Consider the following 57,182-nt stretch of genomic DNA (forward strand, 5'->3'; position numbering starts at 1 on the left):
TTATTCGTTGCATCGGCAACGCCCGTTTCGCGCGCGGCGGCCGCGATCAGCGCCTGGAACAGGTCGATTTCGTAGTTGCTGTGCACGTGCTGCAGCACCGCGGCGATCCGTTCGAGGCCCATGCCGGTGTCCACGCACGGCTTCGGCAGCGGCGTCATGTTGCCCTGCGCGTCGCGGTTGAACTGCATGAACACGAGATTCCAGATTTCGATGTAACGGTCGCCGTCTTCTTCCGGCGATCCGGGAGGGCCGCCCCATACGTCCGGGCCGTGGTCGTAGAAGATTTCCGAGCACGGGCCGCACGGGCCGGTATCGGCCATTTGCCAGAAGTTATCCGACGCGTAGCGCGCGCCCTTGTTGTCGCCGATGCGAATGATGCGCCCGGTCGGCACGCCGACCTCGTTCGCCCAGATGCCGTACGCTTCGTCGTCTTCCTGGTAGACGGTGACCCACAGCTTTTCCTTCGGCAGCTGGTAGACGGTCGTGAGCAGCTCCCACGCGTAGTGGATTGCGTCGCGCTTGAAATAGTCGCCGAACGAGAAATTGCCGAGCATCTCGAAGAACGTATGGTGACGCGCGGTATAGCCGACGTTTTCGAGGTCGTTATGCTTGCCGCCCGCGCGCACGCTGCGCTGTGCGGTCGTGGCACGCGAATACGGACGCTTCTCGGCGCCGAGGAACACGTCCTTGAACTGCACCATGCCCGAATTGGTGAAGAGCAGCGTCGGGTCGTTGCCCGGCACGAGGCTCGACGAACGGACAATACTGTGGCCCTTCGATTCGAAGAACTTGAGGAATTTCTCGCGGATTTCGGCGGCTTTCATAACGGGCTGGGGACGGTTCCGGGCAGAGATCCCGACGCGTTGTGCACCCGTTATGCACCCTTCGTGCATCGTGTACCGGCGTCGTGAATCGGTAGTTTCCTGAACCGCCGATTATACGGGATCGGCACGCGCGCGCGGCGGCGTGGCGCCGCCTGCACGCGGCGCTGGCCATTCGGCCAGGGAAGCCGGGTCCAGGGTCGCCGGAGAGGACACCGGTCGCGAGGCGCATTCCCAATCCGGCAAGCGGCAAACTGACCGCGCTCGGACTTCGCCTCTATCGCGCCTATGCCGTTTGGCCGAATGGGCCGACGCGCGTCGATCGCTTAAGATGCCTGGGTTGCTGTAATCCGACGTGACAACCTGCTGCATTCGCTGCTCCCTGCGCCACGTTGCGCAGGGGTTATAAAGGAGACATCAACCGACTATGGGCGCTCTCAATCATATCCGCGTGCTCGATCTCAGCCGCGTGCTGGCCGGTCCATGGTGCGCGCAAACGCTCGCCGATTTCGGCGCCGACGTGATCAAGATCGAACGGCCGGGTACCGGCGACGATACGCGCCACTGGGGCCCGCCGTACCTGAAGGCACCCGACGGCGCCGATACGCGCGAAGCGGCCTATTACCTTGCTGCAAACCGCAACAAGCGTTCGGTCACCGTCGATATCGCCACCCCGGAGGGCCAGCGCATCGTGCGCGAACTCGCGGCGCAGAGCGACGTCGTGCTGGAAAACTACAAGGTCGGCCAGTTGAAACGCTATGGGCTCGATTACGACTCGTTGCGCGCGGTGAAGCCCGACCTGATCTACTGCTCGGTGACGGGCTTCGGCCAGACCGGGCCGTACGCGCAGCGGGCCGGCTACGACTTTATCGTGCAGGGCCTCGGTGGTTTCATGAGCATTACCGGCGAACGCGACGGTGAGCCGGGCGGCGGCCCACAGAAGGCCGGCGTTGCGATCGCCGACCTGATGACCGGCATGTACGCGAGCGTCGCGGTACTGACCGCGCTTGCGCATCGCGAGCGCACCGGCGTCGGTCAGTACATCGATATGGCGCTGCTCGACGTGCAGGTTGCGATGCTCGCGAACATGAATTCGAACTTCCTCGCGAGCGGCACGCCGCCTGCGCGCTGGGGCAACGCGCATCCGAACATCGTGCCGTATCAGACATTTCAGACAAGCGATGGCTGGATCATCGTCGCGGTCGGCAACGATGGCCAGTTCCGCAAATTCGTCGAAGCGGGCGGTCGCGCCGAACTCGCGGACGACGAGCGTTTCGCGACCAATCCGGCGCGCGTGCGCAACCGCGAAACGCTCGTGCCGCTGCTGGCCGCAATGGTCCGCACGCTGAGCAAGCGCGAGTGGATCGATGCGCTCGAAGCGGCGCAGGTGCCGTGTGGGCCGATCAATGACTTGCGCGAAGTGTTCGAGAACGAGCAGGTCGTCGCGCGCGGCATGCAGATCGATCTGCCGCATCCGTCGGGTGGCACGGTCAAGCTGGTGCGCAATCCGGTCAACATGAGCGAGACGCCGCCGCGCGCGGTCGCGCATCCGCCGACGCTCGGCGAGCACACTGACGATGTGCTGCGCAACGTGCTCGGATATGACGATGCGCGGATCGCCGCGTTGCGCGCGCAACAGGTGGTCTGATCAGATCGTGAATGTGGCGCGAACGGGCTTCGCGTCACGCCACCGGTTGCGTCGCGCTCAGACAAACGACTTGAGCCAGCCGAGTCCGTCCTGCCAGTCGCCGAGGCCGCTATCGGCGTTGATGTGACCGCGCGCGCCGATGCTGATCCAGCGGCTGCCCCAACCGGCCGCGCATGCTTGCGAGAAAGGCACGCCGCCGTACGGGTCATCGGTGCTGGCGACGACGATCGTCGGAAACGGCAAGCGCTCGCCGGGAACGGGTGCGAAGCCGTTCGCCGTGGCCGGGAACGCGTGGCCCGCCGGGTCTGGCAACGCGACGAGCAGCGCGCCGGCAACCTTGTCTCGCTGCGCGGACGTCGCATAGGACGTCGCCCACCACGCGAGCGTCAGGCAGCCGAGGCTATGCGCGGCAAACAGCACGCGGGCATTCGCCGCGGCCACCGCGGCATCGAGCGTGCGGCACCAGTCGTCGCGTACCGGGTGCTGCCAGTCCGGCATACGCACCCTCGAGAACGATGCATGCGCGGTTTCCCAGCGCGTTTGCCAGTGCCCCGGACCGGAGTCGAGATACCCCGGCAACACCAGTACGGTCGGTTCCTTTTGCAGCGCCATCACGTGATCCCCTGTTCGAACGTCGTTATTGTTGCGTGCGGCCGTCTGCATCTCGCACGCGCCGCGCTTCATACGCCATTGCGTCGCTTATGGCCCGCCCTTACCGCGCATTGTCTATCAACGGAACACGCGCGCCGCGCCTGCACCCCGCGGATCGGCAACCGGCAGCGGCGTCGTGCCGTCGATGCGGATCATCTGCACATCGCCTTCAAACGTCTGCTCTTCGAGCGTGTAACCGAGCTTCTGCAACTGCTGAGCGAGATCGCCGGTAATCGGGCGGTACGGCTCCCAATAAATTGTCTTCGCCGGCAACAGCTGATGATGGAAGCGCATCGCGGCCAGTGCGTCGGTCGGCGACATGTTGAAGTCGTACAGGTCGGTCATCACCTGGAAGAGCGTCGTGAAAATCCGCGAGCCACCCGGCGTGCCAATCACGAGCGCGACCTTGCCATCCTTCAGCAGCATGGTCGGCGACATCGACGATACGGGCCTGCGCCCCGGCGCGATCGTATTCGCCTGATCCGTGCCGGCCGCACCGGGCTTCGCGACGAAATCGTCCATCGCGTCGTTGAGCAGGAACCCGGCGCCGTCGACCACGACGCCCGAACCGAACGAGCCGTTCAGCGTGTACGTGTTCGATACGGCATTGCCCCATTTGTCGACCACTGAGAAATGCGTCGTCTGCGGCTTTTCCGGCGGTGGACCGTCGCCTGAAGCGGGAATGTTCAATGCCGCCGCGCCCGCGGGCGGGCTTGCCGTTGAGGCCGGCTGAGCAGGTAATGCGTGGTCGGACTTCGGCTGACTGGCGGGCCCTTGGGGCACGCTTGCCGGAGTCGCGTTTGCCTGAGTCGCACTCGCCTGAGCCGCATCTGTGTGAGTCGCGCTTGCCGGGCTCGCACTTGCCTGAGTCGCACTCGCCTGAGCCGCATCTGTGTGAGTCGGGCTTGCCGGGCTCGCACTTGCCTGAGTCGCGCTCGCCTGAATCGCGCTTGCCGGGCTCGCACTTGCCGGGCTCGCACTTGCCGGAGTCGCGCTCGCCTGCGCATTTCCCTGCACGACGCCTGGCTTGACCGCATCCGATTGACCCGCAACCGCTTGACCAGCGTTTGCCGACCCGGGGCTCGACGGGCCCGAGGTCGCCTGTGCCGCATTCGCCGGACTCGCGCTTGCCTGACCGGTGCCCGGTTGCGCCGCGCTCGCCGGAACCGAAGCGGGCTGCGCGGTATTCGGCTGACCGGCGCTCGCCGCGTCCGACGCCGCCTGCGCCGCTTTCTCCGCCGCCGCTTTCTCCGCCGCCGCTTTCTCCGCCGCTGCCTTTTCCTCAGCTGCCTTCTCCGCCGCCGCCTTCTCTGCCGCCGCCTTCTCTGCCACCCTCTGCTGATCCTGCAACTGCTTCACCTCCGCCGCCCGCTGCGCGAGGTACGCATCATCGATCAGCTTGCCGACCGGCATCGGCGCCTGCGTCGCATCCGGATCCGCCGCAAATTTCTGCCGATCCGCAAACACGCGGTCTTCCATCTGCGCGATCAACTGCATATAAGGCGCCGAATTCAGATCAAGCCCCGCAAACGACGGCTTCAAATCCGCCTTCATCTTCAGCAGCTGGATCAACGCAATACCACCCGAGCTCGGCGGTGGCGCGGTCACGACCCGGTAGCCGTTCCAGTCCGCCACCAGCGGATCGCGCCACACCGCCTTGTACTGGCTCAGGTCGGTCTTCGAGATCATCCCGTGGCCGTACATCTGCTTCGTGATCAGATCGGCGGTCCGCCCTTCGTAAAACTCGCGGCCGCCGTCGTCGGCGACACGCTCGAGCGTCAGCGCGAGTTCCGGCTGACGAAACACCGTACCCGTCTTCAGGTTAGCGAAATACGCGCCGAAGTTGGTGCGGCTCGCGAACTTCGCCGCCGCATCGTCGCGGCGCTTCTGCAGCGATGCGTCGACCGTGAAGCCGTCGGTCGCGTAATGAATCGCAGGCGCGAGCACCTGCTTCCACTTGAGCTTGCCAAAGCGGCGCTGCGCCTGCCACAGGCCGTCAACGGTGCCGGGCACGCCCGCCGCGCGAAAGCCGATCGAGCTCATACCCTTGATGACGTTGCCCTTGTCGTCCAGGTACATGTCGCGGGTCGCGCGCTGGGGTGCCTGCGCGCTGTAGTCGAGAAAGTACGGCTTGCCGTCGATCTGCAGCGTCATGAAGCCACCGCCGCCAAGATTGCCCGCATCCGGACGGGTCACCGCAAGCGTGAACGCGATCGCGACCGCCGCATCGACCGCATTGCCTCCCTGCGTGAAGATCTGTTGCGCGGTGTCCGCGCTATAGCGATCGGGCACGGCAACCGCCGACGCATCGAGCGCCGGCTGGTCCGGCGCAGTCTTCGCGCCGGCCGGCGCGGCGCCGGCGATCGCGAGCCCAGCAGCCAGCACCGCGAGCGCAACCGCGTGGACTGGTTTGCGAGCGGCCTTGGGACCGGCTCGCCTGATCTCTGCCCTATTGCCTGAAAGGGCGTGATGCGCAATCCGCGCATCGAGCGTCGAAGTAGGCATTCAGGGAACTCCGGAATAAATGAGCGCCGGCTGGATGCCGGCAAAGCGCGAACACGGAAAGTGCTGCACATGACGCCGGGTACGCCCGGCGCAGGCCGCTCCGGCACGCATGCCGCGCACGGCCGACTCGCAGCAATGGCCACACAATGGTGTGTCGCGGCGAGGATTCGCGGCCGCTATCGCCAGCCCCTCTGGGGCGGTCTACTGCGCAACACAGCCGCATTGCCGCGGCGAAGCGTCGCCGTGCGCTGCGAAGCAGCCGGAAAGGAACCCTTGCGCAGGCACTTCGCCGCTGGCGCATGCTACCGGCGCCGGCGCGTCCGGTTCAAAGTGTTTTACGTCCTGTTACAGCGCCTTTCGGATCGCTCACCGCACGTTGCAAAGCGCCGCGGCGCCGTGCTCCTGCCCGCGCGAGATGGCCGTCAAAGGGCTGTACCTCACAACCCTGTCAGGTAGAATTGTCGGATTAGAGGGAGCAACACGCGCCCTTGTCACCTTCTCCCATTCGCATGAGTACAGACCGTCATCCCAGCGAGCGCGGAAACGCAAACGCCGCACACGCCGCAAACGCCGCTCCCACGCCAGCCGCCAACTTCATCCGCAACATCATCGACGAAGACAATCGCTCCGGGAAGTGGAGCCAGCGTGTGGAAACGCGCTTCCCGCCGGAGCCGAACGGCTATCTGCACCTCGGCCACGCGAAAAGTATCTGTCTGAACTTCGGCATCGCGCGCAGCTACGGCGGCGTGTGCCATCTGCGCTTTGACGACACCAACCCGGAAAAGGAAAGTTTCGAGTACGTCGAATCGATTATCGACGCGGTCAAGTGGCTCGGCTTCGAATGGCGGAAAGACAGCGCCGAGCACCTGTACTTCGCGAGCGACTACTACGACAAGCTGTACGCGTTCGCCGAACTGCTGATCGAACGCGGCAAAGCGTATGTCGACAGCCAGTCGGCCGAAGACATGCGCGTGAACCGCGGCTCGGCCACCGAGCCCGGCAAGGCGTCGCCGTACCGCGATCGCCCAGTCGACGAGAACCTCGACCTGTTCCGCCGCATGAAGGCCGGCGAGTTCAAGGAAGGCGAGCACGTGTTGCGCGCGAAGATCGACATGGCGTCGCCGAACTTCAACATGCGCGACCCGGTGCTGTACCGCATCCGCTTTGCGCACCACTACCGCACCGGCGACACCTGGTGCGTGTATCCGATGTACGACTACACGCACTGTATCTCGGACGCGCTCGAGAACATCACGCATTCGCTGTGCACGCTCGAGTTCGAAGACCACCGCCCGCTCTACGACTGGATTCTCGACGAACTTGCCGCCGCCGGCGTGTTCACGCGGCCGCTGCCGCAGCAAATCGAGTTCTCGCGGCTCAACCTCACGTACGCGATCACCAGCAAGCGCAAGCTGCTGCAACTCGTCACCGAAGGCCATGTCGACGGCTGGGACGATCCGCGCATGCCGACCATCGTCGGTGTGCGGCGGCGCGGCTTCACGCCGGAGTCGATCCAGCTGTTGTGCGATCGCATCGGCGTGACGAAGGTCGACTCGTGGATCGACATGAGCGTGTTCGAAGGCGCGCTGCGCGACGATCTCGACGAAAAAGCGCCACGTGCAACCGCGGTGCTCGACCCGCTCAAGCTGATTATCGACAACTACCCGGAAGGCACCACCGAGGAATGCAGCGCGCCGGTCCATCCGCATCATCCGGAGCGCGGCACGCGCACGTTCCCGTTCTCGCGCGAGCTATGGATCGAACGCGAAGACTTCGCAGAAACGCCGCCGAAGGGCTACTTCCGTCTGTTCCCCGGCAACAGGGTACGTCTGAAGTACGGCTATGTCGTCGAATGCACGGGCGCCGACAAGGACGAGCACGGCAATATCGTCGCGGTCCACTGCAACTACTTTGCGGACAGCCGCTCCGGCACCGAGGGCGCGAACAGCTACAAGGTGAAGGGCACGATTCACTGGCTCAGCGCGGCAGGCGCGTGTCCGGCGGAAGTGCGCGTGTACGACCGGCTCTTCAGGGAAGCGCAGCCCGATGCCGGTGGCCGCGATTTCCTCGAAGCGCTGAACCCGGATTCGAAGCGCATCGTGCAGGCCTATGTCGAGCCGGGCGCGCGCGACGCGGCGCCGGAACAGCGCTATCAGTTCGAACGGCACGGCTACTTCGTCGCCGACCGTTTCGACACGAAACCGGGCAAACCCGTATTCAATCGCATCGTCAGTCTGCGCGACAGTTGGGGGAAACCGGCGTAAGGTGGATGTATGGTTTAACGGTTGGCGCAAGCCCGACGCGATGCACCGGGGTTGTGCCCACGCCTGTGCATCATGCGCTACCACCACTGCCGAACGCGCCGCTTCCATAACAACGGGCCTTCGACTTTGACGGTGCGCTCAACACATACGCCGGCCCGGGGAGAACGATGAACGCCGCACTTCGACACTGGGGTACCGCGCTGGCAATCGCGCTGCTGTCCGTCGCTTCGTGCATGGCAGCCGGCTCACCCGCGCACGCGGACGAGCTGACCGGCACGCTGAAGAAAATCCGCGACGAAGGCGTCGTCGTGATCGGCGTGCGCGAGGCGTCGATTCCGTTTTCCTATTCCGATGGCACACGCACAGTCGGTTATTCGCAGACCATCGCGCTCGCGATTGTCGACGAGATCCGCAAGGTGCTCGGTCAGCCGAATCTGCGCGTGCGCGAAGTGACGATCACGTCGGCCAACCGCTTCCTGATGCTCGTCAACAACCAGATCGATTTCGAGTGTGGGTCAACCACACATACGCGAGAACGCGAGAATGTCGCCGCGTTTTCGAACAGCTTCTTTCAATACGCGGTACGGATGATCGCGCGCAAAAACGCCGGCATCAACGATTTCGCGGACCTCGCGGGCAAGCCCGTCGTGACGACCGCGGGCACGTCCGATGAGCGGCTCGTACGTCAGTTGAACGGCAGCAAGCAATTGAACATGCGCATTGCGAGCGTGAAGGATCACGCAGATGCATTCGCCGCGGTGAAGTCGGACCGCGCGGTTGCATTTGTGATGGATGAGCCGATTCTGTATGGCTTTCGCGCAACCGACCCGCACCCCGATGACTTTGTCGTGACCGGCACGCCGCTCGGCTATGAGACGTATGCGTGCATGTTCCGCAAGGGCGACGAGCCGTTTCGCGATCTCGTCAACGGCGTCATTTCGCGGATGCAGACTTCCGGCGAAGCGGAGCGGCTTTACAACGTGTGGTTCACGCAGCCGATTCCACCGTATGGAATTAACCTGAACTATCCGCTATCGCAGGAAATGCGCGCGCTGTTCGCGCACCCGAACGACAAGGCGCTCGACTGAGCGGCTGCACACATCGAACGCACCCTCGCGTTCGATCCCGCGGCGCCGCCCGTTACAACGACTGATGCAGTTCCGCCAGCGATAGCGTCGTCTGAAAAAGCCGAGTGAGACTGCGGCTCGCATATCGCTCGACTTCATCGGGCCGGCACCAGCGATACGCATCCATTTCCGGAATCAGCACGCCGTCCGAGCGGCGCGGAAACAACGACGTACACGTGCACGACGACAGATCAAGCTCGTCTGCGCGTGCGCGTGCGGCAAACAGGTGCAAGTCCTTGTCGCGTCGATATAGAAAGCGGCCCAGGTCCTTCAGCCGCTCGACGGCGATCGCGATGCCGGTCTCCTCGACCGTCTCGCGCAATGCGGTGATCGCCGGCGCTTCGCCCGGTTCACCCTGCCCTTTCGGAATGTCCCAATGATCGGTGCCGGTCGCATGCGCAAGCAGCACCCGGCCATCCGGCGTGAGCAGCACGACGCCACAGGAAACGATGCGCTCGCTCAATGTCTCCTCTGCAAGACCCACTTGCCCGTTGTGCCCTGCCTGCAGTAGCGCGGCCCCAGATTCATCGACTGTCCTCTGGCATTCAGCACGACGCGCACCGTGCGACAGGTGCTGGTGCCTTCCGTCGCGGTATCCTGGATAGTCATTTGCGCGTTGACCCTAACGCTGTTGCGCGACCCTTCGTTGGTCCACGTGACGGTGTCGCCGTCCTTTTGCTTGTCCAGTGCATTGAACGCGGCGGCCTTCAGCGAATCGATGTCGGCCTGCGTCATGTTGCTGATCGGCGTGTCATGCAGAAAGCCGAGATTGGCCGCCTGCGCGGCAAGTGAGCCTGTGACCAGCAGCGCGCCGATCATTGTTTGGGTCAGGTGGAGCACGGTCCGGTTTCGCGTTGGCATTTTGCTTGGATCTCCGTGGAAAGGCGGTGACGGCAGACAGGCCATGATCGGCGCGGCGGCGATCTGGACCTGAAAAGAATAGCACGCAAGGAGACGCGTTGATCTCACAATCCACGCGGCATTGCAGGTCCCCTGCTGCGCTCGTCAACGCATGCGCCGTTCAATTTTAGGACGCGTCTCATGGCCGCGCGTCGCGTCGCCTCATACGATGACCGGCTCATTTCGCGCGCCTCGCCGCGCATCCTTCATCTCCGTTCCCGCCATGGACCTTTCTTTCGCGCTGCGCTTCTTCATCGTCATGTTGACGCTGATCTGTATCGCGATCATTGCGTTAGCCGTTTCGCTCGCCGATCCTTTCTCAGCGTCAGCGCGTCGCGCGTTAGCGTTACATCCGGAGCGTCGTCGCGATGGTCGTCTGCCTGAGCATCGACATGCGCATCAACATGCGCATCAGCATCCGAATCTGCTCGCGGCCGGCATCGCCGCGCTACCGCGCGCTCGCTGGCCCGGCGTGCTGACCGGGGCCGGCGTCGCGTTTCTGCTGGTTTCTTTTGCGTTGCTCGCGGCCGCCGGGTGCGTTGCCGGCTGAGTCAACGTCACGAGCACTCGCGCGTCGTTTCAATGAACACGAACTCGCTGCCGCTGTGGAAAATCGCGCAGCAATACGTCGCACCGCCGAAGGGTGACCGTCGGGCGCCGGGCTCGCGCATCCCGGCACTGTTCGTGTCGCCTTACGCGAAGAAGGGTTTCGTCGATCACATGCAGTACGGCTACGGCTGCCCCTTTTTTCTTTTGAGCGTTGGTTCGATGTGTGCATTGAATCAGTGTGTGCGTTATCGCAATGCCGCGCTCGCAAAGCGGTTTTTCGTGCACAGTTCGCGCACGGCCCGCACCAGCGCCGTCACCGCAGGCGAAACCTTGCGAGCGAACGCGTAGAACTGCACATCCGGTAACGCGGGCAGCCCATCCACTGCATTCAGTTCGCGCAGCCCGTCGCGCAACTGGCTGCGCGCAAGCGGCGTCACTGCGAACCCGGCCAGCGCGGCCGCGACGCAGCCCGCCATGCTGCTGCTCTCGAACGCGATGCGCCACGGCTTTGCGTGAGCGGCAAGCGCCGCCAGCGCAGACTCGCGATAAACGCATGGGTCCGCGAACACCGCGAGCGGCACAGGCGCGTCCGGCTCGAGCACTGACGCCGCCGAATACGCCCATACCAGCGGCTCTTCCCACAGCAATTCGCCTATCTCACTGCTTTCGTTGTCGATGCGCACGCACTGCTTGCCAAACACGACATCGACCTTGCCGCGCGCCTGGTGACGGAGCAGGTCCGCCGTGATGCCGACCTTCAGTTCGATCGCCGCATCCGGGTGCCAGCGGCGAAACGTCTGCAGCACGCGAGGCAGCCAGGTGCCCGCGAAATCTTCCGATGCGCCAACGCGCAGCCTGCCTTGCACCGCGTCGCCCTGTAGTTTCGCGCGAGCTTCGCGCTCCAGATCGACAATGTTTCGCGCGTACATGTACAGCGTCTCGCCGGCCTGCGTCAGATCGAGACGCCGTGTGGTACGCGCGAGCAGCCTGGCGCCGACGCCTTCCTCGAGCCGCCTGATATGCCCGCTGACCGCCGATGGCGTCAGCGACAGCTGCTCGGCGGCGAGCGCGAAACCGCCCGCATCGACGACTTGCAGGAACGTGCGTAACAGCACGATGTCGAGCGACGGTGAGCCGGCGAGCGCGCCGGTTTCGATCAGGTCGTTACTCTGCATGATTCGTGAACAATATCTAGCCATTCATCATGTATTACATTTTATCGCTGAAGTACGATTAGCGTGACGATTGCGGCGTCACGCGCTAATGGAACCCGAGGAATCTGAGCAAAGGAGAGCAGACATGGACGACTACCAATTCGTCAGCACCGGCTTGCTGGATGTCGGCTATCTCGAATGGAACCCGCAAGGTGCGCGTACCGCGGTGCTGATGCACGGCTGGCCCGATAGCCCGCGGAGCTGGTCGGAGGTCGCGCCGATCCTCGCGGCCGCCGGCTATCGCGTGCTGGCGCCTGCGTTGCGCGGCTTTGCGCCGACCCGCTTTCGCGAAGCGTCGACACCGCGCAGCGGCCAGTTGGCCGCACTGGGACGCGATCTGCTCGAGTTCTGCGCCGCGCTGCGGCTCTCGCAGCCGGTGCTGATCGGACACGACTGGGGCGCGCGCGCGGTGGCGAATGCGTGCGGACTCGATGCGGCGGCTGCATCGCACCTCGTGATGCTATCGGTCGGCTACGGCACCAACGATCCGTCGCAGACGTTGTCGCTGCCACAGGCGCGCAACTACTGGTATCACTGGTTCATGGCGACACCGCGCGGACAACATGCGCTTGAAAACGACCGGCGCGCATTCGCCCGTCTGATGTGGGACACATGGTCACCGGCCGGCTGGTACGAAGAGTCCGCCTTCGATGAAGCGTGCCGCGCGTTCGACAGCCCGGACTGGGCCCACGTGGTGGTGCATTCGTACCGGCATCGCTGGGGATTCGCCGACGGCGACCCGGCGTACGCGGCCGATGAAACGCAACTGAACCCGGCGCCGGTGCTCGACGTGCCAACGCTGATGCTGCATGGTGGCGCCGATACGTGTAATCATCCGTCGACGTCGAGCGACCGCGAACGTTTCTTCAACGGCGCCTACGAGCGCGCGGTGCTCGACGGCGTCGGCCATTTTCCGCAGCGCGAGGCGCCGCAAGCGGTCGCCTCGCAGATCCTCAAGTTTTTGAACGCGCACCCTCTGTAACCGAAACCCGCTCCAACCGATGATGCTCAAATTCTCCGCCAACCTGTCGACGCTGTTCCAGGATCGCCCACTCGCCGAACGTATCGCCGCCGCGCGCGCAGCCGGCTTTGGCGCAGTCGAAATGTGGTTCCCGTATGACGTTCCCGCTGGCCAGTTGCGCGATACGCTGCGCGAGCACGGCCTGCCGATGATCGGCATCAACACTGCGCCTGGCAACGTCGGCGCGGGCGACTGGGGACTCGCCGCGGACCCGCGCCGGCGCGGCGCATTTATCGAATCGCTGCACGACGCGTTCGAGTACGCACGCGTGATCGGCTGTCCGAATGTGCACGTGATGGCGGGTATCGTCGATCCGTCGATATCGCATGCGGCGGCGTGGGACACGTATCAGGCCAATATCGATGAAGCGTGCAGGCTCGCTGCGCAGCACGCGTTGACAGTGATGATCGAGCCGCTCAATGCGATTGATCGCCCAGCTTATCTGTTGACAAGACAGCAGCAGGCGATTGCGCTGGTCGAGACATTGAAGCGTCCGAATCTGAAGATCATGCTCGACCTGTTTCACCTTCAGCGCGGCGAGGGCAATCTGATCGAGCGGATGCTGGCGAGCCTGCCGTATGCGGCGCATGTGCAGATCGCCGACGTGCCCGGCCGGCATGAACCTGGCACGGGTGAAATCAACTTTGGGAAGGTGTTCGACGCGCTAAGGGCGGCGGATTGGGCTGGATGGATTGGCGCGGAGTATTTTCCGCTCGGGGGCACCGGGATGGGCCTCGGATGGATGCGAAGCGAGGCCGCCCGCGGTCCAGCGCAAACGGCAAGCGCGGACTGAAGAAGCAGGTAGAACGGCTCAAGGGGTAACGTGGGCAAGCGGGTAAAGCGGGCGAAGCGCAATTGGCGCGGCAGGAGGGACTCGAACCCCCGCCCCTCGGCTTAGAAGGCCGATGCTCTATCCAGCTGAGCTACTGCCGCGACGAAAGAGCGGAGATGCTACACCAATGTCCCGCTCATTTCACCTTCTGACAGGAAGCAGCAACAGGAATTCGCCGCTTCGGCGCTCGCCCGTTGCGGGCGAGCCGGCATTCTAACCGGGCACGGCGCGGCGGCGGTATGCGAGACCCGCAGGTGTCGAGTGCGGGCACTCGCGAAACTGCCGGCAACGAACCAAACATCACACCGGCTGCGGATGCGTGATAAACCACCCGAGACACACCAGCCCCGCAATCACGCAGTACACGCCAAACGACGCGAGCCGCCCGCGCCCTTCGAAATAGCGCATCAAAAAGCGCACGCTCAGATATGCGGCAATCGCAGTCAGCACACCACCGAGCACCGCGTCACCCAGCTGTTCCGGTGCATGAAACAGCTTCGGCACCTCGAGCAGCCCTGCGGCGAAAATAATCGGCGTGCCGAGCAGGAATGCAAATTCCGCGGCTTTCTCCGAGGTCAGCCCCGCCGCATTGCCCGCGATCATCGTCAGGCCGCTACGCGAAAAACCCGGGATCAGCGCGCCGACTTGCGCGAGACCGACGAAAAAGGCCTGCTTGAACGTGAGCTTTTCCGGCGGACGATGCGCGCGCGAGCGCTGCAGACGGTCGCCCAACCACAGCAAAACACCGTTGACGATCAGCGCGATCGCAACGATGCGCAAGTCATGAAACACGCGCTCGAGACGCTTTTCGAGCAGCAGGCCGACGATACCGGCCGGAATCGTGCCGATGATCAGCGCCCACATCATGTGGCCATCTTCGTTGCGGCGCCCGCCGAGCGACGCGAAGAAGCCGCCGATCAACGCAATCCAGCGCGCCCGGAAATACCAGAGCAGCGCAAATGCGGTCCCCAGATGCAACGCGACGAGGAACGGCAGCAACTGCGGCGCATGTTTGTCGATATGCATCCCGAACAACGCGGGCACCAGCAACGTGTGTCCGAGACTGCTGACCGGGAAGAGTTCTGTGACGCCCTGCAACACGCTCAGAAAGATCAGAAACGACAGGCTCACGCGGCGGACCTCATGGAAGAAGGGGGATCGGGAAACAGCGCGCCGGACGTGCCTCTCCAGCGATCTGAAAGCGCGTCGATTATGCCTGGCCGGCGCGACCCCGCCAAGCGCCGGGCCTTTTTTTCACTTATTTTTTTCCGCACTGCCGTACAGATAAACGATGCACCGCCGCTGTGCCGCGCACCGATTATTACGGCCATGAAAGCAAAAAGGCCCGCCGATCAAGGCGGGCCTGCACTAAGAGGACGCTTCACTGGGCGCGCAACGCGCGTCCGGTTTCGCTGATCTCGACGCCCCGTTCTAGCGTGAAACTTTATGGAAAAAATAAATCGTACTGCCCGCGAACATTCCGAGCAGAGCCACGCCCATTGCCATTGCGAGATCCATTGCGCCTCCTGAAACGATGAGCCCGATGTCCGGATGGAAGCGATCGGGCGGTCATACCGATTATCGACGCGCACGACTGTGCGATGACACTCGCAATTTCCCGACAAAGGGTTTCCCCGTAGCGCAAAGCAGCGCGGGATCGGCCACAAAACCCGGCCGCAAAACTGGCCGTAAAAGTAGCCTGCGAAAATCGGCGGCGCCACGGGCCGCGCGCGCGACTCGCACATACAGCCGTCCACTGCGCTACGCTTAGCGTCTCTTCCACCCGCTTTGCATCCGACCATGCCTCAATTCCAGCAACAGGACATCCTCGAGATCGCACAAGGTTCATCGCTGCTGCGCTTCGCGCCGCAAGCCGGCGGCCGGCTGCTGTCATGGGATATCGACGGCAGCCCCGTCATTTTCTGGCCCGAGCACGCCGACTGGACCCGTCCGTCGAAGATCCGCGGCGGCAATCCGTTGCTGTTTCCGTTTCTCGGCCGCCATTTCGTCGACGGCCGGATCGGCGAGTGGCGCGACCCCCAAGGCACGGTACGGACGCTGCCGATGCATGGCTTCGCGCGCGATCTGCCGTTCGACGCGACGCTCGACGAAGCACGCGCCACGGTGCGGATGACGCTCACCGACAGCGAAGCGACACACGAGGGCTACCCGTTCAGCTTCCGCTTCGAAGCGACCTACCGGCTGGTCGATACGCATACGCTCGACGTCGAACTGACCACGTCGAACACCGGCCACAACGCACTGCCGTATTACGCCGGCCATCACTTCTACTTCGCGCTGCCGCACACACAGCGCAACGAGACCGTGCTCGAGCTGCCGTGCACCGAGCGCCGCTATCAGCTGCCGGACGGCACGCTGGCGGCGGCCGAGTCCGGCGAGCCCAGCTATCGCCTCGACGAGGCGCGCATCCTCGATCGCTTCCACTGCCTGAAAGGCGCGTCCGCGCATCCGGTGCGCCTCGTTCAACTCGGGCTCAACCGCAGCATCACGATCGATCTGCAACGGCCGGGCTCGGTACCGTGGTTCGCGGTCACCACATGGACCGAAAAGCCGGAATCCGACTTCTACTGCATTGAGCCGTGGCTCGGTCTGCCCGACGCGATTCACAACGAAGAAGGTCTGCGCTGGCTCGAACCCGGCGAAGCGCAGACCGCCGCGCTGCGCATCGCAGTCGGCACGTTGCCTTGAAAGCATCTGTCTTCAGCATGCGTTGAACTGCCCGCGCGCGGTGGCACGTCGTTCGCGCGCGGCACCGTTTTTCTGTGTTGCAATGCAAAACCGTTAGAATCAGGCGTTTTGTTTTCTGCTGCGTGCCTGACCGAAGGAGTCCGCGTCGTGCGGTTGCCCATGCGTTTGACGCATGCGGCGGCGACACAACCGGTATTGTCGGCGGGCCAGCGCGGCGGCAGGTTTTGCGAGGTCCAATGTTGACAACAAGAATGAGACGGCTCGCCTGCATTTCGGTGGCCGCGGGGTTAGTCGGGTTACTGGCCGCGTGCGGGTCCGCGCCGGTCGCGCCGGGGTTCTATCGCGTCGAACGGGGCGACACGCTGACGAAGATCGCGCGCGATAACCGGCAGCCGGTGCAGAACATCGTGCGCTGGAACAATCTGTCGAATCCGGATTCGATCGAGGTCGGGCAGGTGCTGCGTGTGGTGCCGCCGGGTGGCGCGGCGACCACGTCGACCGCCGGCGCCAGTGCGAAAAGCGGCGCCACGGCCGAGCCGCGCAGCGCATCGGCGGATCCGGCGCCAGCGGCTACGGCCAACGCGCCACGAATCTCGCTGGTGTGGCCTGCGGCCGGCACGGTAATTCGCCGCTTCGATGGCAAGAACTCGAAGGGCATCGATATCGCGGACAGCGCCGGCACACCGGTCATCGCGGCCGCGGCAGGCACAGTCGTCTATGCGGGCAACGGTCTGCGCGGCTACGGCAATCTGCTGATCATCAAGCACAACGCCGACTACCTGACCGCGTATGCGCACAATCGCGCGCTGCTCGTGAAGGAAGGGCAGGCCGTGCAGCAGGGCCAGAAGATCGCTGAAATGGGCGATACCGACAACGATCGCGTCATGCTGCATTTCGAGCTGCGTTACGACGGCCGTTCGATCGACCCATCCCGCTCGCTGCCACCGCGTTGAGCGGACATGGGTATCGCGCGGGAAGCCGCGCAAACGTTCGCGCATGAGTGCCGCTTCGCACGTGCCGGGAACCCGGCGCGGCGCGGACGGCTCCATTGGAGACCAGGTACACGGCGGCAAGCCGTATCGAACATTGAATGTCAGTGAGGACTGTGGAATGAAAACCGTATTGGCAGCGGCGCGCGCGATGGCAGCGGGCCTTTCGATCTCCGTCGTGGCGGCGCTTGCCGGCTGCGCGAGCTCGACAACGATGACTTATCTGCCGAACGGCGACACCGGCTTTGCGATCAACTGCAGCGGCAGCGACGCAAGCTCCAGTTGGGGCGAATGCTATCAGCGCGCAGGCGAAGTCTGCGGCGCATACGGCTATGAAGTGATCTCGAAGGATGTCGACAACGGCGCAACGTCGGGCGGCTCCCTCGGTGGAATCTTGGGCGCGAACGTCAAGAATCGTTCGATGGTGATTCGCTGCAAGCAGTGACGTGCCGTGCGATTACGTGGCGGACATTGCATCGGTGATTACGTTGCTGTTGCGTCGGCATTGCGTCGGCCAATTGCGTCGGCGATCACATCGGCCATTACATCGCCGAATGCGGACATCGTGAAATCTCCCTGAAAAAAGCCCGTTTTTTGAAGATATGCATGCGCGCGCAACCAAAAAAGAGCCCGGCACGAGGCCGGGCTAACGGGGGTTCGGCGCATATCGGCAAAGGACCGGTTTACCATGCGCCGAAACGAAATCTAGCAACGCCCCTATATGCGTGCAATCGATTAATTGATCAAATAATGTGAGTCGGCGCACGGATCGAGCGGAAGATCGACCGATTGTCATCACCTGGGAAGCCGAATCAACGCGCGTTGCACGCCGGCCGGTTTGTTCGTCGAACTGTCGACGGCCTGAAGACCCGCATGAAATGGGCATCTTCATTTGCGCGCCTGGCGCACTGGCTGTTTGAAGCGGCAAACGCCGTCATGCCTCGTCCGCCACCGGTGTCACCCGCCGGACATCGTCGCGCTTGGTGCGCAAGCGCACCCTTTCGTTGCTTTTGATTCCGCAGCCCCTTCGATGCGTATCGAATCACCGTGGGTCGCCGCGGTGAATGGTGCGACTAATGTCGCACCGCGCTTGTCGAATTCGGTCTGCCCGCATGGTTTATAGTAACGGCCGCCAGCCCCTGTTCCCACGTCACACGCGCATACAACGCGTGCAAAGCCATTCCTCCACGCAACCTGATGACTTCCGCCGACACTCCGCAAGGCCCTTCGCAAAGCCCTCTCTATGCCAAGCTGCTCGGCGAAACTGCAAAGATCGGCTGGAAAGAACTCGAACGCTTTTTCGCGCGCGGCATGCTGTTGCGCGTGGTGCGCGATCTCGATCTCGTGAGCGTCGCCGAAGCGATCGCAAACGACGACACCGAGCAGGTGAGCCAATGGCTCGCGGCAGGACTCGTCGAACGTGTGCAGGCGGAAACCGCCGCCGATTTCGCCGCGCGGGACCCGGCGCTGTGGGCCGTGGTCGTGTCGCCGTGGGTCTGCGTGCAGGAACGCGGCTGAGCGCGGCTTCACGGTGCACGCGAATTCACCGGACGCGCCGCCCGCCACGGCGCCCGCGTTGCCCGTGCGCTGGCATCGACGGGTCCTCGCGCTCGCGTTCCCGATTGTTCTTGCGAATCTGACGCAGCCGATTCTCGGCGCCGTCGACACGGCAGTCGCCGGGCATCTGGAGAACGCGTCGTATCTCGGCGGCGTCGCGCTGGGTGGCCTCTTCTTCAACTTTGTGTTCTGGGGCTTCGGCTTTCTGCGCATGGGCACGACCGGCCTCGTCGCGCAGGCGTTCGGCGCGGGTGATCGCGCGGGCGTGCGCAGCAATATCGCGCGCGCACTGCTGCTCGCGTGTGCGATCGGCGCGGTCGTGCTCGCCGTGCAAGCGCCGCTGATCGAATACGCGATTCGCGCGCTCGGCGGCAGCGCGGCCGTGCAGCAGCACGCACGCGCGTATTGTCATGCGCGCATCTGGGCCGCACCGTTCGCGCTCGCGAACTACGTGGTGCTCGGCTGGCTGCTCGGCACGCAACGGGTACGTCTCGCGCTCGTCACGCAGGTATGGATCAACGCGGTCAACATCGTGGCCGTGCTGCTCTATGTGTACCGGTTCGACTGGGGGATTGCCGGCATCGGCGCCGCCACCGCAACGGCCGACGCCGTGGGCTTCGCGTTCGGCGCATTCCTGTTGTGGCACTTGCGGCCACGCGGCCTACCCGCGCTCGCGCGCAGCGAGCTGTTCGACGCGGCGGCGCTCAAGCGCGTCGTCGCGATCAATCGCGACATCTTCATTCGTACGCTATGCCTGCTGTCGTCGTTTGCATGGTTCACACATCTGGGTGCGCGCCAAGGCGATGCGACGCTCGCCGCCAATGCGTTGCTGCTCAACTTCCAGACTTTCATGGCGTATGGACTCGACGGCTTCGCGCATGCGGCCGAAGCGCTGGTCGGTGCGGCACTCGGCGCGCGCGACCGGCATGCGTTCAGCCGCGCGGTCAAGGTCACGATGCTGTGGTCGGCGCTGGGGGCGCTCGGGTTCTCGATCGTCTACTGGAGCGCGGGCGGTTGGATCATCGCGCAGTTGACCGACCAGCCCGCGGTGCGCGAGTCCGCGAGAACCTATCTCGGTTGGGCGGCGTTATCGCCGGTAATCTCGGTGTGGGGCTTTCTGCTCGACGGCGTGTTTATCGGCGCGACGCGTACGCGCGAATTGATGGTGTCGATGGTGATATCGCTTGCGGTGTTCGTCGGCGCGTCGTGGGCGCTGGCCGGATCAGGCGGCAATCACGGGTTGTGGGTCGCACTGCTGATTTTTATGGGCGCACGGGGTGTGACGCTCGCGCGCTTTGTCCCGCGCATTGCACACGGGATACGATCCGACGCTGCGTGATTGATTCACACGCGGCACGCGTGCTGTACAGGCACGGTGCCGGCGCGGTACGAGCAGCCTGGATCGCTCGCACCGTGCGCGTGGTTCGCGCTTATTGGGGCGCCGAATCCGGCGCGTTGATGATTTGCGGCGGCCGGGTGTCGGTCGGCACGCCGTGATAGTCCGCCGGGTCTTGCGGCGGTCGGTGCGGATGCAAGGTCACGTCATCGGCGCAGCCGGAGAGAGCCGACAGCGTCAGGGCAAGCAGAAAAGTACGCTTCATGAATAGGCGAAACCCGATTGAAAACATTGGGGGGTTAGAGTCTACCCGTAAAGTGCCGCGCGCGACGGCTCACTGCCTTGCTCCTGTAGCCGTCGCCGTCTGTCCGATGCCCGGTATGCCGTCGCATCTGCACTACTATGTATGAGTAGGGTCAAGTGGCCACATGGGTCCGAGGAGGCTGTCATGGATGCCGAATCAATCGCCGGTCTGGTGGGTCTGGGAGTCGGCTTGCTGGTGCTGGTCGCGCTGTCGGTTTTCGAATCGAGGTCCTATCGGCGCGAACACAACGGGGAAGGCATGATGCATCACTGGCTGGTCCAGCACCATATGCTCGACTGGGTGCATCGCAAGCACTGAGCAGTAGCGCCCGCTTCCGCTTCTGACGTTTCCGGTTCGCGTTTCACGCCGCTCTTGCGCGTTTGACGCGTTTGAAGCGTCCGCGGCGCGTTCGGTCCACCACTGCCGATGCGGCCGAACGCGTGCGAACGCGCGTGCGGGCTCGCATTCCCTTTGGTCTACCGTCAATCGTCGACCGACCAAACGCTCGGCGAAACGCATCCCGCGCGTCCCTATGCTGCATGTGCACGTCGCGCTGCCGCTTCTGTGCCGCGCCACCCAGGCGCCGCACGTGCCGCGCTTGCGCACCGCACTATCCATCTCTCGCCCTGATAGGCACATGCCTTGCTGAAGCTCGTTTATAAGCTGCGCGGCATTTGCCCACCACCGCGCCGTTTGACCGGTGCACCGACCGCGAAGGCACGGGCGTCGTGCCATTGCCTGTGCGCGCGACGGTTAACGAAGAATTGCGTGGGCCGGCCATTGGCCATCAAGGGAGAGAAACCATGACCCTCGGAACCATCCTGCTGATCGTGCTGATTCTATTGTTGATCGGCGCCTTCCCCAGCTGGCCGTACAGCCGCAGTTGGGGTTATCAGCCGACCGGCATCATCGGCGTCGTGCTGGTCGTCGTGATCGTGCTGTTGCTGATGGGCACGATATAGCGGCGTAGAGAAGCCGCTCCTGCACGTCCGGTCGGCTACTTTCAGTGAACGTTGACGTTCGATGTAAAAGCCAGGTAGAATGCTCGGCTCGTCGGAGCGTAGCGCAGCCTGGTAGCGCATCTGATTTGGGATCAGAGGGTCGAAGGTTCGAATCCTTTCGCTCCGACCAAAGGAATCAAGGGCTTACGGTGTAACACCGTAAGCCCTTTTCTTTTTGTGCCAGGCGTTTTGTCTCTGCACCGGGTAACAGCATTTGGCGCGACTTAAAAGTCAGCGTCGTCAGGCAGCGGCGTCCAAAGTGCGGCGCCTAGCGCCCTGGCTTGCTTGAGAATGTCCGCCGCTTCCATGAAATTCTGCGTCGACGCATGCACGGCGGCGCGGTCCATGATTTCACCCAGCGGCTTGACGGATTCCGGCGTCATGGCGGCAACCTGTTTCAGGTGATCGAGGTACTTGCGATACCGCGCTTCAGCATATCTTCGCCACAATTCGGGATCTTCCACCCATGGGGCTGGCACCTCCACGAACTTACGATAAAAGTGGACTTTCGTCCTCAATGTATTCTGTGCTCGAAACACCGCACGTAGTTCGGAAGCCGTGACTGGAACTGAGGCGCCCGAACCCCGGAACGCTCCGTCGCCACTCTTATATGTGTCTTTGTCGACGATCGCTCGTAGCCTTTCGCCCGTTAAACTATCAAGCACAAAATGAATTTTGGCTGGCGTTCCGAGCGCTTCTGCCAGATTGAGGACGCCAAATTTGCATGAACGGCGAATAATTCGCAACTGAAACAGGTTCTCGTCAAATCTTTCAGCGTCCTTAGGGTCCTTGATTGGCGAGCCGGACTCTTTATACGTGAGTGCCTTTCTTTGTTCCTCCGAAAGAGCATCTCGCTGAAACGAATTGGGCTTCTGGAAAAGCGCTGTTGCATAGGCCTGTGCGCGTCGCCGGGTTAGATCGGCCTTCACCTTCCTGATGGTCTCAAAAATCTGGGCCCGTTGATCATAGGCAAGAAAAGTCTTGTTGTTATATTGATCTATCGTGACCCACAGGTCGTCGAAGGTCAGACCCAAAAACTCACTACCAGGAACACCCTTGTCGAACTCCTCGCGAGCCTTGTTCTTATAAGCCGGCCTGTCTTCCCGATCACCGTAAATCACATCGCCATTTATGAACGAGAAGTTTTGCATGAAAGTGGTCATTTTTTCTCCGCTTGTCGTGCGTCCACACTTTTAGAATTAAGGGCGACGTGACGATGCAATACCCGCAATGGTGCTTTGGCGATGATGTTAATTCTGGCGCGCATAGCGTTATCCATTCCGCAGACCCAGCATGTCTTTTACGACGGGGGAAGGAATTCCATCACGGGGTGGAAATGTCGTAAATACCAGGATCCTGGTAGATTCCTGTTTATTGCTACCTGACGTATTACCGTGGCGCGACTAATCGGAGTGATGCGCCACCTGGCACATCCCGCTGCCTTGCGGTCCGGCATCCCGCATGCGACATTGCCTGTCGACCCCACATAAAGTCCACCCTGGGACTTTGGACTTGAGGAGACTTGCGATGAACCTGATCCTCTGGCGCCACGCCGAAGCCGAAGACACCGCATCGAGCGATCTCGCCCGCCAGCTCACGTCGCGCGGGCGCAAGCAGGCGCAAGCCGGCGCCAAATGGCTGCGCGCCCGTCTCGACGACAAAGCGGTGATCCTCGTCAGCCCCGCCACCCGCACCGTACAAACCGTTGAAGCGTTGACCGATCAATACCGCGTCGTCCGCGAGATCGCGCCGGACGCAAGCGCATCCGATGTGCTCGCCGCAGCCGGCTGGCCGGACGGCATCGCGCAGATGGTCGTGGTCGTCGGCCATCAGCCGACCCTCGGGCACACGGCGGCGCGCCTGATCGGCAAAAGCGGCGACAGCTGGTCAATCAAAAAGGGCGGCATCTGGTGGATCGAGAGCCGCACGCGCAACACCGGCGTGGAAGCCGTGCTGCTAGCCGCCATCAGCCCCGATTTAATCTGAGCTGAACCATACGAACAACCGTGTGTCAACCTTACGCGAAGTCATCGAATCGTCACAGCAATGCCACGCAAACGTCACCCGCCATTACTACATTGGCGAACAAAGCGGAATCCTCACCTTTTCGACCAGGAACGCCACAATGCGAGAACTGCCGACGCCTACTCTGCCCTTCGCTTCGATCCCGCTTGAGCCGCGCCGCCGTCTCCCACGCGCCGAGGAGACGGTTACTCCCCAACACCGCCTGCAAGTGTCGTGGGTGCGCTCCGACGAGGAACTTCGCGAAGCGCAGCGTCTGCGTTACCGGGTGTTCGCCGACGAAATGGGCGCGCGTCTGTCGGGCCCGGCCGGCCTTGATGTCGATGCATTCGATGCGTACTGCGATCACCTGACCGTCCGCGATCTGGACACGCTGCAAGTGGTCGGCACCTACCGCGTGCTGCCGCCGCATCAGGCCGCGCGCATCGGCCGTCTGTATGCGGAAGGCGAATTCGACCTGTCGCGCCTCACGCACCTGCGCTCGAAGCTGGTCGAAGTGGGCCGCTCGTGCGTGCACGCCGACTACCGCAGCGGCTCGGTGATCATGTCGCTGTGGGCCGGCCTCGGCTCCTATATGCAACACAACGGCTACGAGACGATGCTCGGTTGCGCAAGCGTGTCGATGGCCGACGGTGGCCACTACGCGGCCAACCTGTACAAGTCGCTGCGCGCAGGCGAGCTGACCGCGCCGGAGTACCGTGCGTTCCCGCATACGCCACTGCCGTTCGACGATCTGCAAACCGGCGCTAAAGTACCGCCGCCGCCGTTGATCAAAGGTTATCTGCGCCTCGGTGCGAAGATTTGCGGCGCACCCGCATGGGATCCGGACTTCAACGCGGCCGATTTCCTGACGCTGTTCCGACTGTCGGAAATCAATGCGCGTTATGCACGCCACTTCCTCGGCGACGCGCTGTCACGCTGAGCGACATCGGTGCCTTGGCTTGTCGCCGAGTAGCGACAAGCAAGCGCTAACATCGGCCGCGTAGCGTAGGGGTCACCAGTCAATCGGCCCGGCAAAGCGATCTTTGCCGGGCCGATTGATTTGCTCGTTGGATTTGCTCGTTGCGTCGCGGATGCGACAATCGCGCGACCAACCTCAGTTGACTTCAGTCATCCGTATAAACGACGCGATACGGCGTTCGGATCTTTTCCCATTCCGCCGCTTCCTGGCTCAGGCTGTAGTCGGTCAGCGGATTATTCGCGACCCAGGCACTGGGAAGCCGCACGTCGTAACCGCCGTTCGCCTCGCCGACCTTGATGTCCGGCAATCCGACGTCGGCACGCCGCCGGCACAACAGCGCGGCGAGGCGCAGGCAAAACAGCAGCGGCCATTCGACGTCGCGAGTCTGCGCGAGCTTGCCGAGCTTGCCCGCATGACCCAGTACAAGCGCCGCGACACGCGCCTGATCGGTCCGTGAAAAACCCGGCATATCCGCATTGCTCGCGATATACGCCGAATGCTTGTGATACGCGCTATGCGATATCGACAAACCGATTTCGTGCAGCGCCGCCGCCCAGCCGAGGAACATGCGGTTCTCTTCGCGCTGCTCGGGGTCCGGCTCGTCGAGCTGATCGTAGAACCGCACGGCGAGTTCGCCGATCCGCCCGGCCTGCGCGCGATCGACACCGTACCGGCGCATAAACCCTTCGACCGTGACCGTGCGCATATCCTGATGCTGCGACCGGCCAAGCAGGTCGTACAGCACACCTAGACGCAGCGCGCCGTCGGTCGTATCGACATAGTCGATATCGAGTTCCTCGAACACCGCGAGCATGATCGACAGACCGCCGGCCAGCACCGGAATGCGGTCCGGCTTCAACGCGATCAGCTTCAGCCGATTCACGTTTTCCGCCTTGATCAGCGCCCGCTTGAGCCGTTCCAGGCCGCCTCGCGAAATGCCGTGCGTGATGCCCGCATCGTTGAAGCCATTTGCCTCGACCAGTTCCGCGAGCGCCCGCGCGGTGCCCGACGACCCGATTGCCTGCTCCCAGCCGGTCTTTCTGTATTCAGCGGAAATGATCTGGATTTCACGCGACGCGGCAAGCTCCGCCTGACGCATCGTGTATTCGTCGACGTTTCCGGCCGGAAAAAACGCGCGGCTGTGACTCACGCAGCCGATATACAGACTTTCCATCTTGATCGGCGTGTAGTGCGAGCCGATGATGAATTCCGTCGAGCCGCCGCCGATATCGACCACCAGCCGCATGCCCGCGCTTGCCGGCACCGAGTGCGCGGCGCCCGCGTAGATGAGCCGCGCTTCTTCGCGGCCCGCAATCACTTCAATCGGAAAACCGAGCGCCGCTTCCGCTTCGGCGAGAAATTCACCGGCATTCTTCGCGACGCGCAGCGTATTGGTCGCGACGGCCCGCACATGATCCGGATGAAAATCGCGCAACCGCTCGCCAAAGCGCCGCAACGCATCCCAGCCGCGCACCTGCGACGCGCGATCGAGCATCTTGTCGCGCGACAGGCCCGCCGCGAGCCGCACCGGTTCGCGCAATGCATCGACCTGGTAGATCTGGCTGCCTGCGTCGGTTTCTTCGACGCGCCCAACGATAAGGCGGAAACTGTTCGAACCGAGATCGACCGATGCGAGCAATGGCGGATTATTGGCCATCGATTGTGAGGACTCCGTGCGCGCGGACGAAACGTGCCTGCTTGCGCTCGCCCTGTTGAAAGGCGCCATTTTAAGCGTACTGGTTCCCATCGTGTCACCTCGGGCCGTGTAACCTGCAATGGACGTCCGGTATATCTTCGCGTATACCTTGCGTCATAATTGCGACACGCGGAACCGTTACAGGCCACTGTAGTCTGGAAAACGCCTAAAATTTGTGGCAATTGTGAATGTCACAAAACTATCACCAATCCGTGAGAATTTCAGAAAGTCCTTTCGAATCCTGGTCCGAACCATCGCTGCCGATGTCCATCCGCTACCCTCTTCTGAATCGCGAACTGGGCATTCTGGGTTTCAACGAGCGCGTCCTCGCGCAAGCCGCCGACCCGGCGGTTCCGTTGCTCGAACGTCTGCGCTTCATCTGCATCACCAGTAGCAATCTCGACGAGTTCTTTGAAATCCGCATGGCCGGATTGCAGGAACAGATGCGCGACAATCCTGGCGCGCTGTCGCCGGACGGCATGTCGCTGCAGCATGTGTACGACCTGGTCGCCGAGCGCGCGCAAAAGCTGGTGCACCGTCAATACGCGATGCTGCATGAAACGGTGCTGCCCGCCCTCGAAGACGAAGGCATTTACTTTCACGGCACCGAAGCGTGGAGCGATGCGCAGACCGAATGGGCGCGCAGCTACTTCTTCGACGAACTGCTGCCGGTGCTCACGCCGATCGGCCTCGATCCCGCGCACCCTTTCCCGCGCGTGCTGAACAAGAGCCTGAACTTCGTCGTCGAGCTCGAAGGCAAAGACGCGTTCGGGCGCCAGGCGGTGATGGGTATCGTGCAGGCGCCGCGCGCGCTGCCGCGCCTCGTGCGGATGCCGCATGAATTGTCCGGCTACCCGCACGGCTTTGTGCTGCTGAGCTCGCTAATGCAGCGCTTCGTCAACGAACTGTTCCCGAATCTGCAGGTGCTCAGCTGCAATCAGTTTCGCATTACACGCAACAGCGAGCTGTTCGTCGATGAAGACGAAATCACCAATCTGCGTGTCGCGCTGCAAGGCGAACTGCCGGCGCGGCATCTCGGCAATGCGGTGCGGCTCGAGGTATCGGCGGATACGCCCGAGCACCTGGTGCAGCGTCTGCTCGACGAAAGCGGACTGTCGGCCAAAGATTGCTACCGGGTCGACGGCCCGGTGAATCTGGTGCGGCTGATGCAATTGCCGGAAATGGTCGATCGACCGGATCTCAAGTTCGTTCCGCATATTCCGGCCACGCCGACACAAATCGCGACGGCCGCGAATCTGTTCGACGTGATCGATCAGGGCGACGTGCTGCTGCATCATCCGTACGAGAGCTTTCAGCCGGTGCTCGAACTGCTGCTGCAGGCGGCGAAAGACCCGAACGTGGTCGCGATCAAGCAGACCATCTACCGCACCGGCACGGACTCGCCGCTGATGGACGCGCTGATGCAGGCCGCGCGCAACGGCAAGGAAGTGACCGTGGTCGTCGAACTGCTCGCTCGCTTCGACGAGGAAACCAACATCAACTGGGCGTCGCAACTGGAAGCGGTCGGCGCGCACGTGGTGTATGGCGTGGTCGGCCACAAGTGCCACGCAAAGATGATGCTGATCGTGCGGCGCGTGTCGGAGGCCGGCAAATCGATGCTCAAGCGCTACGTGCACCTGGGCACCGGCAACTACCATCCGCGCACCGCGCGTCTTTACACCGACTTCGGTCTGATGACGTCCGATCAGCAGATTTGCGAAGACGTGCACCACGTGTTCCAGCAACTGACCGGCATCGGCGGCGAGCTTGCGTTGCACGAGTTGTGGCAGTCGCCTTTCACGTTGCACCCGCGCCTCGTCGATTCGATCCGCGCGGAAGCCGAGCATGCACGCGCCGGCAAACGCGCGCGGATCGTCGCAAAGATGAACGCGCTACTCGAACCGACGGTGATCGCGGAGTTGTATGAAGCGTCGCAGGCGGGCGTGAAGATCGACCTGATCGTGCGCGGCGTATGCGCGTTGCAGCCAGGCGTGCCGGGGCTGTCGGAGAATATTACGGTGCGCTCGATTGTCGGGCGCTTTCTCGAGCATCACCGGATCTTCTACTTCTACGACAACGGCAAGGAACAGGTGTATCTGTCGAGCGCCGACTGGATGGACCGCAACTTCTTCCGCCGCGTCGAGGTTGCGTTCCCGATCAAGAACCGGCGCCTGAAGCGGCGCGTGATCGCGGAAGGCCTATCGGCCTTCCTCGGCGATAACCAGGCCGCATGGCTGATGCACAGCGACGGTCACTATCGCCGGCGCAGGCCAGGCAAGTCGTCGCGCAACGCGCAAATGAGTCTGTTGACGAAGTTCTGTTCGTAATGCCGTGACATACGCGGATGCACGTGTCGATGCGCGATACGATCGCAACGTCCAATGAAAAAAGCCCGCTGAGCGCAGCGGGCTTTTGTTTGGTGTAACTGGAACGTGACGCGCGGCGCTCGCTGCCGACCGACCGCTCAAACCGGCGCCGGCTGGCGACGCGCGGTGCGCAATGCCGGAAAGCGCGCAGTGAAAGTACTGCCGCGCCCTTCTTCGCTTTTCACCTCGAGTTGCGCGTCGTGCCGTTGCAGCACGTGTTTGACGATCGCGAGTCCGAGGCCGGTGCCGCCGGTATCGCGCGAACGGCTGCGATCGACGCGGTAGAAACGCTCGGTAAGCCGCGGGATATCGGCCGCCGGAATGCCCAGGCCGCTGTCGATTACCGAGAACGTCGCCTGTGCGCCGTGCGTGTTCCAGTTCACATGAATCGAACCGCCATCCGGCGTGTAACGGATCGCATTCGTCACCAGATTGCCGAGCGCGCTCAGAATTTCGGTCTCGACACCGGTCACGGTCAACCCTTCATCGACATCGAATGAGATCCGATGACGGCCCGCGGACAGTGTTTCCGCATCGTCCTTCAGATGCCGCAGCACCGCGCGCATATCGACCATCTGCTCGCTCGGCGGCTTGCTGTCGCCTTCGAGCGTCGCGAGCACGAGCAGGTCGCGCACGATGTGCTGCATCCGCGACGCCTGCTGCTCCATCAGCTCGAGGTAACGCGCGCGCTCGGCGTCGTTAAGCGGTAGCTCGCGCATGGTCTCCAGAAAACCGGCCAGTACTGTCAGCGGCGTCTTCAGCTCATGCGATACGTTCGCGACGAAATCGCGCCGCATCGAGTCGGTGCGCTCGAGCTCGGTGATGTCCTGCGACAGCAGCAGCTTGCGATTGTCACCGTAAGGAAAGACCTGCACCGACAGCACATGCTGCCGCCGCTCGCCCATCCCGCGCATGATCAGCATTTCTTCGTACTGGCGCGTGTTCAGATAACGGACGAAATCCGGCCGGCGCACCAGATGCGTGATGTGCTGGCGCAGGTCGCGTTTCGCGTCGAGCCCGAAATGCAGCTCGGAAATCGCATTGCACCATTCGATCTGGTCATGATCGTCAAGCATCGCGACGCCGTTCGGCGACGCCTGGATTGCCTGAATAAAGCGCGAGTGCTGTTGCTCGACCTGCCGCACCTGCGCATGCCAGCGCTTCGCGAGCTTATGCAGCCGGTAGTAGATTTCGCCCCAGATGCCCGGCGCGCTCGGCACTTCGCCGTACACCGGCGCATCGAGCAGACGCCACAGCTGCTGCTTGTGAAACGTGCTGAAGATGCCCTGTGCGAGCAGCACGACGATCGCGAGGATCAGCGCCGCCTTCACGCCGATCAGCACCCCGACCACCGCACACAGAACAGAAAGCAGCACGAGCGAAACGAGGGAGCGCGCCCAGATGGTGTTCATGTTCCAGCGATCGAAGAAATAACGACGAGCGGCATGCGGGCCTCTTTGCAGGCAGGCCCGGGCGCGCCATCAGGAAACCGCTGTAGCCTTATGCGCTCTTCGCGAGCCGATAGCCGCTGCCGCGGACCGTTTCGATCATAGCATCGCAGCCGGCCGGCTTGAGCGCGGCACGCAGACGCTTGATATGCACGTCGACGGTGCGTTCTTCGACGAACACGTGGTCGCCCCACACCTGATCGAGCAGTTGCGTGCGGCTGTGCACGCGCTCCGGGTGCGTCATGAAGAAGTGCAGCAGACGGAACTCGGTCGGCCCGAGATCGAGCTTGATCTCGCTGCCCTGCGCATGCGCGGCCACGCGGTGCGTCGACGGATCGAGCTTGAGCCCGTTGATCGCGACCACGTCTTCGGTCAGCTGCGGCGCGCGGCGGCGCAGCACCGCCTTGATGCGCGCCATCAGTTCCTTCGGCGAGAACGGCTTGGTCACATAGTCGTCCGCGCCGATTTCAAGGCCGAGCACCTTGTCCTGCTCGTCGCCGCGGGCCGTCAGCATGATGATCGGAATATGCTTGGTGCGGTCGTTGTTGCGCAGATCGCGGGCAAACGCTATTCCGGATTTGCCCGGCAGCATCCAGTCCAGCAGGACCAGGTCGGGCAGTACGTCGCTAATCAGGTTTTGCGCCTGTTCCGCGTTATACGCGCGGATCGGGCAGTGTCCTGCATGTTGAAGATTGACCGAAATCAGTTCGGAAATCGCGGGTTCGTCTTCGATGATAAGGATACTGCTGGGCATCGGTGCCTCGTGAGCTCTTAACAGAAATCGATCAGGGGCTGCACCTGAGCACGTTCGCCAATCGTTTGGCTGGCGTGTCAGCTGAGCGCCTCTCGCTCGAGCGCGTCGCGCGACTTGTGTCGCACGTCCGTGCCCTTCACGATGTAGATGATGAATTCCGCGATGTTCTTCGCGTGGTCGCCGATCCGTTCGATCGCCTTCGCGATGAACAGGAAATCGAGGCCCACTGAAATGGAACGCGGATCTTCAGTCATGTACGAGATCAGCTTGCGCACAAATGCGCGGAATTCCTCGTCGATCGCCTTGTCGTCACGCACAATCTGCGCGGCGGCGACCGTATCGAGGCGTGCGAACGCGTCGAGTGCACGGCGCAGGATCGATACCGCCATTTCGCCGGAAAGCTTGATTTCCGCGATATTGATCGTACGCGATGCGCCGTCTTCCATCAGGCGCTTCGTGCGCTTCGCGATTTTCTCCGCTTCGTCGCCGGCGCGCTCGAGGTTCGTGATGGTCTTCGAGATCGCGAGCAACAGGCGCAGATCACGCGCGGCCGGCTGACGGCGCGCGATGATGTTGCTGCACTCTTCGTCGATTTCGACTTCCATCACGTTCAGGCGGTCTTCGGCCGCGATCACTTTTTCGGCGATTTCGAGGTCGAAGTTGTTAAGCGCGCTCATCGCGTCGACGATCTGCGCTTCGACGAGCCCGCCCATTTCGAGCACCTTCGACGAAAGCAGGTTCAGGTCGGCATCGAACTGACTGGACAGGTGTTTATCGGACATCATGAACTCCCTTCGCTAGCGGCCTGTGTGCGATGACTCAACCGAAACGACCGGTGATGTAGTCTTCGGTTTCCTTGCGTACCGGCTTGATGAAGATCTTTTCGGTGTCGCCGAACTCGATCAGTTCGCCAAGGTACATATATGCAGTGTAGTCCGAACAGCGTGCGGCTTGCTGCATGTTGTGCGTGACGATCACCACCGTGTAATCGCTCTTGAGCTCAGCGATCAGCTCTTCGATGCGACCGGTCGAAATCGGGTCGAGCGCCGAGCACGGCTCGTCGAGCAGCAGCACTTCCGGACGGATCGCAATGCCGCGCGCAATGCACAGACGCTGCTGCTGGCCGCCAGATAGGCCGTAACCGCTCTGGCCCAGTTTGTCCTTCACTTCGTTCCACAACGCCGCTTTGGTCAGTGCCCATTCGACGCGATCGTCCATCTCCGAGCGCGTGAGCGTTTCGAACATCTTCACGCCGAACGCGATGTTGTCGTATATCGACATCGGAAACGGCGTCGGCTTCTGGAACACCATGCCGATCCGCGCACGCAACAGCGAAATATCGCGCTTCGTCGTGAGCAGGTTTTCGCCGTCCATCAGGATTTCGCCTTCGGCGCGCTGTTCCGGATAGAGCGCGTACATCTTGTTGAACGTGCGCAACAGGGTCGACTTGCCGCAACCCGACGGCCCGATGAACGCGGTCACCTTGCCTTCGGGAATGTGCAGGTTGATGTTCTTCAGCGCGTGATACTTGCCGTAGAAGAAGTTCAGATTGTTGACTTCGATCTTCGGACGCGACGGCGCTTGCGAGCGGCCATTCTGGGCGGGATCGAAGCCGGCCGGCGCGGCCGGACGTTCGACGGGGTTCAGGTGACTTTCTGCCATGTTCATCGGATCGCTCCGCCCTTACTTGTTCGAGAAGATCGTTCGCGCGAGGATGTTCAATCCCAGCACACCGAGCGTGATCAGGAAGACACCGGCCCACGCGAGCGACTGCCATTGTGCAAACGGACTCATCGCGAACTTGAAGATCGTGACAGGCAAGTTCGCCATCGGCTGGTTCATGTCCGCGGTGAAGAACTGGTTCGACAGCGCCGTGAACAGCAGAGGCGCGGTTTCGCCGGCAATCCGCGCGACCGCGAGCAGCACGCCGGTCACGATGCCCGCGAGCGAGGCCTTCAGCGTGATCGACAGCACCATCTTCCACTTCGGCGTGCCGAGCGCGAAGGCCGCTTCACGCAGCGCGTTCGGCACCAGCTTCAGCATGTTTTCGGTCGTGCGGATTACGATCGGAATCTGGAGCAGCGCCAGCGCGACGACACCGGCCCAGCCGCTGAAATGCCCCATCTTCGCGACCACCAGCGCATAGACGAACAGACCGACGACGATCGACGGCGCCGACAGCAGGATGTCGTTGATAAAGCGCGTGACGCTCGCAAGCCAGCCCTTTTGCCCGTACTCGGCGAGATAGACGCCCGCCATGATGCCGATCGGCGTGCCGACTACCGTTGCGAGCACAACCAGTAACAGGCTGCCGACGATCGCGTTCGCGAGACCGCCGCCGTCGGTGTTCGGTGGAGGCGTCGACTGCGTGAACAGGTCGACCGACAGGCCACCGATGCCCAGGCGCAGCGTCGTGTACAGAATCCAGATCAGCCACAGCAGACCGAACGCCATCGCCGCAAGCGACAGCGTGAGCGCGATCGCGTTGGTCACCCGGCGGCGCTTTTGCAGCCGGTTGCGGGTTCTTTCGAGCGCGACCGGATCGGCCATGCCCGGCATGTTCAGAGGTTGGCTCATCGCTTCGTGCCCTCCCCTTTCTCGAGACGCAGCAGCATCAGTTTGGAAATCGACAGCACGATAAACGTGATCACAAACAGGATCAGACCGAGTTCCATCAGCGCCGCGGTATGCAGGCCCGGGCCCGCTTCGGCGAACTCGTTCGCGAGCGCCGACGTAATGCTGTTGCCCGGCGAGAACAGCGACACATTGTCGAGCAGGTTCGTGTTACCGATCACGAACGTCACCGCCATCGTTTCGCCGAGCGCGCGGCCAAGGCCGAGCATCACGCCGCCGATCACACCGTTCTTCGTGAACGGCAGCACGATCTTCCACATCACTTCCCATGTCGTGCAGCCAATGCCATAGGCCGATTCCTTCAGCAATACCGGCGTGACTTCGAACACGTCGCGCATCACCGATGCGATGTACGGGATGATCATGATCGCGAGAATCACGCCCGCACACAGGATGCCGATGCCGATCGGCGCGCCCTTGAACAGAGCACCGACGATCGGCATGCCGGACAGCAGCTTGCCGAGCGGCTTTTCGAACCATTCCGCGAAGATCGGCGCGAACACGAGCAAACCCCACATGCCATAAACGATCGACGGAATCGCAGCGAGCAGTTCGATCGCGATGCCAAGCGGCCGACGTAGCCACGCGGGAGACAACTCAGTGAGAAACAGTGCAATGCCGAAACTGACCGGCACCGCGATGATCAGCGCGATCACCGACGTCGCGATCGTGCCGTAAATCGGCACCAGCGCGCCGAACTGCTCGGAGGGTGGATCCCAGTCGGCCGTCCACAGGAAGCTCAGGCCGAACTTCTGGATGGTGGGCAGCGACGCGACGATCAGCGACACAATAATGCCACCGAGCAACAATAAGGTAACGATAGCGGCAAGCCGCGCAAGGCCGCCGAAGATAACGTCGCCGGAACGGCTGGGCGCTTTCTGCGCTGCGTTGCCTGGCGGGTTCGACACGATTGGAATGTCGGACATGAGAGCCTGTCGAAACTGTTTCCGGATGCCGCGCGGCAGGATGCCGGACAGCGTATGCAACGGTTGACTGCGAGCCCTGTGACGGGCGCCTCGCGCGTGCCTGATTCGCTGCGCGGGTCTTGCCAACTGCCGGTTGCTACGACGTCTGATGACGCAGCGAGCCGCGGGTTTGATCCTCGCGGCGTCGACTTCAGCTGGACCGGTTGTCGACCGGTCCAGCTTACTTCACTTCACACTTCAGCGTGCTTGTTCAGCGCACCTTACTCAGCTGCGAGTGCCTTGCCCGAAGCGTCCTTCACCTTCGTCTTCCACTGCGACTTGATCTGGTCGACCACCGATGCCGGCAGCGAGATGTAGTCCAGATCCGAAGCAGCCGGGCCGCCGTTCTTGAACGCCCAGTCGAAGAACTTCAGCGTTTCTTCGCCTTGCGCCGGCTTGTCCTGCGTCGTGTGCAGCAGCACGAACGTCGCGCCGACGACCGGCCATGCGTCCTTGCCCGGCTCGTTCGTCAGGATCTGGTAGAACGACTTCGACCAGTCCGCGCCTGCTGCCGCTGCCTTGAACGTTTCCGTCTTCGGCTCGACCACGGCACCCGTCTCGTTCTTCATCGCCGTGTAGATCATGTGGTTCTGCTTCGCATACGCCCACTCGACGTAGCCGATTGCACCCGGCAGACGCTGCACGAATGCCGCGACGCCGTCGTTACCCTTGCCGCCCGTACCCGTCGGCCAGTTGACCGTCGTGCCTTCGCCGACCTTCGACTTCCAGTCGCTGTTGACCTTCGACAGGTAGTTCGTCCAGATGAAGCTGGTGCCCGAACCGTCCGCGCGGCGCACCACGGCGACGTCCGTATCCGGCAGCTTGACCTTCGGGTTCAGCGCGGCGATAGCCGGGTCGTTCCACTTCGTGATCTTGCCCAGGTAGATGTCGCCGAGCACCTGGCCCGACAACACGATTTCGCCTGCCTTCACGCCCGGCAGGTTGACCACCGGCACCACGCCGCCGACCACCGTCGGGAACTGGAACAGGCCTTCCTTCGTCAGTTCGTCGTCCTTCAGCGGAGCGTCCGAACCAGCGAAATCAACCGTCTTTGCAATGATCTGCTTGATGCCGCCCGACGAACCGATGCCCTGGTAGTTAACCTTGCCGCCGCCGGTCTTCTGATAGGCGTCTGCCCACTTCGTGTAAATCGGTGCTGCAAAGGTGCTGCCCGCGCCGGTAATATCCGTTGCTGCATGCGCTGCGATCGCGAAGAGCGCGCCAGCAATGCCAGCGAACGCGGTTTGCATCAATTTCATGAGACCTCCAGTGGTGTGAGCGGATGACACGACACCGCGAAGAATAGGGTCTCTTTGTGACAGTCATGTGACTATTCGTGAAGTCTATGTGTCAATTTCATTACGTCACAGAAAGGCGCGTCCATGCGGATCGCGTGGGATCCACCCAATGCGGGGGGCATGTTCTGGCGTGGGAATCGGCCGGGATTGAGTCCCACGCTTGATTTCATGCGGCTTGCGCGGCCCCTGACAACCGCCGGCTATCGCGGCAAGAGGCACGAAAATCGTGCAGCGAATGGCCGACGGTGACAGACGGCCGTTTCGCGGCCGTTTCGCAAATTATCTGATGATCATGTACAAAGAGCGCGAAAGCGGCGTGTCAGCGGGCTGCATTCGCGCGTGCGCTACGATGACGGACGGGTCACGCGGTCGCTTGCCGGACCACGTCAGCGATCGCTTCAGCGTGTTCCAGCGCCTCCTGTTCGCGTGCTGCCTCGACCATCACGCGCAACAGCGGCTCGGTGCCGGACGCGCGGATCAACACCCGGCCGCTGCCGTCCAGCGCTCCCTCCGCAGCGCTAATCGCGCGCCGGATCGCATCGCTGCCCTTCCAGTCGGAGCCCGGTTGCATCCGCACATTGATCAGCTTCTGCGGGAATAACGTCACGCCATCCAGCAGCTGCGCGAGCGATTTGCCGCTGCGCTGCATCGCCGCCAGCACCAGCAACGCGGATACGATGCCATCGCCGGTCGTATGCCGGTCCAACGACAGGATGTGCCCCGAACCCTCGGCGCCGAGCAGCCAGCCGTGCTCGCGCAATTTCTCGAGCACGTAACGATCGCCGACTGCCGCGCGCACGAACTTCACGCCCGCGCGCTGCAACGCGACTTCGACGGCCATGTTCGTCATTAACGTGCCGACTGCGCCTTCGACCTTGCCGTCGGTCGCAATCCGGTCCTTGACCAGCACGTACAGCAGTTCGTCGCCGTTGAACAGCCGGCCAGTCGAATCGACGATCTGAAGCCGGTCCGCGTCGCCGTCCAGCGCGATGCCGAGGTCCGCGCTGTTCGCACGCACCGCGCGCATCAGCGCATCCGGCGCGGTCGCGCCGACGCCGTCGTTGATGTTGAAGCCATTCGGCGCGACGCCGATCGGCACGACATCGGCGCCAAGTTCATGGAACACATGCGGCGCGACGTCATACGCTGCCCCGTGCGCGCAATCGACGACGAGCTTCATCCCGTGCAAGTCGTAACTGGCGGGGAACGTGCTTTTGCAGAACTCGATGTAGCGGCCCGCGGCGTCGTCGAGGCGTCTCGCCTTACCGAGCTGCTCGGATGGCGCGCAATCGAGCGGCAGTTCGAGTTGCCGCTCGATTTGCGCTTCGACTTCGTCGGGCAACTTGTTGCCGTCCGCGGAAAAGAATTTGATGCCGTTGTCGTAATACGGATTGTGCGACGCGCTGATCACCACGCCCGCCGCAAGACGCAGCGCCCGCGTCAGGTAAGCGACGCCCGGCGTCGGCATCGGCCCGGCAAGCATCACGTCGACGCCCGCTGCCGAGAAGCCCGACTCCAGCGCGGCTTCGAGCATATAGCCCGATACGCGCGTGTCCTTGCCGATCAGAACGGTCGGGCGGGTACCGCTCTTCGCCCAGCGGTCCGCACCCGCCAGCACCTTGCCGGCCGCATAGCCGAGCCGCAATACGAAATCAGGCGTGATTGGCCCTTCGCCGACCTTGCCGCGGATGCCATCGGTACCGAAATAGCGACGTGTCATTGATGTAATTTCCTCCACAGGCGGTCAGCTGCGGCGCGCCGCGGCGCGCGTCGCCAACCATATCTTTAGTGCGTCCACCGTCTGTGTAACGTCATGCACGCGGATGATCGACGCGCCATGCTCAGCGGCGCAAACCGCCGACGCAATGCTTGCCGCGATCCGTTCCGCGGGCACGCTGCGGCCGGTCACCGCGCCGAGCATCGATTTACGAGACGTACCGGCAAGGATAGGCAGCGGTGGCGCGCCGTCCGGTGCCGTCTCGCGCAAATGCGCGAGCAACGTGTAATTGTGATCGACCGTTTTGCCGAAGCCGAAGCCGGGGTCCACGCTGATGCGCGCGCGCGCGACCCCCGCTTGTAGCAGCGCGTCAGTGCGCTCGGCAAGGAAGTCCCGAACGTCCGCCACGACCTCTCGATAAACAGGCTCACCGACCTGCATCGTGCGAGGCTCGCCCAACATGTGCATCACGCAGACCGCACAACGGCTGTCACGTACCGCGTCGATTGCGCCCGGCATACGGAAGCCCCAGATGTCATTGACCATGTCCGCACCGGCGGCGAGCGCCGCGCGCATCACCTCCGGCTTGTAGGTGTCGACCGACAATGGCACATTCGCGTCGCGCAATTGCTCGATCAGCGGAATGACGCGCTCAAGCTCTTCATCCAGTGCAACCGGCGGCGCGCCCGGCCGCGTCGACTCGCCGCCGATGTCGATCATATCCGCACCGTCGAGCAGCATTTTCTCTGCCTGGCGCAGCGCATCGCCACGCGTGGCATAGCTGCCGCCGTCCGAAAACGAATCGGGCGTTACGTTGAGGATGCCCATGACCAGCGGGCGCTCGAGTGACAGCGTAAAGCGACCGCACTGCAGCGGCTCCGGGTGGTCCTGGGAAAGGGTGTGGATGGACACGTATGCGGGTGATGGAAGTTTGATAAACGGGTTGGGCAAACGCGGTCGAATGATCTCGAAAATACAAAACGGGCCGGTGTGAATCACACCGGCCCGTGTATGAAGTAGGCCTCGATCAGGCCGGTGCTGTCGCGCTGCCCGGCTTGACTTCGGTGCCCGGGCTGCTGCCGCCCGACGGCGCATCGCCAGGCGACGGTGTGCTCTTCGGCGAACGCGGCGGACGACCAGCCATGATGTCGTTGATCTGATCAGCGTCGATCGTTTCCCACTCCATCAGCGCCGCGGTCATCGCTTCGACCTTGTCGCGGTTCTCGTCCAGCAGACGCTTCGCAAGGTTGTACTGCTCGTCCAGCACGCGGCGAATCTCCGCATCGACCTTCTGCTGCGTCGCCTCGGAGATCGTGCGGGTGAATCCGCGACCGAACGGCGAGGCATCGTTTTCGTCATCGACGTAGACCATCGGTCCCAACGCGTCGGTCATACCGAAGCGCGCGACCATCGCGCGCGCGGTCGACGTCGCCTTGTTGAAGTCGTCCGATGCGCCGGTGCTGATCAGATTCAGAAACAACTCTTCGGCAACGCGGCCGCCGAACAGAATCGCGAGGCGATCGAGCAGGTAGTCTTTCGAGTACGTCTCGTTGTCGTGTTCCGGCAACTGCCATGTGACACCCAGCGCACGTCCGCGCGGAATGATCGTGACCTTGTGCACCGGGTCCGCCTTCGGCAACAGCTTCGCGATCACCGCGTGGCCCGACTCGTGGTACGCCGTGGCCCGTTTAGCGTCTTCGCGAATCACCGCCGACTTGCGCTCCGGACCCATGAAGATCTTGTCCTTCGCGTCTTCGAAGTCCTGCATCTCGACGATGCGCTTGCCGCGACGTGCGGCGAACAGTGCCGCTTCGTTCACGAGATTCGCCAGATCGGCGCCCGAGAAGCCCGGCGTGCCGCGCGCGATCACTGCCGCGTCGACGTCGTTTGCAATCGGCACCTTGCGCAGATGCACCTTCATGATGTGCTCGCGGCCACGGATGTCCGGCAAGCCGACATAAACCTGGCGATCGAAACGGCCCGGACGCAGCAGCGCCTTATCGAGCACGTCGGAGCGGTTCGTCGCGGCGATTACGATCACGCCGGAATTCGCCTCGAAGCCATCCATTTCGACGAGCATCTGATTCAGCGTCTGCTCGCGCTCGTCGTTGCCGCCGCCCATGCCCGCGCCGCGATGACGACCGACCGCGTCGATTTCGTCGATGAACACGATGCAAGGCGCGTGCTTCTTCGCCTGCTCGAACATGTCACGCACACGCGCCGCGCCGACGCCGACGAACATTTCGACGAAGTCCGAACCCGAGATGCTGAAGAACGGCACTTTCGCTTCGCCCGCAATCGCGCGCGCAAGCAGCGTCTTACCGGTTCCCGGCGGGCCGACCAGCAGCACCCCACGCGGAATCCGCCCACCGAGTTTCTGGAATTTTTGCGGGTCGCGCAGGAAGTCGACCAGCTCGGAGACTTCCTCCTTCGCTTCATCGCAACCGGCGACGTCGGAGAAATTGATTGCGTTGTTGTTCTCGTCGATCAGGCGCGCCCGGGATTTCCCGAACGAAAACGCCCCGCCTTTGCCGCCCCCCTGCATCTGCCTCATCATGTAGAACCAGAAGCCGATGATCAGGATGGTTGGGCCGAGGTAGTACAACGCGGAAACCAGCGCATTCGGTTCGTCATCGGCCTTGCCGCTGACCTGCACGCCATATTTCATCAGGTCGCCGACCATCCAGATGTCGCCCGGCGACACGATCTGGTACTTCTGGCCATCCGCCGGGGTGACCGTCAGATTGCGGCCCTGAACGACGACGCTCTTGACCTTGCCGCTTTTCGCATCGTCCATGAACTGCGAATAGGAAACGCCTTCCTGGACACGGGGCTTGTCGAACTGCTTGAACACCGTAAACAGCACCAGTGCGATTACCAGCCACACTGCTGCCTTCGAAAACATGTTGTTGTTCAAAGCACCACTCCTTCAATCATAGACAAGCGCCTACATTTGCCTTGCGGCACCACTCAGGCATTCTAATCCAGACCGCAGACCCCTGCCATAAGCATTCGCTACCGTATATATAGCGAGCCGCGCAACACTGGCGCCGTTTTCCGGCACATTGAAAAATAAAGAACTCACATTTGAATCCGACTTGATCAACGGGGACGCTTCAAATGTTTGCCCAAAATAAACGTCTCTGACGATTTGTCCCGCGATGCTTTCGGTTTGCGGGCCGCTACCGTCTTAAACTGCTGCTTGAACTTTTCGACAATCTGGCTATAGCCGCTGCCGTGGAAGCATTTGACTAAAAGGGCACCATCCGGCTTCAGATGATTCTGCGAAAACTCCAGCGCGAGATCGCAAACATGCTCGATTCGCGCGGCATCCGCCACCGCCACGCCCGAGAGGTTGGGCGCCATATCCGAAATTACAAGGTCGACCGGGCGCTCGCCCACGACTTCTTCCAGTTGTTCGAGCACGCTGTCTTCGCGAAAATCCCCCTGGATGAAATGCACATCCGCAATGGGTTCCATCGGCAGCAAGTCCAGCGCGATGATCGTGCCGTCGATTCCGCCTTCGCGCGTCGCGTCACGACGCGCGCCGTGCGCGAGCTTGTTGCGCACGTACTGGCTCCAGCTGCCTGGCGCCGCGCCGAGGTCGACAATCACCTGCCCGGGGCGGATCAGCTTGTCCTGCTCATCGATTTCCTTCAGCTTGTAGGCCGCGCGGGCACGATAGCCCTCCCGCTGCGCCATTTTCACGTACGGATCGTTGATGTGGTCGTGTAGCCACGACTGATTGAAGCGGTTCTTAGCCATTAATCGTTGAACTTTTGCTGCGTAATGCGGCACTTTTAGCGGATAATACGCGTTTAATTCGCGTGGCCGCGTGGCGCCGCTCCTGCGTCGTACGTACCGAACACGCTTGCCATTGCGCGAGCCTGCGGCGGCCGTAGCGGCACTATTTTAGTCGAGTCCCTTTCCTTCCATGCCAGCCCTCAAAGTCTCATCCGAACAACGCGCCGCGCTGCGCTCGCAAGCTCATGCGCTCAAACCCGTGGTGCTGGTGGGCGCCGAAGGCTTGACCGACGCCGTGCTGGCCGAGATCGAGGTCCACCTCGTCGCTCACGAACTCATTAAAATTCGCGTCTTCGGTGACGAGCGCGACGAGCGCATCGCGATCTATGACGAGATTTGCGATCGTCTGAACGCAGCGCCGATCCAGCATATCGGCAAGCTGCTGGTCGTCTGGAAACCTGAAGCCGCGCGTCCGTCCGCACGCCCTACCCGCACGCGCCGTACCGGCTTGCCGAGCGCGGCGCAAGCGGCTGCCGCTGAAGCAGCGTCCCCGCGAGGCCGGGCGCCACGTGTGGTCAAGGTTGTCAAAGTCACCCAGGACGACAACCCGCTGCGGCGTCAGAAAGCGCAGAAAGTGGTCGTGCGCGGCAATGAACGCGTGACCGCTGGCGGCAATGTCAAGCGAGCGAAGAAACGCCAGACCAGTGCAAAGCGGCAATATCAATCCAACAAGTAATATCCGCTGCGAAAGCGAATCCCCCGGGCGCCTGTGTATGGCGTTGCAGTACACACTCAAACGCGACGCACGCCACGGGATATTTGTGCGTCGTCCGAGTGATGCACAGTGAAATGCGACAACCTGTCGCATCTGTCACAGACTGAACCGACGTCGCAACCGCGCTTCTCGATCAACCGGGAATCAACCTTGCGCTGATAAGCCGCAACACTTGCGGCCAACGCGTCCACACTTAACCGGCCGTCTTCGCGCGACTCGCGGCCGAGCCTGCACTCGTTCCTGCCGACGCCACCGCGCCGACCGGCAGTTTCCACACCAGTGCGAGCGCGAGCAGGCTCTCGATCAGATAGAAAAGACTCGACACGCCGTGCAGCATGCCGAAGCGGCTCGCGTACACGGAATGGCTGACATCGGTGCCCGCTTCCTGCGCCGCGATGCGCAGCGCATTCATAAACGGTTCAACCGCGAAATAGCCAATCAACACACACACCAGCATGGCGGCCACGAGCCAGCGCAACTTTTTGTACGCGCGTTCGCCGCGACGGATCAGCACGTTGGACAGCGCGAGCAGCAGCACGCCGCACACGACACCGATGATGCCTTCGATGCGGAACAACTGCGCAGCGACCGAACCCGCCGTCACTCGATCAAGCGACGCGAATAGCACCGGCACGACCATATAGCCGACCGTGAGCAGGCTACCGACCCACACCACGGTCAACAGGCGGAACAAGCGATGCGGCATCAAAGGCACCTAATGCGTGTCAGTGTCGAACTCAGACGTAGCGCACCGAGATAATCTCGTACTCGCGCACGCCGCTAGGCGCCTGCACCGACGCGACATCGCCTTCGGACTTACCGATCAATGCGCGCGCGATCGGCGAACTGACCGAGATCAGCCCATGCTCGAGATCGGCTTCGTCGTCGCCGACGATCTGATAGGTAACCGCATGCCCGGTTTTGAGATCTTCGAGCTCGACAGTAGCGGCAAACACGACGCGACCTTCCGCATCAAGTGCGGCCGGGTCGATGATTTGCGCAGCGGCGAGCTTCGATTCGATGTCGGCGATACGGCCTTCGATGAAGCCCTGCTTCTCTTTTGCCGCGTCGTATTCGGCGTTCTCCGACAGATCGCCTTGGGCACGCGCTTCCGCGATCGAATTGATCACCGCAGGACGTTCAACCGATTTGAGGCGCTGCAATTCATCGCGCAATTGGTCAGCACCGCGTTTCGTCAATGGAATAGTGCTCATAAACAACTCTTTGGCAAAAAACAGCCTTCAAAAAAAATCACCGCGGTTAAGTGCATCCCCAAAGAGGTACCCGCTGCCGGGCCGCTGGCGAAAGAGCCCAACTCGAGCCCGACTCGGTACCTTCAGGGACGCCGCTTAACCGCGGCACATACTGCTTCGACAGAGATTCGAAGCCTTAGTTTAGGCGAGCATGAAGCCCTTGTAAATCATAGACCTCGAGATCCCTCAGGTAGCGCAAACCCTCGACGGCCGCGCGCGCGCCCGACATGGTCGTGTAGTACGTGACCTTGTTCGCCTGCGCACTCATGCGAATCGAACGCGAATCGGCGATCGCCGAACGCGTCTCGTCGACGGTGGTGAAGACCAGCGCGATCTCACCGTTCTTGATCATATCGACGATATGCGGACGGCCGTCCTTCACCTTGTTGACGACGCGCACCGGCACGCCGGCCGCTTCGATCGCCGCGGCCGTCCCCTTGGTCGCGACGAGCGGATAGCCCAGCTCATGCAGCATGCGTGCAACTTCGACAGCCTTCGGCTTGTCCGCGTCCATCACCGTCAGCAGAACCGTGCCGCTCTCGGGCAGACGCGAACCCGCCGCGAGTTGCGACTTGAAAAGCGCTTCGCCGAACGTGCGACCCACGCCCATCACTTCGCCGGTCGAGCGCATTTCCGGCCCAAGCACCGGGTCGACGCTCGGGAACTTGATAAACGGAAACACCGCTTCCTTCACGCTGAAGTACGGCGGCTCGACTTCCTTCGTGACGCCTTGCTGCGTGAGCGTCTGGCCGACCATCGCGCGCGCGGCGATCTTCGCGAGCGGCAGGCTCGTTGCCTTCGACACATACGGAACCGTACGCGATGCGCGCGGATTCACCTCGAGCACATAGATCACGTCACGCTTCGACCCATCTTCCTGCGGCACCTGCTGGATCGCGAATTGCACGTTCATCAGGCCGATCACGTTCAGGGCCTTTGCCATCGCCGCAGTCTGCCGCTTCAGTTCCGCGACCGTTTCCCGCGACAGCGAATACGGCGGCAGCGAACACGCGGAGTCACCAGAGTGCACGCCCGCCTGCTCGATGTGCTCCATCACGCCGCCGATAAACACCATGTCGCCATCGGAGATGCAATCGACATCGCATTCGATCGCGTCATTGAGGAAGCGGTCGAGCAGCACCGGCGAATCGTTGCTAACCTTCACGGCTTCGCGCATATAGCGCTCGAGATCGCGCGGCTCGTGCACGATCTCCATCGCGCGGCCGCCAAGCACGTACGACGGACGCACGACGAGCGGATAGCCGATTTCGTCGGCAAGCTTCAGTGCCTCGTCTTCGGCGCGCGCGGTGCGGTTCGGCGGCTGGCGCAATTGCAGTTGATGCAGCAGCTTCTGGAACCGCTCGCGATCTTCGGCCGCGTCGATCATGTCCGGCGACGTGCCGATGATCGGCACACCGTTTGCCTCGAGATCGAGTGCGAGCTTCAGCGGCGTCTGGCCGCCATACTGCACGATCACGCCGAGCGGCTTTTCCTTGTCGACGATTTCGAGCACGTCTTCGAGCGTCAGCGGTTCGAAGTACAGGCGGTCCGATGTGTCGTAGTCGGTCGAAACGGTCTCCGGATTGCAGTTGACCATGATCGTTTCGTAACCGTCCTCGCGCATCGCGAGCGCCGCGTGCACGCAGCAGTAGTCGAATTCGATACCCTGGCCGATCCGGTTCGGGCCGCCACCCAGCACCATGATCTTCTTGTTGCCGGTCGGGTTCGCTTCGCACTCTTCTTCGTACGTCGAGTACATGTACGCGGTTTTCGTCGCGAATTCGGCCGCGCAGGTATCGACGCGCTTGTACACCGGGCGCACGTTGAGCTCGAGGCGACGCGCACGCACGTCGGCAGGCGTCGCATTCAACAGCTTCGCGAGGCGCCGGTCCGAAAAGCCGCTTTGCTTCAGATAGCGCAGTTCCTGCTCGGACACGCTCGCGAGCGTACGCCCCGCGAGCACCTTTTCCTTCAACACGATCTGCTCGATCTGCGCGAGAAACCACGGGTCGATCGCGGTCTCCTCGAAAATCTCTTCGCGTGTAAGGCCAAGACGGAATGCATCGGCGACGTACCAGATGCGGTCCGGCCCAGCTTCGCCGATCTCGCGGATCGCCTCGTCGCTGCTTTGCGTCTTCTCATCGAGGCCGTCGACGCCGACTTCCAGACCACGCAGCGCCTTCTGGAACGACTCCTGGAACGTGCGGCCGATCGCCATCACTTCGCCGACCGACTTCATCTGCGTCGTGAGACGCGGATCGGCTTCGCGGAACTTCTCGAACGCAAAGCGCGGAATCTTCGTGACGACGTAGTCGATTGTCGGTTCGAACGATGCCGGGGTCTGACCGCCGGTAATCTCGTTCTTCAGTTCGTCGAGCGTATAGCCGACGGCCAACTTCGCCGCGACCTTCGCAATAGGGAAGCCAGTCGCCTTCGATGCGAGCGCCGACGAGCGCGACACACGCGGGTTCATCTCGATCACGATCATGCGGCCATCTTTCGGGTTGATCGCGAACTGCACGTTCGAGCCGCCCGTATCGACGCCGATCTCGCGCAGCACCGCGAGCGACGCATTGCGCAGGATCTGGTATTCCTTATCGGTGAGCGTTTGCGCCGGCGCAACGGTGATCGAATCGCCGGTGTGAATGCCCATCGGATCGAGGTTCTCGATCGAGCACACGATGATGCAGTTATCCGCCCTGTCGCGAACCACTTCCATCTCGTACTCTTTCCAGCCGAGCAGCGACTCTTCGATCAGCAGTTCGCGCGTCGGCGACAGATCGAGGCCGCGCTTGCAGATCTCTTCGAACTCTTCGCGGTTGTACGCAATGCCGCCACCCGAGCCGCCCAGCGTGAACGACGGGCGAATCACGACCGGATAGCCGATGCCGCCGGTTTGCACCGCGATTTCGGCCTGCACCTTCAACGCTTCTTCCATCGAATGCGCGGTGCCCGATTTGGCGGACCCGAGGCCGATCTTCGTCATTGCGTCCTTGAACTTCTGACGGTCTTCGGCCTTGTCGATGGCTTGCGGCGATGCGCCAATCAACTCGACGTTGTACTTCTCGAGCACGCCGTGATGATGCAGATCGAGCGCGCAGTTCAGCGCGGTCTGGCCGCCCATCGTCGGCAGCACCGCGTCCGGGCGCTCCTTCGCGATGATGCGCTCGACCACTTCCCACGTGATCGGCTCGATATACGTGACATCGGCGGTATTCGGGTCGGTCATGATCGTCGCCGGGTTGCTGTTGACGAGAATGACCTTGTAGCCCTCTTCACGCAGCGCCTTGCAGGCCTGCGCGCCCGAGTAGTCGAACTCGCACGCCTGCCCGATGATGATCGGACCCGCGCCGATGATGAGAATGCTTTTAATGTCTGTCCGCTTGGGCATAACGCTCTCGCTAATCTAATTCCAGTTTCATTCCGGTGGCGCGCCGCCGTGCTTGCGCCGCCGACGTCGATTCGCTGTCGCTCAACGTCGGTGAACCCAATCGGACGGCGACGCGCGTTGCTCTGTTCGCGTTCGCGAGACGCTATGCCGCTGCGCTGCGGCTGTCTTTGCGGCTATCCATCAGCGCGGTGAAGCGATCGAACAGATAACCGATGTCGTGCGGGCCAGGCGACGCTTCCGGGTGGCCCTGGAAGCAGAACGCGGGCTTGTCGGTCAACGCGAAGCCCTGCAGCGTGCCGTCGAACAGCGACACGTGCGTGACTTTCGCATTCGCCGGCAGCGTCGCCGCATCGACCGCGAAGCCGTGGTTCTGCGACGTGATCACGACACGACCGTCTTCGAGATCTTTCACCGGATGGTTCGCGCCGTGGTGGCCGGTTTTCATCTTCATCGTCTTCGCGCCGACCGCCAGGCCCATGATCTGATGCCCAAGGCAGATGCCGAACGTCGGAATGCCGCGCGCGATGAACTCGCGCGTCGCTTCGATCGCGTAATCGCACGGCTCGGGGTCACCGGGGCCGTTCGACAGGAACACGCCGTCCGGGTTGAGCGCGAACGCGTCGGCCGCAGTGGCTTGCGCGGGCAGCACCGTGACCTGGCAGCCGCGCTGCGCGAGCATGCGCAGGATGTTGTGCTTGACGCCGTAGTCGAACGCGACCACACGGTACTTCGGCGTGTTCTGAAGACCGAAACCGCCGTCCAGACGCCATTCGGTCTGCTTCCACTCGTACTGGTTCTTCGTCGACACGACCTTTGCGAGGTCCATGCCCGCGAGGCCGGGGAACGAACGGGCGAGTTCGATTGCCTTCGTTTCGTCATCGGAACCGGCGAGAATGGCGCCGTTCTGCGCGCCCTTGTCGCGCAGCAGACGCGTCAGCTTGCGGGTATCGAGGCCGGCAATCGCGACGACACCTTCGTCGCGCAGATAGTCCGACAGCGTGCGCTCCATGCGGAAATTCGATGCGAGAACTGGCAGGTCGCGGATGATCAGGCCGGCGGCATGGACTTTCGTGGCTTCTACGTCTTCTGCATTGACGCCGACGTTTCCGATATGCGGATACGTCAGCGTGACGATCTGTTGCGCGTAGCTCGGGTCGGTCAGGATTTCCTGATAGCCGGTGATGGCCGTGTTGAACACAACTTCACCGATCGTATGACCGGCGGCGCCGATCGAATAACCACGAAAGACCGTGCCGTCGGCAAGCGCGAGCAGAGCGGGAGAAAATGACGGCAACACGGGGAACTCCTTGGCGGAACACCCTGTTGCCGACCTGTTCATCCGCTCGTGCCATTGCGTGGGCGCTGCGCGCAAGCGCGTCGGCCGGTGCGGGGCGCAGGCCTGCCCGGATGGCGCGGCTCGGGTTTGCATCGTGCGCGGCGTATCCGCGGCGTAGGCGGACAGGCGGCGCTAGACGGAGCAAAAGCCAGGAGCAAAACCCGGCAAGAGCCGAAAGCCAGAAGCGGCAGGCGCGGCGGCGGATGAACGGTTTAGGAGCGGTAGGCGCTAGGGTGCGGGTTGATAAGGCTCAAACCTTGTAATTATAGCCCGAAAGCCCCCCTCCCTTCAAATCCGAGATGCGGTCACGCGACTGCGCCGACCGATGCGCGACTGCGGCAGTTCGCGCGACAACAGGCCTGAAACGAGGCGTCGGCGGGCTCTGGCAGGCGCTACGGCGGGACCCATCACCGCCGGCTCACGACTGTTGCCTCGCGAGCCTCTGCGCGGCCTTCGGCAGCACCTCGCTCGGCAATATGTACCAGATCGCGCCCGCCACCTGCAGACCGAGCAGGATCGCCCATGTGGTCAGATGCGCGACCGCCGGATAATGCCCGGCCACCGCCTGCCAACGCGACAGCACCGCCCCGACGCCGACCTGAAAGCCGAATATCAGCAGAAAAATCACGAGGTTCATCGTGGTGTTCGCGCGCCCGATCATATGTGCGGCGAAATAGCGCGGCAGCAGCGCGTAGCTGAGGATGCCGGTGCCACCGAAGAACCCGTACGCGGCCCACAGCAACCCGGACGGCAACGGCGCATTCATCATGATCAGCGCTTGCGTGACGACAAACAGCGCGCCGCCAATGCCGCAGAACGCGTACAGCGAGACGCCGCGCCGCTCGAGACTGCGCGCAGCCGCACCGAACCCGACGCAGCCGGCCATCATCGCAAAGCCCAGCACGGACACAAGCGCCGCGGCCGGCCCTGCGTTGAAGCCGCTGACATCACGCAGCCACGCGCCGACCCACAGCGATTGCATCGCATAGAACACGCCTTGCGTAATGACCGGGAACGACGCGATTTTCCAGAATGCCGCGCTGCGCAAGATATCGAGCGTGCCCTTGAACTGGCCGGCGAGCGTCGTTTGCCGAGGCGCGTCTTTCGTGTCAGGCGCGCAGGTCCAGAGAATCGCGGCCACTGCAACGGTCATGACACCAAGCCCGACACAGACCGTGCGCCAGCTGGTCAACGTGAGCACCCACGTGAGCGGCGAACCGACCACGACGCCGCCGAGACCGCCGACCGCCATCGTGAGCCCGTTCACGAGCGGAAGACGCGGCGCGGGAAAATGCTGCGCAAGCGCCTTGAACGCGGCGCCCAGACACACCGACACGCCAATGCCGATCAGCAGGCGCCCGATCATCATCATGCCGATGCCATGCGCGGCGCCGAATACCCAGATGCCCGCTGCCGCGAACAGCAGCATGCCCGCGGTGGTGCGGCGTGACCCGTAGTGATCGAGCAGTACGCCAGCCGGGACCTGCGCGCCCGCGAAACCGAGAAAGTAGAGACTCGTCAGCAAACCGAGATCGGTCGCGGACAGGCCCATTTCGCCGGTGATAAGCGGCGCGAATCCGAGGTTGACGCCGCGAAACACGTACGACACGAAATAGCCGGCGGAAAACAGCAGAAAAACGCGAAGCGGAGTGGACAACATCGGTAGCGGAGCGGAAGCGGCCCGAACGGGGATGGGGCCCGAGCCAGAACAATAAATGATTTATTGAACGAGCGCTTAAATGAAAACGCCGCCACTGACGTGGCGGCGTAAATCGCACAGGGCGTCAAACCAGGCGCCAGATAAAGCGCGATCAAAGCGCAAACGAGGCGTATCGGAGCGCACTGCATGCGCTGCCCCCGCAGCGCATGCTCGACATCCTCGACTACCGCTTGTTCTGGTGGCCTACTTGCCCTTCTTCGCGTTGGCCGCGGTCTTCTGGCGGCTAGGCGCCGCGGCTTTCTGCGACTTCGCGGCGGGAGACGCAGCCGCCGTCGAAACTTTTTTCACGCCGCCGGACTTGCCCGCATGCGCGGACGCCTTCGTGACGCCTGACTTGCCGTGACCCTTCTGGCCTTTCGCACTCTTCTGAGTCTTGCCTTCGTCGTCCGCGTTGTCGCCGACGTGCGCGCTGATCTTCTGCACACCGCCGCCGCGCACATCGGTCGCGAGGCGCTCGGGCCCCGGCTCGCTCGCCACGCGACGACCGACCGGCACGTGCAGCACGATCACCTGGCCGGCCTTCACTTCATTGCGATGCGTCTTGTTCCACGCCTTCAACTGACCGACCGATACGCCATAGCGGCTCGCCAGCGCCGACATCGACTGCGAGCGGCGCACGCGGATCAGCATCTTGCGCGTGTCGGGAACGTCCGGCTCCATCGCGAGCACTGCGCTTTCGGCAACGTCGGCGCTGATGTCCTCGTCATCGTCGTCGCCGCGCGGCACGACAATCGTCGAACCGGGTTTCAGGCGCATGCCCGCGGGGATCTTGTTCACTTCCATCAGCGTGTCCGCGTCGACGCCGATTTTTTGCGCGATCGCGGCCGGCCGCGAGCGTTCGGTCACCGTATACGTGGTCCACGAGGACAGCGAGCCGCTATACGACTTCAGGCCGCGCTCAAACGCGCTCGCGTTGTCGAACGGCAACAGAATTTGCGGTTGGGTCGCGCCCAGAATGACCGGTTTCTTGAATGACGGATTCAGCGAGCGGAACTCTTCCGGCGTCATGTTCGCGAGCTTCGCAGCCACGTCGACGTCAATATCGTGCGATGTGGTCACCGTGACGAAGTACGGGTGATTCGGAATGTCCGGCAGCGTGAGCCCGTACATCTTCGGGTTCTCGATGATGTTCTTCACCGCCTGCAGCTTCGGCACGTAGTTGCGCGTTTCCATCGGCATGCGCAGGCTTTGATAGTCGGTCGGCAAACCCGCCGCCTCGTTGCGCGCGATCGCGCGCTGCACATTGCCTTCGCCCCAGTTGTAGGCGGCGAGCGCGAGATACCAGTCGCCGAACATGTCGTGCAGCTTCGACAGATAGTCGAGCGCGGCGCTGGTCGACGCGAGCACGTCGCGCCGCTCGTCCTGCCACATGTTCTGTTTCAGGTTGTACGTGCGGCCGGTGCCCGGCACGAACTGCCACATGCCCGCCGCTTTCGCGACCGACAGCGCCTGCGGGTTATACGCGGATTCGATAAACGGCAACAGCGCGAGTTCGGTCGGCATATGCCGCGCTTCGAGCTCTTCGACGATGTGATACAGGTATTTCTGCGAGCGCTCGGTCATCCGTTGCACGTAGTCGGGACGCTGCACGTACCAGTTGACCTGCATATCGACGAGATCGCTTTGCAGGTCCGGCATCTGGAAACCGCGACGAATACGGCCCCACAGGTCGGCGTCTTCGCTAGTGAGTTGATTGACGGAACCTTGATCGACGTTGATGGTTTCTTTGGCGGAAGCGGTCTTGCGGAGGGCGTCGGCTACGGCTTGCTGGTGGGCGGGATCGGAGGCGGTGTTGGAACTGACGGCAGTCGGTCCCTGGCTCGCGCACGCGGCGAGCATCAGGACCAACAACGCGCTTAGGATGAATCTCATGAACGTCTCGGCTTCCCGGAAAGACTGGAACTGCAACCTTGAACGGCAGGCTGGGATTGCTGGAAATCGCCGCCGGCCTGGAACTGCCCGCTGAACGTGGGCTAAGCCGACGGTTTGTACCGCAGAGTGAAATGCGGCTGGAATTTGCAGCCGATAGTACGAAAGAGCGCGGTTTCCGTCAATCGGGAATATATGAAAAAGCCCGCCAAATCTGAGGCTTGGCGGGCATTCCGACGATTCGGATGAAGATTACCTTAGGCGCGCCTGGGTCAGCGGAACTTTATCGGAACCGGTTCTTCCACTCGCGCATCAACGCGAAAGCGCTCAAGCGGTCCGTCACCGTTTCATGCAACTGGTCCGCCAGCGTCGCCTGGATCGACGGCTCGCCCGCGCGCAGGAATGGGTTCACTGCGCGCTCGTGAGCGATCGTCGTGGGCAGCGTCGGCACATTGCGCGCGCGCCGTGCGGCCGCTTCGTCGCGCCACGCCTGGAGCTCGGTGTTGCCGGGCTCGCACGCGAGCGCAAAGCGGATATTCGACAGCGTGTATTCGTGTGCGCAATGCACCTCAGTCGCACCGGGCAGCGCGGCAAGGGAATCGAGCGACGCGAGCATCTGTGCGGGTGTGCCTTCGAAGAGCCGCCCGCAACCGCACGCAAACAGCGTGTCGCCGCAGAACACGTGCGGCGTGCCGCGCGGATCGGACGCCTGGAAATACGCGATGTGCCCGCTCGTATGGCCGGGCACGTCGAGCACCGCCAGTTCGAGCGCGGGCTCGGCCAGGCTGACATGATCGCCATGCGCCAGTCTGTACGTGAGATGCTCGATCGCTTCGCCGGCAGGGCCGTAGACCGGCACGGGCTGGTCTTTTAGCAGATCGGCCACGCCGCCGACGTGGTCGCGATGATGGTGCGTGAGTAAAATAGCGCTCAACCGCCAGCCCCGTTTCGCGAGATAAGCGCGCACCGGGGCCGCCTCACCCGGATCGACCGCCACCGCATTGCGGCCGTCCGACACGAGCCAGATGTAATTGTCTTCGAAGGCCGGGACGGGTACGTATTCAAGCGCATTCATAGGCGACGCATCTCTAACATGTCTGACCGATCGATTATAGACTGGCCCGCCTGGACGGATTCGCCGCCCGGCCGCTACGTGCTGCAATGGGAGCAGGCGCAGCTCGACCGGGTCGTGTCGGACGTGTTCGGTTTTCATGCGCTGCAGCTTGGCCTGCCGCAACTCGACGCATTGCGCGAAAACCGCATGCCGGGCCGCGGCCTCGTGCTCGATGCGGCAAGCGGCGCGAGCGCGCCTTACGAGCCGCCCGACGGTCAGGCCGGCGGCATGCCGGGCCGGCACGCACCGCCGGGGCGCAGCACGGTCTGGTGCGATTTGCTGGATTTGCCGTTCGAAGCGCAAAGCGTCGATCTGATCGTGATGCCGCACACGCTCGAGTTCACGAGCGACCCGCACCGGCTATTGCGTGAAGCCGAACGCGTGCTGATGCCCGAAGGTCAGTTGATCATCCTTGGCTTTAATTCGCTGTCGCTGTGGGGCGCGCGCCAATCGGTCGGCAAGATGACCGGGCGGCCTTTCGTGCCCGCCGCACATGACCTGATCGCGTTCACGCGCCTGAAGGACTGGATCAAGCTGCTTGGTTTCGATCTTGATCGCGGACGCTTCGGCTGCTATCGTCCGCCCCTCATCAGCGACGTGTGGCTCAACCGCTACGCGTTCATGGAATCCGCGGGCGACCGCTGGTGGCCAATCTTCGGCGCCGCGTATATGGTGAAAGCCATCAAGCGCGTGCCGGGCATGCGCCTGGTCGGCCCGATGAAAGTCAAGAAACCCGTGCTGGCCCCTGGCCTCGCACCCGCCGCCACGCCCAATACACGCAATCACACACATGACGTCTGAACTGATCGAAATCTTCACCGACGGGGCCTGCAAGGGCAACCCGGGTCCCGGCGGCTGGGGCGCGATCCTGCGCTTTGGCGAGCACGAAAAAGAACTGTTCGGCGGCGAAGCGAACACCACGAACAACCGGATGGAACTGATGGCGGTGATCGCGGCGCTCGAAGCGTTGAAGCGCCCGTGTCAGGCGATCGTGCATACCGACTCGCAATACGTGCAGAAAGGCATCAGCGAGTGGATTCACGGCTGGAAAAAAAAGAACTGGATGACCGCGGCGAAGACGCCGGTGAAGAACGCGGACCTGTGGCAGCGACTCGACGCGCTGGTTCAACAGCACGATCTCGAATGGCGCTGGGTAAAGGGCCACGCGGGGCATCCGGAAAACGAGCGTGCGGATGCGCTTGCCAATCGCGGCGTCGCCGCGCTTGCCGATCTCTGATGAACACGGTTCGCACCGCGTCCGTTGCATGTGCGGTGAAGCACTGCGCGTCGTATTCACGCCTTTTATAAAACAGCCCATTCCGACATGCGTCAGATCATCCTCGATACCGAAACGACCGGCCTGAATGCGAAGAGCGGCGACCGCATCATCGAAATCGGTTGCGTCGAACTGCTGAACCGCCGGTTGACCGGCAACAATCTGCACTTCTATATCAATCCGGGACGCGATAGCGACCCCGGCGCGCTCGCGGTGCACGGCCTCACCACCGAGTTTCTCAGCGACAAGCCGAAGTTCGCGGAGATCGCGGACGCGTTGATCGATTTCGTCAAGGACGCGGAGTTGATCATTCACAACGCGCCTTTCGATATCGCGTTTCTCGATGCCGAATTCGGGCTGCTTGGGCTGCCTGCATTCTGCGCGCATTGCAGCACCCAGGTGATCGATACGCTGGTGCAGGCGAAGACGATGTTCCCGGGCAAGCGCAATTCGCTCGACGCGCTGTGCGACCGCTTCGGCATCAGCAACGCGCACCGCACGCTGCACGGCGCGCTGCTCGATTCGGAGCTGCTTGCCGAGGTGTATCTCGCGATGACGCGCGGCCAGGAAAGCCTCGTGATCGACATGATCGGCGATACCACGATGCCTGGCGCCGCGCAGACGATGGGTGTGGTTGTCGAGGCGCTGGAACTGACGGTGCTCGCGGCGACCCATGATGAACTCGCCGCACACGAAGCGGTGCTCAATGATCTCGACAAGGCGATCAAGGGCGTAAGCGTGTGGCGCGTCGAACCGGCGCCGCTGGTGGATGCTGCGGTAGCCAATGCCGACGCGCAGAGCGCTTAAAAAATTCCTTTACGGGGTCTCGAAGCTCTGACATAATGCACAGCTCTTCGGGTGGTTAGCTCAGCGGTAGAGCACTGCCTTCACACGGCAGGGGTCACTGGTTCGATCCCAGTACTACCCACCAGATTCTCCGAAGGCTCTGCATGCGCATGAAACGCTGGATTCATCAAGCGTTCAGCCGCTCAGAATGCTTTTGCTGATGACAAAGAAAAAGCCCCGCTCATGCGGGGCTTTTTTGTTCGCTCCAGACGGAATGCATCGACTGCTACGCGAATGCTCTCGTCAGCGTCAGTTAAACGACTGTCGTCCCATAATCTTCGCTAGCTTGCAGTCCATGTAATACCCAAGGTTGGTAGTAAGCGTCAAAGCGCCACCATAGAGTCGGGAATACTGTTCCGACGTGATCATGCGGTTGTTCGACGTAAGAGTTTGCTTTGTTAGCAACTCTTGCATATGTAGAGCGTATCGGTCGGCCGGATAAAGCGCCCTTAACGCGCGCTGCAGCTTCTCCGCATCCGGATTTTTCCGATAGATCACAAGACCCGACCCGGGTTTGAGAATCCCGTCAATTGCCTGTCTCGCCTCGACAAGGTCTTTGCGAACACCCCAGACCGTATAAAGAGGTCGCGCTTCAAGTGCGGCATAGCGCATGTTTCCCTGCCCTTGAACGGGTTCCTTCCAATCGTTCTTTTTCAACTCATCCTCGTAAACCTTCTTCGCGGCCGAGCTTTCCGCCGTCAGGTATCGGTCTTCTTCAGGCGGAATATTCGGCAGCACTTGATCCGCGTAATCGAGCTGGGCAGTCATTTTTTCTAGGCTGCTGTCATCCCAGAACTGGCATCGAGTTTCGGCAGGATCATAGTCCTTGGAAACATCGGCACTAAACGCGGGCATCACCGCGCCAAAGAGCAGCCCCAAAAGTACCGCGTGTTTGAAACCAAACACGATTCCGAGCCTCTTCCGAGCCACTAACCTGTCCATAGCCGCCTTCCCCCTGTATCAGCGCGATTCTTCTGACGCAATGATACGCGTGTCCCGGGTGTGCGAGGCCGCGTCCGTCACGTTTGCGACGCCGCAAGCAGCAGTTGCACCGCAGAACGGCCAACGTGAGGCGCGAGATGCGCGTATCTTTCGGTGACCACGACGGACGAATGCCCTAGAAGGTCTTTCACAACGTACAAAGACACACCCGCCATAACCAACCAAGACGCAAACGTATGCCTCAGGTCGTGCACACGAAAATTGTCAATGCCTGCTCGAGCACATGCTGACTGAAAGCCCTTCTGTATCGTCGTTAAACGGGCACCCGACGGAACCGCAAAAACCCACCGCGAACGCGGCACGTGCCTCAAAGCCCACTCTCGCTGATGAATTAAGGCCTGCAGGGCCTCGTCATTCAAAGGGATAACGCGTCGCTTACCATTCTTCGTCTTCTCTGGCTCCAGCTGCAAAATGCGACGCCTTAAGTCCACGTTCGCCCACTCCAAACGCAGCAATTCATTCTTACGGCAGCCGGTATGCAAAGCGAGACGAATGAAATTCGGCAAATGCGGCCTTCGAGCAAATTCCGAAGCCGATGCCACAAGCGACTCCGCTTCCGCCCGGGTGATCCACCGAACGCGGGTACTTGCCACCCCAAGGCCGAGCCGTACTACAGGATTTGGAAGATCGCCCCGGTCATGCTCCAGACGCACAAAATTGATCGCAGCAGAAAAGAATCGCAGCTCACGCTGCACTGTCGACTCACTAACACCATCCGCCCGGCGAAGCGAAAGATACTCGCGAACATCGGCGCGCTTCAATCGCGACAGATCGCGGCCACCGAAATGCGGCTGCAGTCGCTTCAGTGAATACAGATCACGTTGCTTGCTGCGATGATCCTTCGCAGCCAGGTAGATTCCCACCACGTCCTCAAACACCATGCTTGACGCCTCAAACGCAGGTTCAACTACCCCAATAACGTCAGGCAATCGCAGGACTTAAGCGGATACTCCAAAAGACGTAACGTCAGCCCGTGTTGCCTGTCGCCATCCAGAAGACACCAATCCCCTGATTCCAGTAAAACTGCGCACCGTCACATGTCGCTCCGTTATGCAATACGCATTCATGCGCCTTCACGATCGCGTCGATCGCGCCGAACTCCGGGCCGAGCTGGGCATATGTCGTCGTCTCCGGCAGCACGATGCCCTTGCTCGTCCAGTAGCGCTTCTTGTTGAACGTCGACGCGTCGCCATCCTTGCCGACGTACTTCGCGATATACGTCGCGATCCGGTGACGCATCGAGCGGCCCTTGCCGCCCCATTGACGGAACAACCACGCTTTCTTTTTGTTGCCGATGCTGTCGTTCACAGCGCCGTCAGTCCCCGATTTGCTGATGACCGAGATCCAGATCGAGCGCAGCAGCTTCCAGTTCTGACGGCCGCTCACCGCGACGTGGATATGCCATGCGCCGCGTTCCTGACGCTCGAGCACGGCGACGTAGTGGAAATCCTTCACGCGGTTCATTCGCCTGCGAAACTCGTCCCACCACTTCGCCCAAACTTCGATTCGCGTTTCGTTCTCACGCGTCGATAGCGTCAACATGCGGTCAGCGCGGATCGCCTTGCAG

Annotated in this window: 53 protein-coding genes, 3 tRNA genes and 2 pseudogenes (2 of these 58 cut by a window edge); 24 read left to right on the plus strand and 34 right to left on the minus strand. The window is 62.3% G+C overall.

Annotated features, from left to right (window positions below; translation table 11 throughout):
- A protein-coding gene (gene alaS, locus BX592_RS17020; RefSeq protein ID WP_134192993.1) for an alanine--tRNA ligase crosses the window boundary here: on the minus strand, positions 1-824 show its 5' portion. 1,801 nt of this gene lie to the left of the window's left edge; the window shows 824 of its 2,625 coding nt (coding positions 1-824); its start codon is at positions 822-824; its stop codon lies beyond the left edge, outside the window.
- 424 nt (positions 825-1,248) lie between these two features.
- Here alaS and BX592_RS17025 point away from each other — a divergent pair, with 424 nt between their 5' ends.
- Complete coding sequence (locus BX592_RS17025) at positions 1,249-2,469, plus strand: CaiB/BaiF CoA transferase family protein (RefSeq protein WP_134192994.1); 1,221 nt, start codon at positions 1,249-1,251, stop codon at positions 2,467-2,469.
- A gap of 57 nt (positions 2,470-2,526) precedes the next feature.
- Here the strand turns inward: BX592_RS17025 and BX592_RS17030 are convergent, their stop codons facing one another.
- From BX592_RS17030 to BX592_RS35185, 4 genes and pseudogenes are all read right to left on the minus strand, one after another.
- Positions 2,527-3,081, minus strand: coding sequence for an RBBP9/YdeN family alpha/beta hydrolase (locus BX592_RS17030; protein WP_134192995.1), 555 nt, complete (start codon positions 3,079-3,081; stop codon positions 2,527-2,529).
- A gap of 117 nt (positions 3,082-3,198) precedes the next feature.
- Positions 3,199-3,903 carry a gamma-glutamyltransferase gene (locus tag BX592_RS35175; protein ID WP_377681516.1) on the minus strand — a complete coding sequence of 235 codons (705 nt, stop codon included), beginning with the start codon at positions 3,901-3,903 and terminating at the stop codon, positions 3,199-3,201.
- The gene (locus tag BX592_RS35180) at positions 3,807-4,232 is read right to left on the minus strand and encodes a pentapeptide repeat-containing protein (protein WP_134193140.1); all 426 of its coding nucleotides are present in this window, start codon (positions 4,230-4,232) and stop codon (positions 3,807-3,809) included. The genes BX592_RS35175 and BX592_RS35180 overlap by 97 nt, the downstream gene beginning before the upstream one ends.
- A 253-nt stretch (positions 4,233-4,485) precedes the next feature.
- Positions 4,486-5,625 (minus strand): annotated as a pseudogene (locus BX592_RS35185) (gamma-glutamyltransferase); the annotation flags it as partial.
- A gap of 509 nt (positions 5,626-6,134) precedes the next feature.
- On the opposite strand from BX592_RS35185, the gene BX592_RS17050 reads away from it, so the two are divergent.
- Positions 6,135-7,889, plus strand: coding sequence for a glutamine--tRNA ligase/YqeY domain fusion protein (locus BX592_RS17050; RefSeq protein WP_134192996.1), 1,755 nt, complete (start codon positions 6,135-6,137; stop codon positions 7,887-7,889).
- A gap of 167 nt (positions 7,890-8,056) precedes the next feature.
- Complete coding sequence (locus BX592_RS17055; protein ID WP_134192997.1) at positions 8,057-8,977, plus strand: transporter substrate-binding domain-containing protein; 921 nt, start codon at positions 8,057-8,059, stop codon at positions 8,975-8,977.
- 52 nt (positions 8,978-9,029) lie between these two features.
- Here BX592_RS17055 and BX592_RS17060 read toward each other — a convergent pair whose 3' ends face one another.
- Both BX592_RS17060 and BX592_RS17065 read right to left on the minus strand, forming a co-directional pair.
- On the minus strand, positions 9,030-9,479 hold the full coding sequence (locus BX592_RS17060; protein ID WP_134192998.1) for an NUDIX hydrolase: 450 nt from the start codon (positions 9,477-9,479) through the stop codon (positions 9,030-9,032).
- Positions 9,476-9,877, minus strand: coding sequence for a hypothetical protein (locus BX592_RS17065; protein ID WP_134192999.1), 402 nt, complete (start codon positions 9,875-9,877; stop codon positions 9,476-9,478). Before BX592_RS17065 ends, BX592_RS17060 begins: the two co-directional genes overlap by 4 nt.
- A gap of 262 nt (positions 9,878-10,139) precedes the next feature.
- Here BX592_RS17065 and BX592_RS17070 point away from each other — a divergent pair, with 262 nt between their 5' ends.
- Positions 10,140-10,466, plus strand: a complete 327-nt coding sequence (locus BX592_RS17070) for a hypothetical protein (protein ID WP_134193000.1) — start codon at positions 10,140-10,142, stop codon at positions 10,464-10,466.
- Between the two features lie 74 nt (positions 10,467-10,540).
- A pseudogene (locus BX592_RS34470) lies at positions 10,541-10,645 on the plus strand (alkaline phosphatase family protein); the annotation flags it as partial.
- A 65-nt stretch (positions 10,646-10,710) separates the two neighbouring features.
- On the opposite strand, the gene BX592_RS17080 reads toward BX592_RS34470, so the two are convergent.
- The gene (locus tag BX592_RS17080; protein WP_134193001.1) at positions 10,711-11,640 is read right to left on the minus strand and encodes a LysR family transcriptional regulator; all 930 of its coding nucleotides are present in this window, start codon (positions 11,638-11,640) and stop codon (positions 10,711-10,713) included.
- Between the two features lie 124 nt (positions 11,641-11,764).
- Here BX592_RS17080 and BX592_RS17085 point away from each other — a divergent pair, with 124 nt between their 5' ends.
- Complete coding sequence (locus BX592_RS17085; protein WP_134193002.1) at positions 11,765-12,661, plus strand: alpha/beta fold hydrolase; 897 nt, start codon at positions 11,765-11,767, stop codon at positions 12,659-12,661.
- A 19-nt stretch (positions 12,662-12,680) separates the two neighbouring features.
- Positions 12,681-13,493: a hydroxypyruvate isomerase family protein gene (locus BX592_RS17090; protein ID WP_134193003.1), complete on the plus strand. Its 813-nt coding sequence runs from the start codon at positions 12,681-12,683 to the stop codon at positions 13,491-13,493.
- Between the two features lie 63 nt (positions 13,494-13,556).
- On the opposite strand, the gene BX592_RS17095 is transcribed toward BX592_RS17090, so the two are convergent.
- Positions 13,557-13,633: transfer RNA gene (locus BX592_RS17095), tRNA-Arg, on the minus strand.
- Positions 13,634-13,832: 199 nt separating this feature from the next.
- The gene (locus tag BX592_RS17100; protein WP_134193004.1) at positions 13,833-14,663 is read right to left on the minus strand and encodes an undecaprenyl-diphosphate phosphatase; all 831 of its coding nucleotides are present in this window, start codon (positions 14,661-14,663) and stop codon (positions 13,833-13,835) included.
- Between the two features lie 669 nt (positions 14,664-15,332).
- Here BX592_RS17100 and BX592_RS17105 point away from each other — a divergent pair.
- The 5 genes from BX592_RS17105 to BX592_RS17125 all read left to right on the plus strand — a co-directional run bounded on the left by BX592_RS17105 (position 15,333) and on the right by BX592_RS17125 (position 20,126).
- A complete protein-coding gene (locus BX592_RS17105) occupies positions 15,333-16,241 on the plus strand; it encodes an aldose epimerase family protein (protein WP_134193005.1) in 909 nt (302 codons plus the stop codon).
- A 236-nt stretch (positions 16,242-16,477) separates the two neighbouring features.
- On the plus strand, positions 16,478-17,194 hold the full coding sequence (locus BX592_RS17110; RefSeq protein WP_134193006.1) for a peptidoglycan DD-metalloendopeptidase family protein: 717 nt from the start codon (positions 16,478-16,480) through the stop codon (positions 17,192-17,194).
- Positions 17,195-17,351: 157 nt separating this feature from the next.
- Positions 17,352-17,675, plus strand: a complete 324-nt coding sequence (locus BX592_RS17115) for a hypothetical protein (RefSeq protein ID WP_134193007.1) — start codon at positions 17,352-17,354, stop codon at positions 17,673-17,675.
- 752 nt (positions 17,676-18,427) lie between these two features.
- Positions 18,428-18,748, plus strand: coding sequence for a DUF2288 domain-containing protein (locus BX592_RS17120; RefSeq protein ID WP_134193008.1), 321 nt, complete (start codon positions 18,428-18,430; stop codon positions 18,746-18,748).
- 13 nt (positions 18,749-18,761) lie between these two features.
- Positions 18,762-20,126: an MATE family efflux transporter gene (locus BX592_RS17125; protein WP_134193009.1), complete on the plus strand. Its 1,365-nt coding sequence runs from the start codon at positions 18,762-18,764 to the stop codon at positions 20,124-20,126.
- 91 nt (positions 20,127-20,217) lie between these two features.
- On the opposite strand, the gene BX592_RS33865 is transcribed toward BX592_RS17125, so the two are convergent.
- Positions 20,218-20,388 (minus strand): hypothetical protein, encoded by a 171-nt coding sequence (locus BX592_RS33865; RefSeq protein WP_166676381.1) that lies wholly within the window; start codon positions 20,386-20,388, stop codon positions 20,218-20,220.
- 183 nt (positions 20,389-20,571) lie between these two features.
- On the opposite strand from BX592_RS33865, the gene BX592_RS33870 reads away from it, so the two are divergent.
- From BX592_RS33870 to BX592_RS17135, 3 genes are all read left to right on the plus strand, one after another.
- Entirely contained in the window at positions 20,572-20,745 is a 174-nt protein-coding gene (locus BX592_RS33870; RefSeq protein ID WP_166676382.1) for a hypothetical protein, read from the plus strand.
- Between the two features lie 485 nt (positions 20,746-21,230).
- Entirely contained in the window at positions 21,231-21,389 is a 159-nt protein-coding gene (locus BX592_RS17130) for a DUF3309 family protein (RefSeq protein ID WP_134193010.1), read from the plus strand.
- Between the two features lie 92 nt (positions 21,390-21,481).
- Positions 21,482-21,558: transfer RNA gene (locus BX592_RS17135), tRNA-Pro, on the plus strand.
- A 94-nt stretch (positions 21,559-21,652) separates the two neighbouring features.
- On the opposite strand, the gene BX592_RS17140 is transcribed toward BX592_RS17135, so the two are convergent.
- The gene (locus BX592_RS17140) at positions 21,653-22,591 is read right to left on the minus strand and encodes a BAR domain-containing protein (protein WP_134193011.1); all 939 of its coding nucleotides are present in this window, start codon (positions 22,589-22,591) and stop codon (positions 21,653-21,655) included.
- A 364-nt stretch (positions 22,592-22,955) separates the two neighbouring features.
- On the opposite strand from BX592_RS17140, the gene BX592_RS17145 reads away from it, so the two are divergent.
- Both BX592_RS17145 and BX592_RS17150 read left to right on the plus strand, forming a co-directional pair.
- Positions 22,956-23,414 (plus strand): SixA phosphatase family protein, encoded by a 459-nt coding sequence (locus BX592_RS17145; RefSeq protein ID WP_134193012.1) that lies wholly within the window; start codon positions 22,956-22,958, stop codon positions 23,412-23,414.
- A 139-nt stretch (positions 23,415-23,553) separates the two neighbouring features.
- On the plus strand, positions 23,554-24,372 hold the full coding sequence (locus BX592_RS17150) for a GNAT family N-acetyltransferase (protein ID WP_134193013.1): 819 nt from the start codon (positions 23,554-23,556) through the stop codon (positions 24,370-24,372).
- Positions 24,373-24,556: 184 nt separating this feature from the next.
- Here the strand turns inward: BX592_RS17150 and ppx are convergent, their stop codons facing one another.
- Positions 24,557-26,068: an exopolyphosphatase gene (gene ppx, locus BX592_RS17155; protein WP_243849588.1), complete on the minus strand. Its 1,512-nt coding sequence runs from the start codon at positions 26,066-26,068 to the stop codon at positions 24,557-24,559.
- A gap of 302 nt (positions 26,069-26,370) precedes the next feature.
- Between ppx and ppk1 the strand changes: the two genes are divergently transcribed.
- Positions 26,371-28,434, plus strand: a complete 2,064-nt coding sequence (gene ppk1, locus BX592_RS17160) for a polyphosphate kinase 1 (protein WP_134193015.1) — start codon at positions 26,371-26,373, stop codon at positions 28,432-28,434.
- Between the two features lie 137 nt (positions 28,435-28,571).
- Here the strand turns inward: ppk1 and phoR are convergent, their stop codons facing one another.
- The 11 genes from phoR to BX592_RS17220 form a co-directional block, all read right to left on the minus strand.
- Positions 28,572-29,885, minus strand: a complete 1,314-nt coding sequence (gene phoR / locus BX592_RS17165) for a phosphate regulon sensor histidine kinase PhoR (RefSeq protein ID WP_134193016.1) — start codon at positions 29,883-29,885, stop codon at positions 28,572-28,574.
- 88 nt (positions 29,886-29,973) lie between these two features.
- A complete protein-coding gene (phoB, locus tag BX592_RS17170) occupies positions 29,974-30,675 on the minus strand; it encodes a phosphate regulon transcriptional regulator PhoB (protein ID WP_134193017.1) in 702 nt (233 codons plus the stop codon).
- A gap of 77 nt (positions 30,676-30,752) precedes the next feature.
- Entirely contained in the window at positions 30,753-31,457 is a 705-nt protein-coding gene (gene phoU, locus BX592_RS17175) for a phosphate signaling complex protein PhoU (RefSeq protein WP_134193018.1), read from the minus strand.
- 37 nt (positions 31,458-31,494) lie between these two features.
- Positions 31,495-32,343, minus strand: coding sequence for a phosphate ABC transporter ATP-binding protein PstB (gene pstB, locus BX592_RS17180; RefSeq protein WP_134193019.1), 849 nt, complete (start codon positions 32,341-32,343; stop codon positions 31,495-31,497).
- Between the two features lie 15 nt (positions 32,344-32,358).
- Positions 32,359-33,252 (minus strand): phosphate ABC transporter permease PstA, encoded by an 894-nt coding sequence (gene pstA / locus BX592_RS17185; RefSeq protein WP_134193020.1) that lies wholly within the window; start codon positions 33,250-33,252, stop codon positions 32,359-32,361.
- On the minus strand, positions 33,249-34,235 hold the full coding sequence (gene pstC / locus BX592_RS17190) for a phosphate ABC transporter permease PstC (RefSeq protein WP_134193021.1): 987 nt from the start codon (positions 34,233-34,235) through the stop codon (positions 33,249-33,251). Before pstC ends, pstA begins: the two co-directional genes overlap by 4 nt.
- A gap of 260 nt (positions 34,236-34,495) precedes the next feature.
- On the minus strand, positions 34,496-35,533 hold the full coding sequence (pstS, locus tag BX592_RS17195) for a phosphate ABC transporter substrate-binding protein PstS (RefSeq protein WP_134193022.1): 1,038 nt from the start codon (positions 35,531-35,533) through the stop codon (positions 34,496-34,498).
- A 400-nt stretch (positions 35,534-35,933) separates the two neighbouring features.
- Complete coding sequence (gene glmM, locus BX592_RS17205) at positions 35,934-37,292, minus strand: phosphoglucosamine mutase (protein WP_134193023.1); 1,359 nt, start codon at positions 37,290-37,292, stop codon at positions 35,934-35,936.
- Between the two features lie 24 nt (positions 37,293-37,316).
- A complete protein-coding gene (gene folP / locus BX592_RS17210) occupies positions 37,317-38,201 on the minus strand; it encodes a dihydropteroate synthase (protein WP_243849589.1) in 885 nt (294 codons plus the stop codon).
- A gap of 115 nt (positions 38,202-38,316) precedes the next feature.
- Positions 38,317-40,206 (minus strand): ATP-dependent zinc metalloprotease FtsH, encoded by a 1,890-nt coding sequence (ftsH, locus tag BX592_RS17215; RefSeq protein ID WP_134193024.1) that lies wholly within the window; start codon positions 40,204-40,206, stop codon positions 38,317-38,319.
- A gap of 185 nt (positions 40,207-40,391) precedes the next feature.
- Positions 40,392-41,054, minus strand: a complete 663-nt coding sequence (locus BX592_RS17220) for an RlmE family RNA methyltransferase (RefSeq protein WP_134193142.1) — start codon at positions 41,052-41,054, stop codon at positions 40,392-40,394.
- Positions 41,055-41,223: 169 nt separating this feature from the next.
- On the opposite strand from BX592_RS17220, the gene BX592_RS17225 reads away from it, so the two are divergent.
- A complete protein-coding gene (locus tag BX592_RS17225; RefSeq protein ID WP_134193025.1) occupies positions 41,224-41,769 on the plus strand; it encodes a YhbY family RNA-binding protein in 546 nt (181 codons plus the stop codon).
- Positions 41,770-42,001: 232 nt separating this feature from the next.
- Here the strand turns inward: BX592_RS17225 and BX592_RS17230 are convergent, their stop codons facing one another.
- From BX592_RS17230 to BX592_RS17255, 6 genes are all read right to left on the minus strand, one after another.
- Complete coding sequence (locus tag BX592_RS17230) at positions 42,002-42,514, minus strand: DUF4149 domain-containing protein (protein WP_134193026.1); 513 nt, start codon at positions 42,512-42,514, stop codon at positions 42,002-42,004.
- Between the two features lie 31 nt (positions 42,515-42,545).
- A complete protein-coding gene (gene greA / locus BX592_RS17235; protein ID WP_134193027.1) occupies positions 42,546-43,022 on the minus strand; it encodes a transcription elongation factor GreA in 477 nt (158 codons plus the stop codon).
- 175 nt (positions 43,023-43,197) lie between these two features.
- On the minus strand, positions 43,198-46,452 hold the full coding sequence (carB, locus tag BX592_RS17240; protein ID WP_134193028.1) for a carbamoyl-phosphate synthase large subunit: 3,255 nt from the start codon (positions 46,450-46,452) through the stop codon (positions 43,198-43,200).
- A gap of 142 nt (positions 46,453-46,594) precedes the next feature.
- Complete coding sequence (gene carA, locus BX592_RS17245) at positions 46,595-47,749, minus strand: glutamine-hydrolyzing carbamoyl-phosphate synthase small subunit (protein ID WP_134193029.1); 1,155 nt, start codon at positions 47,747-47,749, stop codon at positions 46,595-46,597.
- Positions 47,750-48,206: 457 nt separating this feature from the next.
- Positions 48,207-49,448, minus strand: coding sequence for an MFS transporter (locus BX592_RS17250; RefSeq protein WP_134193030.1), 1,242 nt, complete (start codon positions 49,446-49,448; stop codon positions 48,207-48,209).
- A 243-nt stretch (positions 49,449-49,691) separates the two neighbouring features.
- Positions 49,692-51,380, minus strand: a complete 1,689-nt coding sequence (locus BX592_RS17255; protein ID WP_134193031.1) for a transglycosylase SLT domain-containing protein — start codon at positions 51,378-51,380, stop codon at positions 49,692-49,694.
- Positions 51,381-51,418: 38 nt separating this feature from the next.
- Here BX592_RS17255 and BX592_RS33875 point away from each other — a divergent pair, with 38 nt between their 5' ends.
- Positions 51,419-51,595 (plus strand): hypothetical protein, encoded by a 177-nt coding sequence (locus BX592_RS33875; protein WP_166676383.1) that lies wholly within the window; start codon positions 51,419-51,421, stop codon positions 51,593-51,595.
- Positions 51,596-51,660: 65 nt separating this feature from the next.
- On the opposite strand, the gene gloB is transcribed toward BX592_RS33875, so the two are convergent.
- Positions 51,661-52,452 (minus strand): hydroxyacylglutathione hydrolase, encoded by a 792-nt coding sequence (gene gloB / locus BX592_RS17260; protein ID WP_134193032.1) that lies wholly within the window; start codon positions 52,450-52,452, stop codon positions 51,661-51,663.
- 18 nt (positions 52,453-52,470) lie between these two features.
- Here gloB and BX592_RS17265 point away from each other — a divergent pair, with 18 nt between their 5' ends.
- The 4 genes from BX592_RS17265 to BX592_RS17280 all read left to right on the plus strand — a co-directional run bounded on the left by BX592_RS17265 (position 52,471) and on the right by BX592_RS17280 (position 54,698).
- A complete protein-coding gene (locus tag BX592_RS17265; protein WP_134193033.1) occupies positions 52,471-53,292 on the plus strand; it encodes a class I SAM-dependent methyltransferase in 822 nt (273 codons plus the stop codon).
- Entirely contained in the window at positions 53,282-53,728 is a 447-nt protein-coding gene (rnhA, locus tag BX592_RS17270) for a ribonuclease HI (protein ID WP_134193034.1), read from the plus strand. The genes BX592_RS17265 and rnhA overlap by 11 nt, the downstream gene beginning before the upstream one ends.
- A gap of 87 nt (positions 53,729-53,815) precedes the next feature.
- Positions 53,816-54,574, plus strand: coding sequence for a DNA polymerase III subunit epsilon (gene dnaQ, locus BX592_RS17275; RefSeq protein WP_134193035.1), 759 nt, complete (start codon positions 53,816-53,818; stop codon positions 54,572-54,574).
- A 49-nt stretch (positions 54,575-54,623) separates the two neighbouring features.
- Positions 54,624-54,698 (plus strand) — tRNA-Val (locus BX592_RS17280).
- Between the two features lie 164 nt (positions 54,699-54,862).
- On the opposite strand, the gene BX592_RS17285 is transcribed toward BX592_RS17280, so the two are convergent.
- The 3 genes from BX592_RS17285 to BX592_RS17295 form a co-directional block, all read right to left on the minus strand.
- The gene (locus tag BX592_RS17285; RefSeq protein WP_134193036.1) at positions 54,863-55,519 is read right to left on the minus strand and encodes a hypothetical protein; all 657 of its coding nucleotides are present in this window, start codon (positions 55,517-55,519) and stop codon (positions 54,863-54,865) included.
- A gap of 113 nt (positions 55,520-55,632) precedes the next feature.
- Positions 55,633-56,496 carry a tyrosine-type recombinase/integrase gene (locus tag BX592_RS17290; RefSeq protein ID WP_134193037.1) on the minus strand — a complete coding sequence of 288 codons (864 nt, stop codon included), beginning with the start codon at positions 56,494-56,496 and terminating at the stop codon, positions 55,633-55,635.
- An 85-nt stretch (positions 56,497-56,581) separates the two neighbouring features.
- A protein-coding gene (locus BX592_RS17295; protein WP_377681513.1) for a rolling circle replication-associated protein crosses the window boundary here: on the minus strand, positions 56,582-57,182 show its 3' portion. 374 nt of this gene lie beyond the right edge of the window; only the last 601 of its 975 coding nucleotides appear in the window; the start codon falls outside the window, past its right edge — the gene reads right to left on this strand; it ends in the stop codon at positions 56,582-56,584.

The sequence above is a fragment of the Paraburkholderia rhizosphaerae genome (genome assembly GCF_004366595.1).
Classification (GTDB): Bacteria; Pseudomonadota; Gammaproteobacteria; order Burkholderiales; family Burkholderiaceae; genus Paraburkholderia; species Paraburkholderia rhizosphaerae.

Excerpts from the sequence above, each read along its gene's own strand:
- BX592_RS17025 (WP_134192994.1), top strand. The coding sequence starts at position 1,249 with ATGGGCGCTCTCAATCATATCCGCGTGCTCGATCTCAGCCGCGTGCTG.
- BX592_RS17030 (WP_134192995.1), bottom strand. The coding sequence starts at position 3,081 with ATGGCGCTGCAAAAGGAACCGACCGTACTGGTGTTGCCGGGGTATCTC.
- BX592_RS35180 (WP_134193140.1), bottom strand. The coding sequence starts at position 4,232 with ATGCGGCACAGGCGACCTCGGGCCCGTCGAGCCCCGGGTCGGCAAACG.
- BX592_RS17050 (WP_134192996.1), top strand. The coding sequence starts at position 6,135 with ATGAGTACAGACCGTCATCCCAGCGAGCGCGGAAACGCAAACGCCGCA.
- BX592_RS17055 (WP_134192997.1), top strand. The coding sequence starts at position 8,057 with ATGAACGCCGCACTTCGACACTGGGGTACCGCGCTGGCAATCGCGCTG.
- BX592_RS17065 (WP_134192999.1), bottom strand. The coding sequence starts at position 9,877 with ATGCCAACGCGAAACCGGACCGTGCTCCACCTGACCCAAACAATGATC.
- BX592_RS17070 (WP_134193000.1), top strand. The coding sequence starts at position 10,140 with ATGGACCTTTCTTTCGCGCTGCGCTTCTTCATCGTCATGTTGACGCTG.
- BX592_RS17080 (WP_134193001.1), bottom strand. The coding sequence starts at position 11,640 with ATGCAGAGTAACGACCTGATCGAAACCGGCGCGCTCGCCGGCTCACCG.
- BX592_RS17085 (WP_134193002.1), top strand. The coding sequence starts at position 11,765 with ATGGACGACTACCAATTCGTCAGCACCGGCTTGCTGGATGTCGGCTAT.
- BX592_RS17090 (WP_134193003.1), top strand. The coding sequence starts at position 12,681 with ATGATGCTCAAATTCTCCGCCAACCTGTCGACGCTGTTCCAGGATCGC.
- BX592_RS17105 (WP_134193005.1), top strand. The coding sequence starts at position 15,333 with ATGCCTCAATTCCAGCAACAGGACATCCTCGAGATCGCACAAGGTTCA.
- BX592_RS17110 (WP_134193006.1), top strand. The coding sequence starts at position 16,478 with ATGTTGACAACAAGAATGAGACGGCTCGCCTGCATTTCGGTGGCCGCG.
- BX592_RS17115 (WP_134193007.1), top strand. The coding sequence starts at position 17,352 with ATGAAAACCGTATTGGCAGCGGCGCGCGCGATGGCAGCGGGCCTTTCG.
- BX592_RS17120 (WP_134193008.1), top strand. The coding sequence starts at position 18,428 with ATGACTTCCGCCGACACTCCGCAAGGCCCTTCGCAAAGCCCTCTCTAT.
- BX592_RS33865 (WP_166676381.1), bottom strand. The coding sequence starts at position 20,388 with ATGAAGCGTACTTTTCTGCTTGCCCTGACGCTGTCGGCTCTCTCCGGC.
- BX592_RS33870 (WP_166676382.1), top strand. The coding sequence starts at position 20,572 with ATGGATGCCGAATCAATCGCCGGTCTGGTGGGTCTGGGAGTCGGCTTG.
- BX592_RS17130 (WP_134193010.1), top strand. The coding sequence starts at position 21,231 with ATGACCCTCGGAACCATCCTGCTGATCGTGCTGATTCTATTGTTGATC.
- BX592_RS17140 (WP_134193011.1), bottom strand. The coding sequence starts at position 22,591 with ATGACCACTTTCATGCAAAACTTCTCGTTCATAAATGGCGATGTGATT.
- BX592_RS17145 (WP_134193012.1), top strand. The coding sequence starts at position 22,956 with ATGAACCTGATCCTCTGGCGCCACGCCGAAGCCGAAGACACCGCATCG.
- BX592_RS17150 (WP_134193013.1), top strand. The coding sequence starts at position 23,554 with ATGCGAGAACTGCCGACGCCTACTCTGCCCTTCGCTTCGATCCCGCTT.
- ppx (WP_243849588.1), bottom strand. The coding sequence starts at position 26,068 with ATGGCCAATAATCCGCCATTGCTCGCATCGGTCGATCTCGGTTCGAAC.
- ppk1 (WP_134193015.1), top strand. The coding sequence starts at position 26,371 with ATGTCCATCCGCTACCCTCTTCTGAATCGCGAACTGGGCATTCTGGGT.
- phoR (WP_134193016.1), bottom strand. The coding sequence starts at position 29,885 with ATGAACACCATCTGGGCGCGCTCCCTCGTTTCGCTCGTGCTGCTTTCT.
- phoB (WP_134193017.1), bottom strand. The coding sequence starts at position 30,675 with ATGCCCAGCAGTATCCTTATCATCGAAGACGAACCCGCGATTTCCGAA.
- phoU (WP_134193018.1), bottom strand. The coding sequence starts at position 31,457 with ATGTCCGATAAACACCTGTCCAGTCAGTTCGATGCCGACCTGAACCTG.
- pstB (WP_134193019.1), bottom strand. The coding sequence starts at position 32,343 with ATGAACATGGCAGAAAGTCACCTGAACCCCGTCGAACGTCCGGCCGCG.
- pstA (WP_134193020.1), bottom strand. The coding sequence starts at position 33,252 with ATGAGCCAACCTCTGAACATGCCGGGCATGGCCGATCCGGTCGCGCTC.
- pstC (WP_134193021.1), bottom strand. The coding sequence starts at position 34,235 with ATGTCCGACATTCCAATCGTGTCGAACCCGCCAGGCAACGCAGCGCAG.
- pstS (WP_134193022.1), bottom strand. The coding sequence starts at position 35,533 with ATGAAATTGATGCAAACCGCGTTCGCTGGCATTGCTGGCGCGCTCTTC.
- glmM (WP_134193023.1), bottom strand. The coding sequence starts at position 37,292 with ATGACACGTCGCTATTTCGGTACCGATGGCATCCGCGGCAAGGTCGGC.
- BX592_RS17220 (WP_134193142.1), bottom strand. The coding sequence starts at position 41,054 with ATGGCTAAGAACCGCTTCAATCAGTCGTGGCTACACGACCACATCAAC.
- BX592_RS17225 (WP_134193025.1), top strand. The coding sequence starts at position 41,224 with ATGCCAGCCCTCAAAGTCTCATCCGAACAACGCGCCGCGCTGCGCTCG.
- BX592_RS17230 (WP_134193026.1), bottom strand. The coding sequence starts at position 42,514 with ATGCCGCATCGCTTGTTCCGCCTGTTGACCGTGGTGTGGGTCGGTAGC.
- greA (WP_134193027.1), bottom strand. The coding sequence starts at position 43,022 with ATGAGCACTATTCCATTGACGAAACGCGGTGCTGACCAATTGCGCGAT.
- carB (WP_134193028.1), bottom strand. The coding sequence starts at position 46,452 with ATGCCCAAGCGGACAGACATTAAAAGCATTCTCATCATCGGCGCGGGT.
- BX592_RS17250 (WP_134193030.1), bottom strand. The coding sequence starts at position 49,448 with ATGTTGTCCACTCCGCTTCGCGTTTTTCTGCTGTTTTCCGCCGGCTAT.
- BX592_RS17255 (WP_134193031.1), bottom strand. The coding sequence starts at position 51,380 with ATGAGATTCATCCTAAGCGCGTTGTTGGTCCTGATGCTCGCCGCGTGC.
- gloB (WP_134193032.1), bottom strand. The coding sequence starts at position 52,452 with ATGAATGCGCTTGAATACGTACCCGTCCCGGCCTTCGAAGACAATTAC.
- BX592_RS17265 (WP_134193033.1), top strand. The coding sequence starts at position 52,471 with ATGTCTGACCGATCGATTATAGACTGGCCCGCCTGGACGGATTCGCCG.
- rnhA (WP_134193034.1), top strand. The coding sequence starts at position 53,282 with ATGACGTCTGAACTGATCGAAATCTTCACCGACGGGGCCTGCAAGGGC.
- dnaQ (WP_134193035.1), top strand. The coding sequence starts at position 53,816 with ATGCGTCAGATCATCCTCGATACCGAAACGACCGGCCTGAATGCGAAG.
- BX592_RS17290 (WP_134193037.1), bottom strand. The coding sequence starts at position 56,496 with ATGGTGTTTGAGGACGTGGTGGGAATCTACCTGGCTGCGAAGGATCAT.